The 56,476-nt window shown below is 66.3% G+C and carries 54 protein-coding genes, 1 tRNA gene and 1 pseudogene (2 of these 56 running past the window's edge); 19 read left to right on the top strand and 37 right to left on the bottom strand.

Features of this window, described 5'->3' with window-relative positions:
- On the bottom strand, positions 1-488 hold the beginning of the coding sequence (locus FIV34_RS08320) for an Nramp family divalent metal transporter (RefSeq protein ID WP_139981492.1). It extends 835 nt beyond the left edge of the window; only the first 488 of its 1,323 coding nucleotides appear in the window; it begins with the start codon at positions 486-488; the stop codon falls past the left edge of the window.
- A 26-nt stretch (positions 489-514) separates the two neighbouring features.
- Between FIV34_RS08320 and FIV34_RS21505 the strand changes: the two genes are divergently transcribed.
- Positions 515-793 carry a CsbD family protein gene (locus FIV34_RS21505; protein WP_425462911.1) on the top strand — a complete coding sequence of 93 codons (279 nt, stop codon included), beginning with the start codon at positions 515-517 and terminating at the stop codon, positions 791-793.
- 39 nt (positions 794-832) lie between these two features.
- Complete coding sequence (locus FIV34_RS08310; protein WP_139981490.1) at positions 833-1,741, top strand: YihY/virulence factor BrkB family protein; 909 nt, start codon at positions 833-835, stop codon at positions 1,739-1,741.
- Here FIV34_RS08310 and FIV34_RS21355 read toward each other — a convergent pair.
- Positions 1,738-1,863: a hypothetical protein gene (locus tag FIV34_RS21355; RefSeq protein WP_281286842.1), complete on the bottom strand. Its 126-nt coding sequence runs from the start codon at positions 1,861-1,863 to the stop codon at positions 1,738-1,740. The genes FIV34_RS08310 and FIV34_RS21355 overlap by 4 nt on opposite strands.
- A gap of 151 nt (positions 1,864-2,014) precedes the next feature.
- On the opposite strand from FIV34_RS21355, the gene FIV34_RS08305 reads away from it, so the two are divergent.
- From FIV34_RS08305 to FIV34_RS20920, 3 genes are all read left to right on the top strand, one after another.
- Entirely contained in the window at positions 2,015-3,379 is a 1,365-nt protein-coding gene (locus tag FIV34_RS08305; RefSeq protein ID WP_139981488.1) for an amidohydrolase family protein, read from the top strand.
- 7 nt (positions 3,380-3,386) lie between these two features.
- Positions 3,387-5,405, top strand: a complete 2,019-nt coding sequence (locus FIV34_RS08300) for a hybrid sensor histidine kinase/response regulator (protein ID WP_139981486.1) — start codon at positions 3,387-3,389, stop codon at positions 5,403-5,405.
- Positions 5,406-5,470: 65 nt separating this feature from the next.
- Complete coding sequence (locus FIV34_RS20920; protein ID WP_170207545.1) at positions 5,471-5,617, top strand: hypothetical protein; 147 nt, start codon at positions 5,471-5,473, stop codon at positions 5,615-5,617.
- Here FIV34_RS20920 and FIV34_RS08295 read toward each other — a convergent pair.
- On the bottom strand, positions 5,614-5,793 hold the full coding sequence (locus FIV34_RS08295) for a hypothetical protein (protein WP_139981484.1): 180 nt from the start codon (positions 5,791-5,793) through the stop codon (positions 5,614-5,616). The two genes, FIV34_RS20920 and FIV34_RS08295, sit on opposite strands and share 4 nt — an antisense overlap.
- Positions 5,794-5,983: 190 nt before the next feature.
- Between FIV34_RS08295 and FIV34_RS08290 the strand changes: the two genes are divergently transcribed.
- The gene (locus FIV34_RS08290; protein ID WP_139981482.1) at positions 5,984-6,703 is read left to right on the top strand and encodes a Crp/Fnr family transcriptional regulator; all 720 of its coding nucleotides are present in this window, start codon (positions 5,984-5,986) and stop codon (positions 6,701-6,703) included.
- Here the strand turns inward: FIV34_RS08290 and FIV34_RS08285 are convergent.
- The 4 genes from FIV34_RS08285 to FIV34_RS08270 all read right to left on the bottom strand — a co-directional run bounded on the left by FIV34_RS08285 (position 6,693) and on the right by FIV34_RS08270 (position 11,158).
- Positions 6,693-9,551 carry a TonB-dependent receptor gene (locus FIV34_RS08285; protein ID WP_170207544.1) on the bottom strand — a complete coding sequence of 953 codons (2,859 nt, stop codon included), beginning with the start codon at positions 9,549-9,551 and terminating at the stop codon, positions 6,693-6,695. The two genes, FIV34_RS08290 and FIV34_RS08285, sit on opposite strands and share 11 nt — an antisense overlap.
- A gap of 191 nt (positions 9,552-9,742) precedes the next feature.
- Positions 9,743-9,982 carry a hypothetical protein gene (locus tag FIV34_RS08280; protein ID WP_139981478.1) on the bottom strand — a complete coding sequence of 80 codons (240 nt, stop codon included), beginning with the start codon at positions 9,980-9,982 and terminating at the stop codon, positions 9,743-9,745.
- 63 nt (positions 9,983-10,045) lie between these two features.
- The gene (locus FIV34_RS08275) at positions 10,046-10,303 is read right to left on the bottom strand and encodes a DUF2188 domain-containing protein (protein WP_139981476.1); all 258 of its coding nucleotides are present in this window, start codon (positions 10,301-10,303) and stop codon (positions 10,046-10,048) included.
- Positions 10,304-10,462: 159 nt separating this feature from the next.
- Positions 10,463-11,158 (bottom strand): NADPH-dependent F420 reductase, encoded by a 696-nt coding sequence (locus FIV34_RS08270; RefSeq protein WP_211352726.1) that lies wholly within the window; start codon positions 11,156-11,158, stop codon positions 10,463-10,465.
- 117 nt (positions 11,159-11,275) lie between these two features.
- Here FIV34_RS08270 and FIV34_RS08265 point away from each other — a divergent pair, with 117 nt between their 5' ends.
- Positions 11,276-12,349 (top strand): TraB/GumN family protein, encoded by a 1,074-nt coding sequence (locus tag FIV34_RS08265; protein ID WP_139981472.1) that lies wholly within the window; start codon positions 11,276-11,278, stop codon positions 12,347-12,349.
- Here the strand turns inward: FIV34_RS08265 and FIV34_RS08260 are convergent.
- Positions 12,259-13,335 (bottom strand): DUF4105 domain-containing protein, encoded by a 1,077-nt coding sequence (locus tag FIV34_RS08260; RefSeq protein ID WP_246058783.1) that lies wholly within the window; start codon positions 13,333-13,335, stop codon positions 12,259-12,261. The two genes, FIV34_RS08265 and FIV34_RS08260, sit on opposite strands and share 91 nt — an antisense overlap.
- A 175-nt stretch (positions 13,336-13,510) precedes the next feature.
- Between FIV34_RS08260 and FIV34_RS08255 the strand changes: the two genes are divergently transcribed.
- Positions 13,511-14,194 carry an HAD family hydrolase gene (locus tag FIV34_RS08255; RefSeq protein WP_139981470.1) on the top strand — a complete coding sequence of 228 codons (684 nt, stop codon included), beginning with the start codon at positions 13,511-13,513 and terminating at the stop codon, positions 14,192-14,194.
- Here the strand turns inward: FIV34_RS08255 and FIV34_RS08250 are convergent.
- From FIV34_RS08250 to FIV34_RS08235, 4 genes are all read right to left on the bottom strand, one after another.
- Positions 14,191-14,562, bottom strand: a complete 372-nt coding sequence (locus FIV34_RS08250) for a response regulator (protein WP_139981468.1) — start codon at positions 14,560-14,562, stop codon at positions 14,191-14,193. The two genes, FIV34_RS08255 and FIV34_RS08250, sit on opposite strands and share 4 nt — an antisense overlap.
- Before the next feature lie 105 nt (positions 14,563-14,667).
- Positions 14,668-15,087 (bottom strand): tetratricopeptide repeat protein, encoded by a 420-nt coding sequence (locus FIV34_RS08245; RefSeq protein ID WP_170207543.1) that lies wholly within the window; start codon positions 15,085-15,087, stop codon positions 14,668-14,670.
- A gap of 170 nt (positions 15,088-15,257) precedes the next feature.
- Positions 15,258-16,967, bottom strand: coding sequence for a patatin-like phospholipase domain-containing protein (locus FIV34_RS08240; protein ID WP_139981464.1), 1,710 nt, complete (start codon positions 16,965-16,967; stop codon positions 15,258-15,260).
- Between the two features lie 19 nt (positions 16,968-16,986).
- A complete protein-coding gene (locus FIV34_RS08235) occupies positions 16,987-17,346 on the bottom strand; it encodes a DUF1304 domain-containing protein (RefSeq protein ID WP_139981462.1) in 360 nt (119 codons plus the stop codon).
- Between the two features lie 140 nt (positions 17,347-17,486).
- Between FIV34_RS08235 and FIV34_RS08230 the strand changes: the two genes are divergently transcribed.
- Genes FIV34_RS08230 through FIV34_RS08215 form a run of 4 tightly spaced genes read left to right on the top strand, consistent with a single transcriptional unit; the run spans position 17,487 to position 19,093 of the window.
- Complete coding sequence (locus FIV34_RS08230) at positions 17,487-17,774, top strand: hypothetical protein (protein ID WP_139981459.1); 288 nt, start codon at positions 17,487-17,489, stop codon at positions 17,772-17,774.
- Positions 17,775-17,819: 45 nt separating this feature from the next.
- Positions 17,820-18,185 (top strand): UBP-type zinc finger domain-containing protein, encoded by a 366-nt coding sequence (locus FIV34_RS08225; RefSeq protein ID WP_139981457.1) that lies wholly within the window; start codon positions 17,820-17,822, stop codon positions 18,183-18,185.
- Positions 18,178-18,513: a tRNA-binding protein gene (locus FIV34_RS08220; RefSeq protein WP_139981455.1), complete on the top strand. Its 336-nt coding sequence runs from the start codon at positions 18,178-18,180 to the stop codon at positions 18,511-18,513. Before FIV34_RS08225 ends, FIV34_RS08220 begins: the two co-directional genes overlap by 8 nt.
- Positions 18,514-18,523: 10 nt before the next feature.
- Positions 18,524-19,093, top strand: coding sequence for a DUF924 family protein (locus tag FIV34_RS08215; RefSeq protein ID WP_139981453.1), 570 nt, complete (start codon positions 18,524-18,526; stop codon positions 19,091-19,093).
- 6 nt (positions 19,094-19,099) lie between these two features.
- Here the strand turns inward: FIV34_RS08215 and FIV34_RS08210 are convergent, their stop codons facing one another.
- From FIV34_RS08210 to tpiA, 8 genes and pseudogenes are all read right to left on the bottom strand, one after another.
- On the bottom strand, positions 19,100-19,471 hold the full coding sequence (locus FIV34_RS08210; RefSeq protein ID WP_170207542.1) for a helix-turn-helix domain-containing protein: 372 nt from the start codon (positions 19,469-19,471) through the stop codon (positions 19,100-19,102).
- A gap of 19 nt (positions 19,472-19,490) precedes the next feature.
- Positions 19,491-19,880, bottom strand: coding sequence for a hypothetical protein (locus FIV34_RS08205; RefSeq protein ID WP_139981449.1), 390 nt, complete (start codon positions 19,878-19,880; stop codon positions 19,491-19,493).
- Between the two features lie 192 nt (positions 19,881-20,072).
- Entirely contained in the window at positions 20,073-22,142 is a 2,070-nt protein-coding gene (locus FIV34_RS08200; protein WP_139981446.1) for a putative bifunctional diguanylate cyclase/phosphodiesterase, read from the bottom strand.
- Positions 22,143-22,350: 208 nt separating this feature from the next.
- A pseudogene (locus FIV34_RS08195) lies at positions 22,351-23,007 on the bottom strand (SPFH domain-containing protein); the annotation flags it as partial.
- Positions 23,008-23,036: 29 nt separating this feature from the next.
- Entirely contained in the window at positions 23,037-23,342 is a 306-nt protein-coding gene (locus FIV34_RS08190) for a hypothetical protein (RefSeq protein ID WP_139981442.1), read from the bottom strand.
- Between the two features lie 181 nt (positions 23,343-23,523).
- Positions 23,524-23,608: transfer RNA gene (locus FIV34_RS08185), tRNA-Leu, on the bottom strand.
- 25 nt (positions 23,609-23,633) lie between these two features.
- Complete coding sequence (secG, locus tag FIV34_RS08180; protein ID WP_139981439.1) at positions 23,634-24,080, bottom strand: preprotein translocase subunit SecG; 447 nt, start codon at positions 24,078-24,080, stop codon at positions 23,634-23,636.
- Between the two features lie 25 nt (positions 24,081-24,105).
- Positions 24,106-24,870 carry a triose-phosphate isomerase gene (gene tpiA, locus FIV34_RS08175; RefSeq protein WP_139981437.1) on the bottom strand — a complete coding sequence of 255 codons (765 nt, stop codon included), beginning with the start codon at positions 24,868-24,870 and terminating at the stop codon, positions 24,106-24,108.
- A gap of 160 nt (positions 24,871-25,030) precedes the next feature.
- On the opposite strand from tpiA, the gene FIV34_RS08170 reads away from it, so the two are divergent.
- Positions 25,031-27,442, top strand: coding sequence for a DUF3772 domain-containing protein (locus FIV34_RS08170; protein ID WP_139981435.1), 2,412 nt, complete (start codon positions 25,031-25,033; stop codon positions 27,440-27,442).
- Here the strand turns inward: FIV34_RS08170 and FIV34_RS08165 are convergent, their stop codons facing one another.
- The 5 genes from FIV34_RS08165 to FIV34_RS08145 form a co-directional block, all read right to left on the bottom strand.
- Positions 27,443-29,071: a serine hydrolase gene (locus tag FIV34_RS08165; RefSeq protein WP_139981432.1), complete on the bottom strand. Its 1,629-nt coding sequence runs from the start codon at positions 29,069-29,071 to the stop codon at positions 27,443-27,445.
- A 70-nt stretch (positions 29,072-29,141) separates the two neighbouring features.
- On the bottom strand, positions 29,142-30,044 hold the full coding sequence (locus FIV34_RS08160) for a DMT family transporter (RefSeq protein ID WP_139981430.1): 903 nt from the start codon (positions 30,042-30,044) through the stop codon (positions 29,142-29,144).
- 101 nt (positions 30,045-30,145) lie between these two features.
- Positions 30,146-31,978 (bottom strand): ABC transporter ATP-binding protein, encoded by a 1,833-nt coding sequence (locus FIV34_RS08155; protein ID WP_139981428.1) that lies wholly within the window; start codon positions 31,976-31,978, stop codon positions 30,146-30,148.
- 39 nt (positions 31,979-32,017) lie between these two features.
- Positions 32,018-32,635 carry a Pr6Pr family membrane protein gene (locus tag FIV34_RS08150; protein WP_139981426.1) on the bottom strand — a complete coding sequence of 206 codons (618 nt, stop codon included), beginning with the start codon at positions 32,633-32,635 and terminating at the stop codon, positions 32,018-32,020.
- 11 nt (positions 32,636-32,646) lie between these two features.
- A complete protein-coding gene (locus FIV34_RS08145) occupies positions 32,647-34,578 on the bottom strand; it encodes a M1 family metallopeptidase (protein WP_170207541.1) in 1,932 nt (643 codons plus the stop codon).
- 148 nt (positions 34,579-34,726) lie between these two features.
- Here FIV34_RS08145 and FIV34_RS08140 point away from each other — a divergent pair, with 148 nt between their 5' ends.
- Entirely contained in the window at positions 34,727-35,689 is a 963-nt protein-coding gene (locus tag FIV34_RS08140) for a glutathione S-transferase family protein (RefSeq protein ID WP_139981424.1), read from the top strand.
- Between the two features lie 85 nt (positions 35,690-35,774).
- Positions 35,775-36,779 carry a phosphogluconate dehydrogenase (NAD(+)-dependent, decarboxylating) gene (gene gnd / locus FIV34_RS08135; RefSeq protein WP_139981422.1) on the top strand — a complete coding sequence of 335 codons (1,005 nt, stop codon included), beginning with the start codon at positions 35,775-35,777 and terminating at the stop codon, positions 36,777-36,779.
- 333 nt (positions 36,780-37,112) lie between these two features.
- On the opposite strand, the gene FIV34_RS08130 is transcribed toward gnd, so the two are convergent.
- The 6 genes from FIV34_RS08130 to FIV34_RS08105 all read right to left on the bottom strand — a co-directional run bounded on the left by FIV34_RS08130 (position 37,113) and on the right by FIV34_RS08105 (position 43,717).
- Positions 37,113-38,087 (bottom strand): cation diffusion facilitator family transporter, encoded by a 975-nt coding sequence (locus tag FIV34_RS08130; protein ID WP_139981419.1) that lies wholly within the window; start codon positions 38,085-38,087, stop codon positions 37,113-37,115.
- 96 nt (positions 38,088-38,183) lie between these two features.
- A complete protein-coding gene (locus FIV34_RS08125; RefSeq protein WP_139981417.1) occupies positions 38,184-39,170 on the bottom strand; it encodes a malate dehydrogenase in 987 nt (328 codons plus the stop codon).
- A 52-nt stretch (positions 39,171-39,222) separates the two neighbouring features.
- On the bottom strand, positions 39,223-40,422 hold the full coding sequence (locus tag FIV34_RS08120) for an aminotransferase class I/II-fold pyridoxal phosphate-dependent enzyme (protein ID WP_139981415.1): 1,200 nt from the start codon (positions 40,420-40,422) through the stop codon (positions 39,223-39,225).
- Positions 40,423-40,518: 96 nt separating this feature from the next.
- Positions 40,519-41,025 carry a peptidylprolyl isomerase gene (locus tag FIV34_RS08115; protein WP_139981412.1) on the bottom strand — a complete coding sequence of 169 codons (507 nt, stop codon included), beginning with the start codon at positions 41,023-41,025 and terminating at the stop codon, positions 40,519-40,521.
- Positions 41,026-41,155: 130 nt separating this feature from the next.
- Complete coding sequence (locus FIV34_RS08110; protein WP_139981410.1) at positions 41,156-42,904, bottom strand: 3-hydroxybutyrate oligomer hydrolase family protein; 1,749 nt, start codon at positions 42,902-42,904, stop codon at positions 41,156-41,158.
- A gap of 42 nt (positions 42,905-42,946) precedes the next feature.
- Complete coding sequence (locus FIV34_RS08105; RefSeq protein ID WP_139981408.1) at positions 42,947-43,717, bottom strand: hypothetical protein; 771 nt, start codon at positions 43,715-43,717, stop codon at positions 42,947-42,949.
- A 123-nt stretch (positions 43,718-43,840) separates the two neighbouring features.
- Here FIV34_RS08105 and FIV34_RS08100 point away from each other — a divergent pair, with 123 nt between their 5' ends.
- A complete protein-coding gene (locus tag FIV34_RS08100; RefSeq protein ID WP_139981406.1) occupies positions 43,841-46,051 on the top strand; it encodes a pilin in 2,211 nt (736 codons plus the stop codon).
- Between the two features lie 127 nt (positions 46,052-46,178).
- Complete coding sequence (gene typA, locus FIV34_RS08095) at positions 46,179-48,023, top strand: translational GTPase TypA (RefSeq protein WP_139981404.1); 1,845 nt, start codon at positions 46,179-46,181, stop codon at positions 48,021-48,023.
- 74 nt (positions 48,024-48,097) lie between these two features.
- Here typA and FIV34_RS08090 read toward each other — a convergent pair whose 3' ends face one another.
- Both FIV34_RS08090 and FIV34_RS08085 read right to left on the bottom strand, forming a co-directional pair.
- Positions 48,098-48,652 (bottom strand): DUF1003 domain-containing protein, encoded by a 555-nt coding sequence (locus FIV34_RS08090; RefSeq protein ID WP_139981402.1) that lies wholly within the window; start codon positions 48,650-48,652, stop codon positions 48,098-48,100.
- 34 nt (positions 48,653-48,686) lie between these two features.
- On the bottom strand, positions 48,687-49,784 hold the full coding sequence (locus tag FIV34_RS08085; RefSeq protein ID WP_246058782.1) for a mechanosensitive ion channel family protein: 1,098 nt from the start codon (positions 49,782-49,784) through the stop codon (positions 48,687-48,689).
- A gap of 72 nt (positions 49,785-49,856) precedes the next feature.
- Here FIV34_RS08085 and FIV34_RS08080 point away from each other — a divergent pair, with 72 nt between their 5' ends.
- The gene (locus tag FIV34_RS08080) at positions 49,857-50,387 is read left to right on the top strand and encodes a mismatch-specific DNA-glycosylase (RefSeq protein WP_139981400.1); all 531 of its coding nucleotides are present in this window, start codon (positions 49,857-49,859) and stop codon (positions 50,385-50,387) included.
- Here FIV34_RS08080 and FIV34_RS08075 read toward each other — a convergent pair.
- A complete protein-coding gene (locus tag FIV34_RS08075) occupies positions 50,360-51,580 on the bottom strand; it encodes a cytochrome c (RefSeq protein ID WP_139981398.1) in 1,221 nt (406 codons plus the stop codon). The two genes, FIV34_RS08080 and FIV34_RS08075, sit on opposite strands and share 28 nt — an antisense overlap.
- Positions 51,581-51,584: 4 nt before the next feature.
- On the bottom strand, positions 51,585-52,280 hold the full coding sequence (locus FIV34_RS08070) for a c-type cytochrome (protein WP_246058781.1): 696 nt from the start codon (positions 52,278-52,280) through the stop codon (positions 51,585-51,587).
- A 112-nt stretch (positions 52,281-52,392) separates the two neighbouring features.
- On the opposite strand from FIV34_RS08070, the gene FIV34_RS08065 reads away from it, so the two are divergent.
- Positions 52,393-53,970 (top strand): amidase, encoded by a 1,578-nt coding sequence (locus FIV34_RS08065; RefSeq protein ID WP_139981394.1) that lies wholly within the window; start codon positions 52,393-52,395, stop codon positions 53,968-53,970.
- A gap of 30 nt (positions 53,971-54,000) precedes the next feature.
- Here FIV34_RS08065 and FIV34_RS08060 read toward each other — a convergent pair whose 3' ends face one another.
- The gene (locus FIV34_RS08060) at positions 54,001-54,873 is read right to left on the bottom strand and encodes a UTP--glucose-1-phosphate uridylyltransferase (protein WP_139981392.1); all 873 of its coding nucleotides are present in this window, start codon (positions 54,871-54,873) and stop codon (positions 54,001-54,003) included.
- Positions 54,870-56,476: the 3' portion of a polysaccharide biosynthesis protein gene (locus tag FIV34_RS08055; protein WP_139981390.1), read on the bottom strand. The gene runs 292 nt beyond the window's last position; the window shows 1,607 of its 1,899 coding nt (coding positions 293-1,899); its start codon lies off the right edge, out of view — the gene reads right to left on this strand; its stop codon occupies positions 54,870-54,872. Before FIV34_RS08055 ends, FIV34_RS08060 begins: the two co-directional genes overlap by 4 nt.

Genomic DNA, 56,476 nt, shown 5'->3' with positions numbered 1-56,476 from the left:
CCCTGCAGCCCCAGCACGATGAACGTGTCGAGCGCCGTCAGCGCCACGCCGACGGGCAAGGACAGCCCGAACAGCAGCTTGAACGCGAGCGCACTGCCGAGCACCTCGGCCAGGTCGCAGGAAATAATGGATATCTCCGCGAGCACCCACTGCACGCGCCCCATGGCCTTCGGAAAGCGCTGGCTGGAAAGCTGGGCAAGATCCCGCTGCGTTGCGATGCCCAGCCGCGCGGCCAGCGACTGCAGGAGCATCGCGGCAAGGCTGGAAAGCAGCACGACGAACAGCAGGCGGTAGCCGAAGCGCGAGCCGGCCTCGATGTCCGTGGCCCAGTTGCCCGGGTCCATGTAGCCCACGGAAACCAGCAGGCCGGGCCCGGCGAACCGGAAGGCCTTTTTCCACCATGGCAGGCTCTCCGCCACCACGATGGAGCCGGCCACTTCGGAGGGGCAGAACGGCGCCGTGGCCGTCTTGGGTAACGGAAAGAACATACCGCCATCGTAGCGGTTCCCACCCCGTGGTGAACGTCGCATCGCGCTTGCTTCACGAACCCCTGATGGCGGTAACAGGTAAATCGTTGTCGCTGCGAAGTGCGCAGAGCAACGAGGAAACCATCATGGACAAGAACCGTACCGAAGGTATGAAGCACGAGGTAAAGGGCGCCGTGAAAGAAGTCGCCGGCAAGGTGACGGGTAACCACGCCAAGGAAGCCGCGGGCAAGATCGAAAAGAATGCCGGCAAGGTCCAGAATGAAGTGGGCAAGGCCGCCGACCAAGCACGCGATCGCAAACACTGACGAGGGTTGGGCGGGGGTGACGCCCCCGCCCCTTCCAGTATGGTCCTGCGACACTGGTTTCATCTCACCAGGAAAGCCGTTGTCACCGCCGCGGAAGGCTTCAGCGATGACGAGCTGATGACCCGTGCGGCGGCGCTTTCGTTCTACTCGGCCCTGTCATTCGCGCCGCTGCTTGTCCTCTTGCTATGGATACTCTCCGCCCTGGGCGACCAGTGGCAGGCGCAGCTCGTCGAGGGGCTCACCACGGTCATCGGCCAGCAAGGCGCGGGCGCGGTGAAGCTGGTAATCGACAACGCCCAGCAGCGACCCAAGCTGGGTAACGTGGTGGGCCTCATTGGCCTTGGCGTGACGGTGTTCAGCGCATCAGCGGTGTTTGCCCAGCTGCAATCGACGATCAACCGTGTATGGAAGATCCGCGCCAAGCCTGGCGAAGCGGTCGCGGGCTGGCTGAGCACGCGGGCGCGGGCGTTCGGCCTGCTGGTCGGTATCGCCTTCCTGCTCATCATTTCCTTCGTCGTCAGCAGCCTCATCCAGCTATTGATCCCGGGCGACACCATGGCGTGGCAGGTGGCCGAGGCGATCATCTCCTTCGGTGTCTTCGTCATCGCCTTTGGCGCGATGTACCGGATCCTTCCTGACGCCATCATCGCGTGGCGTGACGCGGCACGCGGTGGCTTCCTCACCGCGCTGCTTTTCGTGGCAGGCAAGTTCGTCATCAGCCTGTATATCGACCACGCCAGTGTCGGCGGCGCCTATGGGCCCGCCGGGGCGATCGTCGTGCTGCTTACCTGGGTGTATTACGCGTCGATCATCGTGCTGCTCGGCGCGGAGCTGACCCACGGCCTGGCCGTGGCGCGCGGGGCGAAGATCCGCCCGGCGGAGCATGCGGAAAGCTTCGAGGAAGCCGGGGCGCGGAGGCCGCCAGCTTCCTCGAACAGCGCGCCTTAGGTGCAGCCGCGCACCAGGAAAATCAGGATGAGGATCGGGATCGGCACGCCCAGGATCCAGAGCAGCACGTAGCCAATGCCGCCTTTCTGTTTTTCCGCAATCGGGGTGTTCTGCTCGTCCATCGTGTCACCTCTCCACCTTGGGGTGTGACGAGATTCCGGCGGCGGGCGTGCAGCAGGCGTGACAATCGCGACAGTAACGTATTCGCAACGACACGCCCTTCGCACATCGTGCATTATTCGTGAGGGGCTACGATGCCCCAAAGGATGTCCGATGACCCTGCCCCGCCCGCTTCTCCTCGCCACCGCCCTGCTCGCCGCGGCCACCGGTACCCACGCCGCCACGGTGATTCGCGGCGCCCGGGTGATAGACGGCACCGGCGCCCCGCCGCGCGACGACGTCACCCTTGTCGTGGATGGCGACCATTTTTCGATGGTGGGGCCCGGGCTGCGGGTAAAGATGCCCGACGGCACAAAGGTCGTGGACTACACGGGCAAGACGATCATGCCCGGCCTTGTCTCCGACCATGGCCATATCGGCCAGGTGGACGGGACGAAGGGTGGCCTCCCTGCCCTGTATACCCGCGAGAACGCCCTGCGCCAGCTTCGCCAGTGGCGTGCCTACGGCGTTACCACGGTGACCTCCCTGGGGCTCAATAACCCGGACGTTTTCTACCCCCTGCGCGCCGACCTGCATGCAGGGAAGGCCGACGGGGCGGATCTTTTCGGTGCCGACCACGGCATCGGCGTCCCGCAGGGTGCGCCGCCGGTAAAGATGATGCAGGCCGGGTCCAACCAGCTCGACCGACCGTCCACCCCGGAGGAAGCCCGCGCGGCCGTGGATGCCGCCGCCGCCCGCGGCACGGACCTGATCAAGATCTGGGTCGACGATTTCAACGGCACGCTGCCCGTAAAGATGAAGCCCGAGATCTGGCGCGCGGTGATCGACGAGGCCCACGCGAAACATCTGCGCGTCGCCGCGCACATCTACTACCTGGATGACGCGCGCAGGCTGGTCGACGACGGTGTCGACATCCTCGCCCACGGGGTGCGCGACAAGGCCGTGGATGCCGGCTTCATCGACGCCATGAAGACGCACGGCACCTGGTACATCGCCACGCTCGACCTCAACGAAGCGGCGTACATCTATGCTCGCCATCCGGCCTGGATGGACCAGCCCTTCTTCACCCACGCCGTGCAGCCCGCGCTGGCCACGCAGTTCGCCGATGGCGCCTGGCGCGACAAGGTGCAGAACGACGGTTCGACGTCGGTGAACGAGGCCGCGCTGAAGACCAACCAGGAAAACTTCAAGAAGCTGTACGACGCCGGCGTCAAGACCGGCTTCGGCACGGATGCCGGCGCCACGCCGCTGCGCCTGCCTGGCTTCGCCGAGCACCGCGAACTGGCCCTGATGGTGGACGCCGGGCTGACCCCGCTCCAGGCCATTAACGTGGCGACGCAACGTGCGGCCGAACTGCTCGGCCTCGAGGACCGCGGCGTGATCGCGAACGGCAAGCGCGCCGACTTCATCGTGCTCGACGGCGACCCGTCGAAGGATATTGAAGCCACGACGCATATCCAGGCCGTGTGGCAGCGAGGCACCCAGGTCGCGGGCAAGGTCGACGCCTTCCAGCCCTGAGCCGACCATGACCCCGCGCGCCACCGATCCGTTCGCCTTCCTGCCGGCCGATTCGCCGACAGCGGCGGAGATCCGCGCCTTCGACTGGACGACGTCGCCCCTTGGGCCCGTGGACGGCTGGCCCGTGGCGCTCAAGGTCATGCTGGCCACGATGTTTGATACGCCGCGGCCCATGTTCCTCGCCGCAGACCCGGGCGAGCTGTTCTTCTTCAACGATCTTTATCGACCGATGCTGGGCCGCCGCGGGGCCGGCGCCATCGGCACGTCCTTCCGAACGCTCTGGCCCGATGTCTGGGACGACATCGGCGTGCACGTCGAGCGCGCACGCCAGGGCGAAGGCAGCATGCACATGGACCTGCCGCTACGGATGACCCGGCACGGCTTCGAGGAAGAGACCTGGTGGACCTTCTCGTACGCGCCACTGCGCGACGAGCATGGCCGGTCCATCGGCATGTACGCCATCACCAACGAAACCTCGCGCGCCGTGCGCACGACCCAGGCATTGCGCGAACTCAACGCGTCGCTCGAAGTGGAAATCGACCAGCGCACGCGCGAACGCGACCAGGTCTGGGGCATCGCGCGCGACCTGTACGTCGTGATGACGCGCGATGGCCACTACCGCAACGTCAACCCGGCCTGGCACACCGAGCTGGGCTACGACGTGCATGAGCTGGTCGGCCTCGGCTTCGAAGAACTCATCCACCCGGATGATCTTGAGCGGGCACGCGACGCCATCAGCCAGATGGTGGAAGGCGACGTGGTCGAGGACCTGGAACTCCGCCTGCGTGGCAAGGACGGCGGCTTCCGCTGGTTCGCCTGGACCGGCGTACCCGACGGCGACGTCATCTATGGCATGGGCCGGGACACGCAACGCCGCCGCGACCTCGACGACCAGCTGCGCCATGCACAGAAACTCGAAGCCCTCGGCCGGCTGACCGGCGGCATCGCGCACGACTTCAACAACATCCTTGGCGGGATCGGCGGTGCCATCGAAGTGGTGACCGAGCGCCTGGACCAGGGCCGGGTGGATGGCTCGCGCCGCCTGCTCGACGCGGCGCGTGGCGCGGTGACCCGGGCGGCCGGGCTCACCCATCGCCTGCTGGCGTATTCCCGGCAGCAAGCCCTGTCCCTGTCCGACGTGGACGCCAACAGCATCGTCCACGGGCTGGACCTGCTGCTGCGCCCCCTGCTGGGCGAGCAGGTGCGCCTGGACGCACGAATGGCCGACGGGATCTGGCGGACGCTGTCCGATGCCAGCCAGTTGGAGAGCGCGATCCTCAACCTGGCGATCAACGCGCGCGATGCCATGCCGCATGGCGGCACGCTCACCATCGAAACGCGCAACGCGTCCGCCGTGGACATGGGCAACGGTCCGGCGGATTACGTCGTGGTCGCCGTGACCGATACCGGCACCGGCATGTCGGCGGCCGTCGTGGACAAGGCCTTCGATCCGTTCTTCACCACCAAGGCGATTGGCCAGGGCACCGGCCTGGGCCTGTCGATGGTGGACGGCTTCGCCCGGCAGACCGGCGGCCGCGCGGTGATCCAGTCGACACCCGGTCGCGGCACGACGGTGAGCCTGTGGTTGCCGCGCCACGTCGGCGCGCCCGCCGCAAAGCATGCGCACATCGAAGGCGTCGCACGCCGGGGTGGCGGCCAGCACGTGCTGCTGGTGGAAGACGAATCGATGCTCCGCTCGCTGACCCGCGAGGTACTGGAAGAGGCGGGCTACACGGTGAGCGATTGTGGCGAGGGCACCGAGGCCCTGCTCCTGCTGGCGGCGGACGACCGCCCCGATATCCTCGTGACCGATGTCGGCCTGCCAGGCATGGATGGCCGGCGGCTTGCCCACGCCGCCCGCGAACGCCTTCCGGGATTGCCGGTATTGTTCATCACCGGCTACGCATGGGAGGCGTTTTCGGACAGTGCCGTGCTGCCGGAGGGCTGCGCCATCCTCAGCAAGCCGTTTTCCCTGCACGCCCTGGTCGACGCCGTCGCCGACCTCATGGACGGTACGCGCGCGTAACGCGCGCATTCCATTTCCTTGACCCCTGCACGCGGACACTGCGTGGCATGAAGACCGAAGAGCCCATGAAACGCACGCGCTATTACGCGCTCATCGCACTGATCGTGGCGATGCTTGCGATCTTTGTCGTGGGTGCGATCCGCAAGGGCGGCCCCGCCGGCGACGTACCCGACGACGGCAGGGCTCCGGCAACGCAGCCGGCCACGCACTAGGCGGGCTCGGGCTCCGGGTGCTTGTCCTGCGTGGCGGCAGCGCGCTGCATGGCGACAAGGAAATCCACGCCATAGCGCATCACGAACGGCGCAACGTTACCGGGCATGCAACCGTCCGGTAGTGCCTGTGCGTGGGTGGTATCAAGGTGATCGGACAGCGACGTACGACTAGCCATGGCCCTTTACGGCCCCCTTTACTGGTATTCCCCCGTCGCTCTACATAGCCGAAACCCTGCGCATCGTCAACCATGCGCACGCCCCCACCCCACTGCGGCATTTGGGCGCATGCGGCTGACACGGCCAGCCCCCCAGGTTCCTGCGACCTAAAATGACCTGGCGCGCTCCATGCGCGCGGAGGGTCCCATCGTGCATTACGCCCCCGACATCGCCTCGCCTCCGCCCGCCCTGCGCCGCGGGCTGGCCTGCTGCAACGACGCCTGCCGGCATGCCCACGCCTGCCAGGCCACCCGTGGCGGTGCCGCCGAATTGCTGGCCATGCGCGAGATCGTCGAACGGGCGGGCCCCTTCGCCGACGGTGACCGGCTCGTCCAGCCGGACGCGCCGCACCTGGCGGCCTACGCCGTGCTTTCCGGCCTTGCCATGACGGTGGGCGGCGGCCGCGTCCTGGCGTTCCACCTGCCCGGCGAACTGTTCGCCCTGGACGCCACGCGCCAGGGGCAGCACACCCATTCCGTCGTCGCGGTGGGCAAGACATGGTTTTGCCGCTTCCCGCGCGCGGCTACCGACGCCTTGTGCGAGCACGACGACGCCATCGCCAGCCACCTGCGTGGCTTGCGCCGGGAAGAGCGTCGCCGTCCTGCGCAGGGCGACGATGCGCCTGCCCTCGCCCGCGTCGCGTCCTTCCTGGCCGACCTGCTCACGCGGCGGCGCCAGGTCGAACCCGATACCACCTTCATACCCCTGCCGATGTCGCGCGACGACATCGGCTCCTACCTGGGGATGAGCGCGGCCACGGTCACGCGCATGCTGGCCCGCCTGCGCGCCGATGGCATCCTGACGGTCAGGAACGACGGCGTCTGCATTGCCGACGCCGCCGCCCTGGCCGGGCACGGCCTTACAGCTTGACCCTCACGCCGACGGTGAAGAACCGGCCCACCGCACCGCTCTGTGAGTAGGTCGGGTTGTAGTTGAACGCCGCGTAGTTCAGCGGATCCAGCGGCGCCTTGCGGTCAAACGCATTCATGATCGAACCGGTGATCGCGACCTTCTCGGTCAGGTCATACCGGCCCGTGAAGTCCACTTCGGTAAACGACGACATCCGGCACGAGAGCGGGAAGTTGTCACCCGTGGTGGTGTTGGTGGACTGGCAGCCCGGCGCGACGTCGGGCGCGGTCAGCTTCAGGCCGCTGGTGTAATACACCGTGCCGGTGATGTTGAGCTTGCCGATCTGCAGGCTGTTCGCCCACGAACCGCGATAGCGCGGCGTGCCCGCGCCCGACGACAGGCCATACGGGCCGTGCGTCCCGACAAACTGCAGCTTCGTGCCGTCTTCCAGCGTGAGCACCCAGGTGATGATGCGCGTCAGGTTGATCTCGCTGGTGAAGCGGGTGCTTTCGTTGAAGTTGAAGCCACCCTTGAGGTCCAGGTCGATGCCCTTGGTCTCCAGCGCGTTCTGGTTGACGTAGGGCGCGTCCACCACGAGGGGTCGTGGCAGCGCGTTCGGCGCGGCCGGGTCAGGCACGTCGGCCACGATGCTCGATGCCGGCGGCAGGGGCTGCCCGTTGTAGTACGCATCCAGCACGGCGGCGGGGCTCTGCTGGCCGATCACCCCGGTCTTCTTGATCCGGTAGTAATCGATCGACGCGCTGAGGTCCTGCGTCGGCTGGAACAGGATGCCGAACGTATAGCTCTTCGAGCGCTCCGGCTTCACCTTCGGGTTGGCCGCCGTGAGGAACGCCAGCGGATACGGTTGCACGTAGCCGCTGTTGTTGTGCAGCGCCTGGAACTCCGGCGGCGGGGTGTAGGTGGCGAAGCCTTCCGATTCGCTCGAACCGTTTTCGGCGAAGCTCGGCGCGCGGAAACCTTTCGAGAACGTGCCGCGGAACGCCAGCTGCTCGATCGGCTTCCACTTGATGCCGATCTTCGGCGAGAAGTTCTTGCCGAAGTCCGAGTAGTGGTCATAGCGCCCGGACACATCCACCTCCAGCGATTCCAGGAAGGGCGCATCCAGTTCCACGTACGCGCCGCTTACCGTGCGATGGCCCTTGGTGTGCGCGATGCCGAGGCCCTGCGCGGCGAGGTCGGGATTGAGGTCCGGGTCGTTCTGTTCCTCATGGCGCACGTCAAGGCCGGTGGCCAGGCCCAGCGAACCGCCGGGCAGGTCCATCAACGGGCGGGTCACCCGGAAGTCGAACGACTGCAGGTCGCTGGTCGACGTCTTCTGCAGCGTGGGCCCGAGGGCGCGCAACAGCTCCGGCGAGTTCGCCGACGAGTTCAGGAAGTTATAGGTGCCGTTGGTCACCGCCGCCACCAGTGCGTTGTAGTTGAGCAGGCCGGGCGTGCTGATATCCAGCGACTCGTGGTTGAACACCAGCGCCGTGTCATAGCTCCAGTCACCCCACGAACCGGTCATGCCACCGGTGATGCGCATGTTGTGGTTCTTGTTGTCGCCACCGCCCGGGATGCCGGGGAAGGTGTAGTTGATCAGCGCCGCCTTGCCGTCGGCCGCGAACGGGTTGTTCGGGTTGATCGAGCCGTCCGGCAGCGTGGCCGGCAACGCGATGGCGTTGGTGTTGTTCGGCGTACTGGCCTGGATCTGCGGCGGTGGCCCACGGAACTGCGTGCGCACCTGGTAGTAGCTCGCATCGATGTACGCCTGCGAGGTATCGCTGATCTTCAGGCTAAAGCGTCCATAGATGCCCTGGCGCTCCATCTCCGGGGAGATATCGAAATAGCGCGTGCGATTGAACGCGCAGTAGCTACCGGGGTTGTTCGGGTCGTTCGTGACCAGCGTGCTGCCGGCGCCGCATGCGCTCAGCGGCTGGGCGACCGCGCCGGGATCGGCAATACCCGTGGTGACATCGCCGGGCGTACCCAGCGTGCCCGGGGTCACCGTGCCGTACGGCGAGCCGGAGTTCTGCGAGGGCTGGCCGCCAATCAGGTTGTTACCGCCGCTGCGGGTGAGGTCGTTCGTGTTGTACGGATACCCGCGATCACCCACCTTGATGCGATCGTCCTTCTGGTACTCCGCGCTGAAGTACGCGTTCCAGCCATCCTTGCGCAGGTCGCCGCCGCCAAACAGCACCGTGGCGCGCCGGGTGGCGCCGCCACCATGCTGCGACGTGCCCACGTCAGCGCTGAACTCGGTGCCCTGGTAGCCGGGGCGCAGGATGATGTTCACCACACCGGCAATCGCATCGGCGCCGTACAGCGACGATGCACCGTCCTTCAGCACCTCGATGCGTTCGATGGCGTTGGACGGGATGGTGTTGAGGTCGACGAAGGAACGCTGGCCATCGTCGGCCAACGGATAGTTCGCGGCGCGTCGGCCGTTGATGAGCACCAGGGTGGAATTCACCGTGAGGCCGCGCAGCGCCACGCCCGACGAACCGGCCGCGAAGCCGCCGGTAAACGCGGGCGGGATGGAACCGCTGTTGTCGGCCGACACGGCGCGGATGACGTCCGAGACGGTGGTCAGGCCGCTTTTCTGGATCTGGTCGGCGGTGATCGTGGTGACCGGCGACGGCGTCTCCACATCGATGCGCGGGAGGGCCGAACCGGTGACGGTAATCGCCGCCAGCTCGGTCGTACCCTTCTGGCCCGTATCGGCCGGAGGTGCTTGGGGCTGCGTCGCGGGTGCCGGTGGAGGCGGCGCGTTTTGCGCCGCGGACGTGCCGCAAGCGCAGGCGAGCGCGGCGGCAATGGACATAGCGAGGCCGTGGCGCCTGAGCGCCATGTGTGCGTGCGTTTTCATTGTGAGTCTCCGAAGCCTTAGGGGAGTGGGGCTGGGACTGTGCGGCGGCGGAATATGCAGAAAACGCAACATTCACAGGGCCGCAATGAAAACTTACGCCGTGCTACGAAGACCTACCATCGGCCATTCGGAATACCTTGCGCCACGTTGCGCGGCGCATTCATGGCACGAGCTATGCAGTGTATCGGGGGCTATTCGTGCTCGCCGGGGTCGAAGCCTTCGCGCTCCTTCATCAGCTTCCGCGCGGCGGTGACGCCTAGCGTCAGGCCTTCGGCGCAGGCGTCCTCTTCGTTTTCGTGCAACGTGGTGCACAGCTTTTCAGCCAGCTCTTCGCCGTCTTCGCTGATGGTGTATTTGCCGCGCCAACGGCCCGGCTTGGCCACGTAGCACGAGCCTTCAACGTCGAAGTAACCAATCTTGCGATGCGTCATGGGTGGCAGAGTCCTCTTCAGGCCACCATCGTATGCATTGCACATCAACGCGATGTGCATCCGCTACTGCAGGCTTTGCACCGGCCGCTTCGCGTTGGACTCGAATTCGCGCCAGACGCCGTCGGCGCCTTCGACCGACACCAGCACCTGCAGCTGGCCGGGACCCTGCGCCTGCGTCCCCAGTAACTTCGATTGCTGCACCGCGTATGCGATGGCCGCCACGCGCGTCTCGAAGTTCTCCGTGGGCACGCCATTGAGCTGGACATGCCAAAGGCCTGCCAGGTCGGGATTGAACGGGATATCGTAGATCACAAGGGCCATGGAAACGTGAGTGCTCCAGCACTTTCTTACTGTTGCCGCCGGCGCGCCCACGGGGCTGGGTTCTTGCGGTCAGGCGAGGAAGCTTAGCCTTCTGCAACGGCCACCACAACGGAACGACTGTTGGCGAAACCTTCACGGCGCGTCGACGCGCCAGGGAGATCAACGAGGCGCGTCGTAAGTGCCCGGGCTATCGGGCGTGGCGCGCCACGCGTCGGTCCGCTCGCGCGATGCATCCAGCAGCCCCTGGCGCACGCCCTCCAGGTCGCGGTCGGCCGTATAGACGGGCGAACCCGGCTGCTGCCGCCACGATTCCGAGAGCGGCCCGGCATCCACGCCATCGAAGCCGAGTTCGCCGATGAGTTTCAGCACGGTCGCCTTCGCGTTGGGGTCGTCGCCTGCCACGGGCAAGGCCACCCGATCGCGCTCCGTCCCCGGCTTGCCGGCGCCGCCCAGGCGCTTCGCGTAAATGTTGTTGAACGCCTTGATCACCGGCCGGTCCAGCTGCTGGGCCACCCACTGGCTTTCCGGCACGCCTTCCTCGATGGAGCCGATGCGGCCGTCGCGCTCGCGCGGATAGTAGTTGCCGGTATCGACCACGACGACATCGTCCGGTACGTCGGCGAAGAGATCCCCCGGGAGTGACGGAATCCGCGCCTGGGGAATCGTCACGACGATCAGTTCGACGTCGGTGACGGCGTCGGCCACGGCCACGGGCACCGCGCCTGTCTGGTTCGCCACCTCGGCAAGGGTCTGCGGACCGCGAGAATTCGCGATCTTCACATCGTGCCCCAGCTCGCGAAACCGCCGCGCCAGGGTGCCACCGATGTTGCCTGCGCCGATGATGCCGATTTTCATGCGTCTTCCTCGCGTACCTGGACAGGGCCTCGATATTCCGCGAACCACGTGAATGCGAGGCGAGTGGCGAGTGAGGCTGTCGCTTTCCGGCCCCATGGGCTCCGTTAGACTGCGCGCATGAGCCGACACCCCCGCCTTCCGCTGCTGGTTACCCTTCTCACCCTGGCGATGGCCGGCGCTGCCGCCGCCCAGGCACCGCCGCCGCGGCCGCAGACGCTCCCTGCCCCGGCCACGAGCGTGCCGACGCTCGAAGCCGTGACGGTCAGCGGCGTGCAGCCTGGCCCCGGCCTCTGGCGCGCCACCCGTGGCGACCACGTCCTGTTGATCCTGGGCACGCTCTCGCCCATTCCCGGCAACATCACCTGGAAGACCGGCGACGTGGACGATGCCATCGCCCACGCCGGCTCGCTGATTCTCCCGCCCCACACGGAGGTGAAGCCCAACGTCGGTTTCTTCGGCCGGCTGGCCCTGCTGCCCTCCCTGATCGGCGTGCGCAACTCACCCGATGGCAAGACGCTCGAAGAATCCGTGCCGGCCGACGTGTACGCGCGCTGGCAGGTGGTGAAGGCGCGCTACATCGGTGATGAGAAGAAGGTGGAACGCTACCGGCCGATCTTCGCCGCCATCGAGCTGTACAAACAGGCGATGAAGAAATCGGGCTTGCGCAAGTCCGGTTACATCACCGATGCCGTCGTCGAGATGGCGAAGAAGCACAACGTGAAGCAGGTGCCGGTGGAATACACCCTGATGGTGGACGACCCGCGTGCCGTGGTGAAGGAGTTCAAGCGCTCCACCCTGGACGACCTCTCCTGCTTCACGCAGAGCGTGGATAACCTCGAGCCGCAGCTGGCCGCGATGCGCGAGCGGGCCAATGCGTGGGCCACCGGCGACGTCACCGCGCTGAAGGACGAACGCCGCGCCAAGCAGATCTCCACCTGCCTGGATGCCGTGACCGAAGGCGGCCTCGCCCAGCGCATCGGGCTCACCGACGTGCCCGCCCAGGTGCGCACGCGCTGGCTCGCGGCGGTGGATACCGAAGTGAACGCCAATGCGCAGACCGTGGCGATCGTGCCGCTGGACGACCTGATCGGCGCGCAGGGCTACCTGTCGGCGCTGGAAGCGAAGGGCTTCAAGGTGGAATCGCCGGACGACGGTGACGCCTCCGGAACAACCGCCGGCGGTACGCCCTGACGGATCACCGCGGAAAAGTCATCGGCTGGGCCGCTCGCGCGCGCCCGGTCGGTGATCCGCCCCAGCCGTCGCCACTCATCTACCGGCATGCGTCGATCCAGCGCACCGTTATCCATCAGGTACTCCGGCAGGTAGCCCGTGAGCAGCAAGCGGATGTCCATCGGCAGGCCGCTGTCGATGCGACGGGCCATGCGGTAGACGATGGTCGTGCAGTTCGAGGTCACCGTGTTGTAGAAGCGCGGACGGTCCACCAGGTGGTTGGCCGCGTCGACGTACGAGACGAACAGCGAGCGCATCGCGTCGCGTGGCATGCGTAGCGGGAACAGGTAGTCGTCCTCGCCACGCACGTTGGTGCGCACGCGGATGATGTCGCGCTCGTCGGCCGCGATGAGCACAAGTTCGAACTGCTTGAAGAAGCCACCGACCTCGGAGAAGGCCTCGCCCTTTTCACGGCGGATCTCCATCGAGAACACCACGTGGCGGCCGTCGTCGAAGCCGAATGACAGCATGGCGTGGGCGATGGCTTCGCCCGACCAGTACGACAACACCGCGTCGGCGGATACCAGGTGGTCGAGGTCGTACTCGCGGGTTTCCCAGCGCGCGTCGTAATCGTCTTCGGCACGCCAGGTGAAGTTGCGCACGTTGTGCAGCGTCACGTGGCTACCCTGCACCTCCCCGGACATCAGGGGGGCCACGTCGTCGGCCCATACCCGGTCATTGCGCGGCGGGATGGTGGACCACCAGGCGATGAGCAGGCCGAGCATCACCACGAGGCTGACCGGCGCCCACCAGGCCCGCCAGCCGAAGGTGGCCACCAGCAGGGCCATGTAAACGACCGACCAGGCGATGGCGCCGCCGAAGCGGGCCGGCGGCGGCCCCGGCAGCTGGTAGCTCAGCGCCAGCGCGCCCCAGGCCCCGGAGGCAAACAGCAGGAGGCCCGCCACGGCACCCGCGACGCTGCGGGCCAGCATCCGGCGTTTTCTCATGGCGTGATGCATCGGATCGGGGTCATGCCGGTAGCGTGTACGGCCCGCGTTTGCAGTGCAATCGTTTTCAGTGCCGGATTCGCCCATCCGGAATATGGCGCTGTCACACGCCTCGCGCTATGTTCAAGCCGAAACAGGGCATTTCTGGCCGCGACGGCGGCCATCGGGGGCAGGCATGGTGCGTTTTCCCGCAACACCCCAGGCCATTGTGTTCGACCTGGACGGCGTGCTGTTCGATACCGAAGCGCTCTACCGAGACGCCCTCCTCGCGGCTGCGGCCGAGGTCGGCATCGACATCCCGCTGGCGCTCTGCCAGCGGATGGTTGGCTTGCACGGCCACGCGGCGCGCATGCTGCTGCGTGACCATGTCGGCGATGAGGTGGACCTCGATGCGGTGTGGGCCGGCGCCTCGGAGCGCTACCACGCGATGTTCGAGACCGACCTGCGGCTGAAACCAGGGGTCATGGCACTGCTGGACACGCTCGACGAGTTCGCCATGCCCCGGGCCATCGCCACGTCCTCCCCGCATCGCACGGCCATGCATCACCTGGAAGCCTTCGGCCTGCGCGACCGCTTCGACGCCCTGGTGGCGGCGGGCGACTGCGAGCGCTGCAAGCCCTACCCCGACCCGTACCTGCGCGCGATGCGCATCCTCAACAAGCCGGCCCATTGCTGCCTGGCGCTGGAGGATTCCCATGCGGGTGTCCGTTCCGCCGTCTCGGCAGGCATGCCGACCATCATGGTGCCCGACCTCCAGCAGCCCTCGGCCGAGCTGCGGCGGATCTGCGCCAGCGTGGTGAGCAACCTGGATGAGGTGAACGGGTGGCTGCGCAAGGCGCGCGGCGCGCAAGCCGGCTAACAGACCCGCGCGCTGCTGGCTTCCTTGATCGCCAGCTCCAGCTGCTGTGCGCTGTACGGCTTGTGCACGGTCGGCGCCTTGTACCGGCAGGGGATATCCACGGGCATCGCGCCCGTCGCCAGCACGTAGGGAATCCCGCGCCGCTTCAGTTCGTCCAGGGCGGGATAGGCCCGGATGCCCTGCAGGTTCAGGTCCACGATGGCGATGTCACACGGCTCCACATGGGCCAGCCGCAAGGCTTCCTCGATACAGCCCGCACACGTCACGTCGTAGCCCAGCCGCGCCTCCAGCAGGTCGGTCAGCGCGGACGCCAGGCCGGAATGGTCTTCAAAAACGATCGCACGCGGCGCAACGGAGCTGGTGTTCATAGCGACACTCGCATCGGAACGTATCGGACTCCCCGGGCCTGAACGTACTACCGAATTTGCATGCAAGCCATACCCCAACAGGCCGATGGCAAGGTTTTTCGGACCCTACGGCGCGCCACTTTCCTCAACGATGAAAGGCGGCGCCCCGCCGTCCCCCTTGCCGCGCGTGCCCACGTCATCGGCCACGCGGGTCAGGCGCTGCGCGATGCGCGCGCTGTCGCGGCGTAGCGTGTCGCCGGGCTGCCCGGCCTGCGCGCTGGCGATCATCGCGGCCTGGGCCTGCTTCAGCCGCACGACGCCCAGGTTGTATTGGGCCTGGGGGAAACCCGGGCGAAGCTGGATCGCGTGACCGTAGGCCAGCACCGCCTCGTCGGGCTGTTGCAGCCGGAAGCGCGCATTGCCCAGCCGGAACCAGACATCCGCGTTGCCTGGCTCGGCGTCAACGACGGACTGGTAGAGGTCGGCGGCGTGGCGGATGTCGCCGGCGGCGTACGCGCTCGTCGCTTCCTGCGTCTGTTTTGCCACGTCTACCGCGGGTTCCTGCGGCGGACGGGTGGCATGTCCGGCACAGCTCGCGAGTAAGACCACCGCGATGCCTGCCGACCAACGGGAAGTTACACGCCGCATGGATCACTCTCCTTCAGTGCAGGTCTGCCTCCCGGACAGTGCCCGCCTCGACAACCGTTCGTCAATTCTTACAAAAGGTCGAAGGAGGCCAGGGCGCGCCGCAGGCGGCCTGACACGATACGCAGCAAGAGGCGGCGGACATACAGATGCCAGGCGAGCCAGGTGGCGAAGCGCGCCCCGATGTTCGCCGTGGCCGCGCGATACAGGGCTTGCATCCGCCCTTCCACGAGGGGCATGAGCGTCTCCACCTTGAACGCGCCCTTCGGCCATGCAGGCAACGCTTCGCGCAGGCCCTCACAGCCCCCGACCAGGGGAATCACCGGGGCGAACACCTCGCCATCGACCGTGCGCAGGTAGCCTGCCAGCGCAGGATCCGATGCCCAGCCCGCAAAGATCGGGTTGCTCGCCGGCACCAGCAACCGCTCGGCGAGGAAACGCTGGCAGTTACGCCGCCCGAGCAGGAAATCGTGATGGCGATACGCCTCGGCGAGAAACCCGGAGAAGCCGCCCAGCGCCCCGGCCGCCAGCGCACGGCCACCGATCCAGCGCGCGCCGGCCGAGGTCGCAGGCCGGCTGGGCGCGATCATGAAGCGGCTGTACACGGTGGCGTCCAGGGCCAGGGCCACCTCCTCCGGTTTGAATCGCGCCTGCTGCTTCCATGCGCCGAACAGCGCCGCCATCGACTCGATGAGGTTGGTACTGGCCGCCTCCGACGGGCCAGGCGTCTCGGCCTCGGGAAAGGGATCCAGCATGATGACGATGCGGTTGACCTTGTCGCCCTCGCGCGGGTTGCGCCCCAAAGTGCCCGCGAGTTCGGTACGGGCGAGCTCGAACGGCTCGTTGTCCATGGCCCCGCCGTCCACCGCCACGAAACGGTACTCGCCGTGGCTGTCCTCGCCATTGGCCCATGCTGGCGGAATCGCCACCGGCTCGGCCTGGCCCTGTTGGCCCGGCACGATCACCACGCGCTGGTCGTAGTCGCGCCACGGCCGTGCGACTTCGCGATAGCGCAGGCCCGCGGGGAAAGCCGCCGAGGCCAGCGCCGCGTCCATGAACCCCTGCCAGTCCTTGCGCTGGGGATGATTCGGCCCCGCCACCCGGCGTTCATCCGGGTAGGCCCAGCCGCGCTCGTAGGGGTTGTGGCCGGTATCCACGGCAAAGCGCAGCCAGTCGGCGTGGGCCATCATCCCGTGCCCGGGGATCTCGGGATTGCCCTTGAACAGGACCATGTAGGGCACGCCGCGCAGGTTGGTCACCGTGAACACGCACTTCAGCGGGTTGGCGATGTAAGGGCGCGTCGTGGGGGCCTGGCTGTAGGCCAGTACGTCCCTGGCGATGACGTCCAGGCTGGTCGAATCCAGCAGCGACGCGATGGGCTGCGTGGGGTCGGCCAGGTCGGCCTTGCCGAGCAGTTCGCGCGCGTCGATCCGTTTTACCCAGGCGTCGTAGAAGGGGTTGCCGGTCATGCCGGCAGGCTGCGGCCCGGCATGCACGTGCGGGAAGCGATACGGAAGCGCCACGGCCGAGAGGACACCGTTGAGGCTGCCTGCCGACGCCCCGGAGATCACGCGCAGCAGGATGTCGTGGGTGGGAACCGCGTGGCCCTTGGCCCTGGCGTCATACCAGTGCTCGAGGGCCTCGTAGAAGAAATCGAGGACGCCGGCGGCGTACGCGCCGCCTGAGACGGCGCCGGCCAGCGTGAGGCCCAGCTCAAACGTCCCCGCACGGCACGGCGGGGATTCCCTGGGCCGGGAGAGGGGCAGCTCGGTCGCAGGCATCAGCGTGTCCTGGCGCGCCCTAGCGGGCCATCCACTGCGCGGCGAGGGCCAGTGCGGCTGGCAGGGCCTGCACGTAAAGGATCCGGCGGCTCGCGGTCAGCGCGCCCCACAGGCCCGCCACGACGACGCAGCCGAGGCCGTAGAACACAAAGGCCGTGGCGAACGGTTCACGTAGCACCAGGCCAAGCACCAGGGCCACGACGAGGAAACCGTTGTACAGGCCCTGGTTCGAGGCCAGCGCGGCGCTGTCGTTGGCGAACGCCGGCGTGATGCCGAACACCTTGGGGCCGCGCGAGCGCCAGAGCAGCATTTCGAGGACCACGATGTATACGTGGATCAGGATGACGATGGCGGTAAGCACGGTCGCAAGCAGGGTCATGGCGTTCCTTCGTGGGCCTGGTGTGATCCCAGCATAGCCACGGAACGCGCCGGCATCACCCTGATTGCGTCACGTCCCGTGGGTTTACGTAGGCCGATGGTTAGATTGCGGCTTTCGCGCCGGGCGGGTGAGATGGGGCGATGCGCAATGTCATGGCAGCCCAGGAGATATCGCTGGAGGCCCTCGGGCTTCTCCAGGCGCTGCTGCACCGGGATTACGACGAAGCCCACTTCCGGGCGGGCCACGTCGCCCGCCACGCCACGCTGCACGAGCACCTGCCCGTGGCCGATGCCGCGGAGCGGATTGAGAACCTGCTGCAGACCGGGCGGCCCGACAGCCATGAGTTGCACGTCGCGCTGCGCAGCCTTGCATCATCCGTCGATCGTATGCAGCTGGTTGCCCTGCATCGCGCCGGAAGGCTGCTCTGACGGTTTACCTCGGGTAGCATCCGGGCAGACGCCCCGGAGACCGCCATGAGCCACGAACGAACCGGTATCGATGTCCACGTCCCGCCCAGCGGCGACGGCTGCGTGGAATGCCTCGCCACGGGTAGCTGGTGGCTGCACCTGCGCCGGTGCGCGCAGTGCGGCCACGTCGGCTGCTGCGATGATTCGCTCAACCGCCACGCCTCCAGACATGCCCACGCCGAGAGCCATCCGGTGATCCAGACCTTCGAGCCCGGCGAGGACTGGTTCTATGATTACCGCAACGATGAGATGTTCGACGGCCCCCGGCTGGCCCCGCCGACCCACCATCCCACCAGCCAGCCAACGCCAGGCCCGGCGGGCGTCCCTCCGCGCAACTGGCAACGCATCCTGATGTCCCGCAACGATGACTGACCTGATCGACTGGAACGATTTCACCAAAGTGGTGATGGTGGCTGGCACGGTGACCCGCGCCGAAGTCTTCCCCGAAGCCCGGCGCCCCGCCTACCTCATCTGGGTGGACTTCGGCCCGCACGGCGAACGCAAGACCAGCGCCCAGGTCGCTGGCGTCTACCAGCCGGAGGAATTGCTCGGCAAGCAGGTCATCGCCGTCATCAACTTCCCGGAAAAGCAGATCGGGCCAATTCGCTCGCAGTTCCTGCTCACGGGCTTCCACACCGACGAGGGCGTGGTCATCGCCACCACCGAGCGCGCGGTGCCCAACGGCACGCGGCTCGCATGAGGACGGCATCGTGAGCCTTGATCCGTTCGCCGATGCGCACGTCGACGAAACGCCCGCCAGCATCGTGGCGTTCTGGCGTGATGCGGGGCCCGACCGCTGGTTCGAAAAGGACGACGCGTTTGATCGCGTGTTTCGCCAGCGTTTCCTGCCTGCCCACATGGCCGCCTCGCGTCGGCGCCTGGATGGCTGGATGGCGACGCCCGAGGGCTGCCTGGCCCTGGTGATCCTCCTCGACCAGTTCCCGCGCAACGCGTTCCGCGATTGCGCACACATGTTTGCCACCGATGCGCTGGGACAATCCGTCGCGCGGCACATGCTGGCGAACGGGTTTGACCAGGCCGTCGGCGACGACATCCGCGTGTTCTGCTACCTGCCCTTCTCGCACGCGGAAAACCTGGCCGACCAGGATCTTGCCGTTGCGCATAACGAGCCGCTCGGCGATCCGTACCTGAAATTCGCCCGCATCCACCGCGACGTCATCCGCCGCTTCGGCCGTTTCCCCCACCGCAACCACGCGCTGGGCCGCGACACGACGGCAGACGAACAGGCGTTTCTCGACGAGGGTGGGTTTGCCGGGTGAGGCGGATCAGACGATTCGACGCCTGCCTGCATTAAGACGTTCCTGCGCGAGCAACGCATCGTTCAATCCGTTCATGTCGACAGACAGTGCGTCGGCAAGCTTGCGCAGCGTCGCAAGTGCCAGGTTTTCCGTGCCGCCCTCCATGCGGGCCACGTGCGATTGGCTCGTGCCCAGGATCCTCGCAAGCTCCACCTGCGACATGCCTCGGTCCAGCCGAAGGCTCCGAACGGTCACGGCGCCCTCATCGATCTCAGGTGCAAGTCGCTTGCGTGCCGAGGCCAGCGAATCGGCACGTGCTGGGTCCTTCGACACCTTGGCGACCATATCCTCAATCGAGACGTATCCCGCCGGTACCGCAGTCTCGCTACTGTCGCGCACTCTCGCCTTTCCCTGAGCCTTACCCGTACGCGAGTTCATCGTAGGCGCGCTCGATCCGTGCGACGAACGGGTCTTTACGGTCATAGTCGACACTCCGGGGCATGACGCCCAATACGTAGTAGTGAAATCTTCGCGGGACGAAGGCGTAAATCACGCGGTATGAAGGCACGCTCCAGACACGCAACCGCCAAAGGTTCCTGCCTCGCCGCTCCTGATCAATCCAGCTGCTCACGTGGAAATCGTGTACTCCTCGCGTACCGAAGCCATGTTGCGTCAGCCGGTCGAGCAGATCCTGATTGTGTGACAGCGCTTCAAGCAGCACGACCAGGTCGTCCGCCACGGGTCCGTCAAGTGACCACAAGCGTTCAATATCCTTGCTCGCGTCCGGGTGAATGAACAAACGGATCATCAATATACCTATCTAGATATATCAGGACAAGAGGATTGCCGGTCACGGCAACAGGGGAAGTCGACCGTAATCGTCTTGTGATAGGTATTCACGCGGCGTAGGCGAAAATCAGCCTCGCCCGACGCGACATCGCGGCATGCGCTGACAAACGCGCCGACAAGCTCACCGAAACGGCCGGCCCGAGAGGGCCAATCAGGCCGAAGCGGGCAGCGTCGCTGGCAGGGTCGCGGGGAGTTCGGCGGCGGAGACGGGGCTCCCGAGCAGGAAGCCCTGCAGGGCGTTGCAGCCGAGGCGGGTGAGCAGCTGTTGCTGTTCGACGGTTTCGACGCCTTCGGCGACGATCTTCATGCCGAGCGTTTTCCCAAGCGCGATGATGGCCGAAACGATGGCTTCGTCATCGTTGCCGCGCGCCAGTTCGGTCACGAAGCCACGATCGATTTTCAGTTCGTCCGCCGGCAGCTGCTTCAGATAAAGCAGGCTCGAGTAGCCGGTACCAAAATCGTCGATGGAAATGCCGACGCCAAGTGCCGCTACCTGGTTGAGGATGGCGAGGCTGGTTTCCGCGTCGCGCATGGCGGTGGATTCGGTCACCTCCACCGTCAGATGCCCGGGCTCGATAGCGTGGCGGACCAACGCGTCGCGCAGCGTATCCACCAGGCCCATATGGTTCAGCTGCGCCGTCGATACGTTGACCGACACCGCCCAGACGCCATGGCCGGCGTCGCGCCATTCGCGCATCTGCCGGCAGGCTTCGTCGATCACCCAGTTACCGATGGGAATGATCAGGCCGGTGCGCTCGGCGACCGGAAGGAACTGATCCGGCGGCACGAGGCCCTCGCCCGGCTTGTTCCAGCGCAACAGCGCCTCGACGCCCACGACCGGCCCATTCGGCGAGACGAGCTTGGGCTGGTAATGCAGGGTGAACTCGTTGCGATCCAGCGCGCGGCGAAGGTCCTGCTGCAGCTTCAGCTGCTGGTGGACGTTGGCGTTCATGGCCATTTCAAAGAAGCGGAAGCCACTGCGGCCCTGCTCCTTCGCGTGATACATGGCCGCGTCGGCGTTGACCATGAGGTCGTGGCGCGTCCGGCCGTTTTCCGGATACAGGGCAATGCCGATGCTCGCCGACACATGAGCGGTGACGCCACTCACCTGATAGGGCTCGCCGAGCAGGTCCACGAGTTCCTCGGCCAGCAGCGCCGCATCTTCGGGGCCATGGATGTCGACCAGCACGACGAATTCGTCACCACCGAGGCGCGCCACGGTCTCTTCGTTACGCTTGCAGGCGAGGATGCGGCGCGATACGTCGCGGAGCAGTTCATCGCCCACGTGGTGCCCATAAACGTCGTTCACCGCCTTGAAGCCATCGAGGTCGAGGAACAGCACGGCAAACCGGTGGCCACCCTTCGAGGCATTGCGGATAGCCTGGTCCAGGCGATCTTCCAACAGGACACGGTTAGGCAGCCGGGTCAGGTTGTCGTGCAGGGCCAGCTGTACGAGTTCGCTATTGGCGCGATCCAGTGACGACGCCAGCATCCCTGCCCGCGCATCAAGCGTCGCCACGGCCAGCGCAATGGCGAAGACCGACAAGGTCACGACGATGACCACGACGGCGAGGTACTTCACGTCGATGCCGCCCGCCACGGCAGCACCGCACCAGCTGCCATCCGGGAAACTGGCGGCCGCCATGCCGGTGTAATGCATGCCGACGATGGCGCAGCCCATCACCAGCGACGCGCCGAAACGTGCCCAGAGGATGTGCCCCGTATCGCGGCGCAGGCGGAAGGCGATCCACAGGGCCGCGCCAGATGCGAGCACGGCGAACACGACCGACAGCGAGAAAAGGGCGGGATCGTAGATCACGCCGGGCATCATGCGCATCGCGGCCATGCCGGTGTAATGCATCGTCGCAATGCCCGCGCCCATCAGCAAGGCGCCGACGACCAGGCGACGGCGCGGCAGTTCGTTCTGGCAGACCAGCCACAGGGCGAACGCGGACGAACCCACGGCGATCACCAGCGAGAGCGTGGTCAGGGCGACGTCATAGCCCAGGGTGATCGGCAGGCTGAAAGCCAGCATCCCCACGAAATGCATGGCCCAGATCCCCAGACCCATGGCGAACGATCCGCCGCCAAGCCACAGCATCGACGCCCTGCCCTGGGTGCTGGCCACACGGCCAGCCATGTTCAGCGCCGTGTACGAGGCCAGGATGGCCACCACGAACGAGAACAGGACAAGGACATTGCTGTAGCTGCTGACGAGCATCAAACCTTCCCGCGGAATCAAGCTGCCGCGACAGCTATTACAGCTACGCGGATTCGGCAAAGCCCATTATCGGGCGCATGTTATCAATTTCGGTAGTTTTCGCGGTTTCTTGAGTTAATCGCCGAAAACGCACCGAGATAACGCCGAATACCCACAAAAGAATTCCCATGCGAACGGGCGCGACCGCTCACCGGCCGTGCCCGCCCTTTCAGCGCCCGCCCACCAGCACGTTCGCACCCGCCGGTGTGACGTAGCACTCCTTCGCCGCCTTGCACGCCTCGGCATTGATCGTGGCGATGGTGACCGCCGAGTACTGCTCGATGCTCATGCCGAGTTTGTTGCGATAGGCGTTGTCAGCCACGGCGCGGGCTTCCTGCTCCTTGGCGCGCTGCTCTTCCGCCGCCGTCGCGGCAACCAGGGTCTTCTGGCGCTGCTGCTGGGCCGCCGTCTCGTTCATCTGCTGCAGCACGTTCTCATTCGGACGCGCACGGCCGAGGGTCACGTCGAGAATCTCGATCGGCAGGCCACGATCCTTCACCAGCGCGCGGATGGCGGCTGTCACTTCCTTGTCGACTTCGGCCGCCGTGGTCGGGCTCGACATCATGTCGCTCATGGTCTGGCCCTTCACCGCTTCGCGCACGATGCGGGCGTACTGGCTCTGGATGTTGTTCTTGAACCAGCCCATCGCGCCGTACTGTTCGACGAGCTTCACCGCGTCGGTCACCCGGAACTGCAGCGCCGTGTCGAAGTCGAGCAGGATGTTGTCCTTCGAGCTGAAGTCGTCGAAGACGACATGCACGGTCTGCGGGGTCATGACGATGTTGATGTCCGACGTGCTCGCCCAGGTGATGATGCGACCCGACGGACCGGGCGTAGTTTCGCTGAACCATGGAGCTATTTGCGGATGTTATCGGCAGATGCCGGCGGGGATGGCGTCGGCTGGGCACTCACGGAGGGACCGCTTCTTCCGAGCGCCGTGCCGGAAAAATTCGTCACAACGAGACCGAAGAAGGACATCAGCGCAGCCAGCGCGGCCGTGAGAATCCACGCGCGTTGCCGATGAACTTCTTCCTTGACCGCAAGCAGGATCTCGGCCTTGGCGGTGCCAAACTCGAGCCGCATACCTTCGACCGCACCCGCAATGCGCGCTTCGAACGTTTCCACGCGCGCGTTGAGTTCTTCTCGCGTCAGCTCAGACACACATTTTCTCCATCGGGGTAGTGAACATGCATGATAGAGAGCCGCAAGAGGCATGGATGTCGGCTCGAACCGCAGCGTTTGTAGGGGAAAGCCGTGCGCGCATAAGAGCGAATGACAGGCACAAAAAAACCCGCTTCCGCGGGTTTCTTTGCGATCCGGTTGAGGCTGTCCGAATCTGTGTTGGTGCCCAAGGGGGGACTCGAACCCCCACGACCTAAGCCGCTACCACCTCAAGGTAGTGCGTCTACCAATTCCGCCACCTGGGCATAACTTTAAAAACGGGGTGTTGCTTTACTTCTTGGCCGTCGAAGCGGACGCCGGATTGGCTGCCTGCTGCGGGGCCGGAACATCGTTGTTTGCCGCCGGCGCCGTGGCTGCCGGGACGTCGCCGCCGGCAGAAGGTGCCTTCGGCACGTCGGCAGCCGGAGCCACCGCGTTATTGGCCGGCGCCGCCGGAACGGCCGCGCCAGACATCACGCCGAGATCCGCCGCCGGCTGCGGGTTGCCCGTACGGCTCAGGTAGATACCCATGCCGAGGCTCAGGACGAAGAACAGCGCGGCGAGAACCGCGGTAGCACGCGTCATGAAGCTGGACGAACCACGCGCACCGAACACGGTAGCGGAAGCACCGCCACCGAAGCCGGAACCTGCATCCGCACCGGCGCCGCGCTGCATAAGAATCAGCACGATCATCGCCGCGGCGATCAGGATATAGAAAACGCTGAAGAGGATGAACATATCTTCTTGTTTGCCGTGTCGCGAGTTATCGACGCGCCGCGGCGCATATATCCAGGAAATCGGAGGCCACCAGGGCGGCTCCGCCGATCAGTCCCCCGTCCACGTCCGGCTGGGCGAAAAGTTCGGCCGCATTGGCCGGCTTGACGCTTCCGCCATAAATGACCCGGGTCAGGAGCGAGATATTAACATCCTTTTTTGCCAGTTGGCTACGGATGAACGCATGAATTTTCTGCGCCTTCTCCGGCGTGGCCGTCAGGCCCGTCCCAATGGCCCAAACCGGCTCATACGCGATCACCGCCTCGCGGAACACCTCGATGCTGTTGTGCTCCAGCACCGCGCCCAGCTGGCGGGCAATGACGGCCTCCGCCTGGCCGGCTTCGTGCTCTTCCTTCGTCTCGCCCACGCACAGGATCGGCGTGAGGCCGGCCTGCCGGGCCGAGTCGAACTTCTTTGCCACCAGTTCGTCGGACTCGTGCTGGTACTGGCGGCGCTCGGAGTGGCCCGTCAGGACCCAGCGCGCGCCGACGTCATACAGCATGGCGCCTGAGATCTCGCCGGTGAAGGCGCCCTGGACATGGTGCTCCGAGAGATTCTGGGCGCCCAGGCCGAGGCCGCGGTCGCCATAACGGTCGACCATGCCGGCAAGGTACACATCGGGCGGGAACACGAGCACATCGGTACCGTCCGGCAGGTCTTCGACGATGTCGCGGACCAGCTTGTCGGCCATGGCACGCGAGCCATGCATCTTCCAGTTTCCGGCGACCAGCTTCTTGCGCTGTGGCGTGGGCATGGCGTGGCTTCCTGGCGGGGGCAAAGGGGCGGCAGGATAGCGGCGGCGCCGTGAAGGGCAAAGCTGCATTGCCGCATAGGCGCCGCCGCATGCGGCGTTCACCGAGGTTACCGCATGCTTCGCCCAGTGGAGCTTGTCCGATCCGGCCTATCATTGCCCTATGCGCATCTTAAGAATTTTCTTCATCGCCCTCCTCCTCGCCGCCCCGACCGCGGCCTTCGCGCAGGCGGACGACGCCAGCACCACCCCGGCCCAGCAGCTGGACGCGCTTCGCAGCCAGCTCAACGGCGCCGAAAAGGCCATGAAGGCCCAGGACATCACGGACCCGCAGATCGACGACCTGCGTGCCCAGGTGAGCGATATCGGCAGCCAGGCGCAGAAGGTGTCTGGCTCGCTGCAGACCACCCGCGACGCCGCCAAGGCCCGGCTGGACCAGCTCGGCCCCGTGCCCACCGGAGGAAGCAAGGAGCCACCCGAGGTGGTCCAGGCGCGCAAGGATGCCCAGAAGGCCTTCGACGCCGTCGACGGGCAGATCAAGCAGGCCGACGCCATGGCGCTCGAGGCCACCCAGACCTCGAATGCCCTCTCCGACCTGCGCCGCACGCGCTTCCAGGAGCGCATCTCCCGCCGCACGTACTCACCGCTGTCCAAACCCTTCTGGTCGGAGCCGGCCCGGGCCCTGCCCCGCGACGCCGCCAACCTTCGTGCACTGGCCGGCCAGGCCCAGACGGACCTCGCCAACAGCTGGACCGATGGCAACCGCATCGCCTTCATCACCTGCCTCGTCCTCGGCCTGCTGTTGATGAGTGGCGTGCGCTACTGGATTGAACAGCGGGTGCGCAGCCTCACCGCCAACCGCATGCCGCCCGGGCGCCTGCGCCGTTCGGCGCTGATCGTCGGCATCACCCTGACCTCGGCGCTCACCACGGGCCTCGGTACCCAGCTGCTCTACACGGGCATCAACTGGAACGACACGCTCACCGATGAAATCGACGGTGTCGCCAAGGTCATCGTGCACCTGGTGTTCGTCGGCGCGTTCATCGCCGGGCTCGGCCGTGCGCTGATTTCCGCGAAGCGGCCGTCGTGGCGCCTGCCGACGCTGACCGACGAAACGGCGAACAGCCTGCGCCGCTTCCCGATGATGTTCTCGGCCGTGTTCGTGTTGTTTTTCTTCCTGCGCGAGATCAACCGCACGATCGGTGCGAGCCTCGCGGTGGAAGTCCTGTTCAGCAGCATCATCGCCCTGCTCGCCTCGGTGATCACCGCCATGGCGCTGATGCGCCTGAGCCGTACGCATCATGTCGATGAAGACGGCACGCCGCCCGCGCCGCGGCCGATCTGGGCGAGCCTGATGATCGCTGCCGCGTGGGTCGCGGTCGTTGCCTCGTGGATTGGCCTGCTCGCCGGCTTCATCGCTTTCGCCACGTGGATGGCCATCCAGGTGGTGTGGACCATGGTGGTCATCGCCGCCACCTACCTTGCGATGCGCCTGGTGGATGACCTGTTCGAGACCGCGCTATCGGAAAAGGGCCCGATGAGTGCACGCGCCCAGGCCCTCTTCGGCACCCACCCCAAGCTGCTCGACCAGGCCGGCGTCCTGCTCTCCGGCGTCGCCCGCCTTGCCCTGTTCCTCTTCGCGCTTACCGTTGTCGCCTCCGGTTTCGGTGCCACGACGTCGGATCTCTCCACCCTGGCCGACAAGCTCCAGGCGCTGGAAATCTACGGCGTGAAGCTGCAGCCCGACCGCGTCCTCACCGCCATCGGCATGTTCTTCCTTGGCCTGCTCGCGGTGCGCGTGCTGAAGGCGTGGCTGGCGGACCAGTACCTGCCACGCACCAACCTCGACCCGGGGATGCGCAGTTCGCTGACGACGCTGCTGGGTTACGTTGGCGTCGTCACCGTGGTGTCCATCGCGCTGCTGGCCCTGGGCGTGTCGCTGCAGAACATCGCCTGGGTTGCGTCGGCCCTGTCCGTGGGTATCGGTTTCGGCCTGCAGGCGATCGTGCAGAACTTCATTTCCGGCCTGATCCTGCTGGCCGAGCGCCCGGTGAAGGTCGGCGACTGGGTGGTGCTCGACGATGCCGAAGGCGACATCCGCCGGATCAACGTGCGCGCCACCGAGATCCAGGTGTCGGACCGCTCCACGATCATCGTGCCGAACTCGTCGTTCATCACCAAGCCGGTGCGGAACATGACGATGGCGAACCCGCAGGGCCGCGTGCTGATCAAGTTCCCGCTTCCGCTGGATTCGGATCCGGTGGACGTGCGCACGCACATGCTCGAAGCCATGGAGGCGCACCAGGCCGTCACCGACACCCCTGCCCCGTCGGTGACCCTGGACAGCATCGACCGCGCGGCGATGACCTTTGCGATCACCTGCTACGTGGGCAGCCCACGTGACGTGGGCGGCGTAAAGAGCGACCTGTTGTTCGACATCATCGCGCGCCTGCGCCAGGCGCAGATTCCGCTCCTGCGGCCGCAGGACCTGGTGCTGCGGTCCGGCGGCGACATGAGTGAACTCATCGGGCCTACCGGGGCCGCAGCCCCGAAGGCGTCAACGGATCCGGGGTGATCAAGGCTTGACGGGCGCCAGGCGCAGGTCCTGGAAGTCGAAGCTGAAATCGGTCAGCGGCGACACCGGCTCCATGCGCACTTCCCGCACCTTGCCATCCGGGTCCAGCGCGAAGTTGACGAACGCATCGCCGTTGAGCGAGCGATCGTTCCAGTGCGCGATGAACGTGTCGTGCTGCCAGGGCTCCAGCGTGCCGGTGAGCTGCGCGGTCCTGGTGAAGCTCATGACCAGCTTGCCGCCGGCCTTCGTCACCTTGACGTCGCCATACCACGGATCGCGATACGTGCCGACGTAGCCGTCCAGCGGCAGCGAGGGCTTCGCGCCCTTCGCGCGGTCCGCTTCGTGCTTCTTCATGCTGTCGTCGGCGTTGCCTTCCATCTTCTTCACCGATGCCGCATACGCCGCGATCCAGTCGGTCTTCGGCGCATCCATGTACGCATCCAGCGCGCGCATCGTCACCGCCTGGAACGCTGCGCCGCTCTCCTGGTTGGTCAGCACCACCACGCCCAGGTTGAGGTCGGGCACCAGGGTAAGGCGCGAGACCATGCCCGGCCAGCCGCCGGTGTGCCAGACCAGCTTGTGGCCGCGGTAGTCGGACACGAACCAGCCTTCGCCGTAACCGGAGAAGTTCGGCACGGCCGCCTTCAGCTCAGGCACGCTCGGTTCGGAAATACGGATGGGCGTCAGCAGCGACCACATTTCCTTCTGCCGTGCGGCGGAGAACAGGCGCTGTTCCCTGCCGTTGGCATCGGTATAGACGCCACCGGCCAGCTGCATGGTCATCCACTTCGACAGGTCGTGCACGCTGGAATAAATGCCACCCGCCGACGGGTTGTTGTTCCACGACATCGGCTCGACCGGCTTCAGGTCCTTGAAGTCGAACTTGGCGTGGCCGATGGCCGTGTCGTCGCCCGGGTTGATGTGATCCGGTGCGCTGGTGATGGATTCGCTCATGCCCAGCGGCTGGAAGATCCGGTCGCGGACGAAATCCGCCCAGGGCTTGCCCGAGACCTGTTCGATCACGAGGCCGGCGACCGCGAACAGGATGTTGTCGTAAGCGTACTCGGCACGGAAGCTGTTCGTGATCGGCACGTAGCGCAGCCGCTCGACCACTTCCTTCGTGGTGTACGTGGTGGCCGGCCAGTACAGCAGGTCACCCGCGCCCAGGCTCAGGCCGCTGCGGTGGGCCAGCAGGTCGCGCACGCGCATTTCGCGGGTGACGTACGGGTCGGACATCTGGAACCACGGAAGGCGATCGACCACGCGGTCGTTCATGTCGAGCTTCTTCTCGTCGGCAAGGATGGCCAGCGAGGCGGCGGTGAACGCCTTGGTGTTGGACGCGATGGCGAAGCGCGTGTGCGCATCGACCTTCGCCGGGTCGCCCAGCTTGCGCACACCCGAGCCCATCTCGAGCACGATCTTGCCGTCTTTCACGATGGCCACGGCGATGCCGGGCACGTCGAACTGCTTGCGGGTCGCGTCGACGTAGGCATCGAAGTCCGCCAGCGCCGGCGGGCGGGCCTCGGCGCTGGCGGCGCTCGGGGCGGGAGCGGCGTCCTGGGCCTGCGCGGCCAGTGCGACGACGAACGACGTGACCCCGAAGGCGAGGAGGTGGCGAAGACGCGACATTGGGAATCCCCTGCTGGAAAAACGATGTTCCAGACTATGCCGCGACCGGGCCGCTGACGGAAGAGAGCGCTTAGGCCTTGCTTTTCTGGCTGAAGAGGACGCTGCCCAGGATGATCGCGCCGGCCAGGGCCATCGTCGGGGTAAGCGCCTCGCCCAGGAACATCCAGGCCCAGGCCACGCCAAACAGCGGCACAAGGTAGGTCGACGTGGCCGCACGCGGCGCGCCGATCTTCTGGATCAGCCGGAAGTAGAAGGCGTACGCGAGGCCGGTGGAGAGTACGCCAAGGGCGACCACACAGGCCCAGGACTTCGCCGGGATCGGTGCCTCGGGCCAGGTCAGCCAGGCCAGCGGCGCGGTGAGCAGGGTGGCACCGAGCAGGCAGCCCGCCGCCACGGCGGTGGGCGCAATGTCGGACAGGAACCGCTTGATCAGGTTGGCGGCCAGCCCGTAGCAGAACGATGCCGCCGCACCGGCCAGCGCCGCCATGCCCACGTTCTCACCCGCCGTCTTGCCACTGGCCAGGATCACCACCCCGACGAACCCCGCCACCAGGGCGATGGCCTTGCGCGTGCCGATCTTCTCGCCGAAGCCGATGAAGGCCACCAGCGCGGCGAACAGCACCGTCATGCTGTTGGCGATGGCGCCGATGCCCGCCGGTGCGCGCTCGGCGCCCCAGGCAAACAGGGTGAACGGGATGGCGGCGCTGAGACCGCCCAGGAGGAGCATCTTCCACAGGTGAGCCGCGCGGATGGTGGCGCGGGCACGCCACAGCAGCGGCAGCAGGATAACCGAGCCGAAGGCCAGCCGGGTGGCGACCATGGGGAACGGGCCAAAATCCTTGGCGGCCACGCGCATGAACAGGAACGAGCCGCCCCAGATGGCGCCCAAGGCAACGAGTTCGGCGCCCGTGCGCCAGTCACGCTCGGTGGCGGTGGCGAGTGGTTCGGCAGGGGTCTGGGCAGCGGCTGACATGCGAACCTCGCGGGGATGGGGAGCCCCATTGTCGCTGGTGCACCGCCGCAGGCAAGCGGATTGTTTGCGCGGCAGCGTTAAATAACATTCAACACGGCGGCTTATTCCACGCCGACGAAGCCACCGGTCTGGTGGGCCCACAGGCGCGCATACAGGCCACCGTGGGCAATCAGCTCGCTATGCGTGCCGGTCTCGACGATGGCGCCCTTTTCCATGACCACCAGGCGATCCATCCGGGCAATCGTCGACAGGCGATGCGCGATGGCGATCACCGTCTTGCCCTGCATCAAGGTTTCCAGGCTTTCCTGGATCGCGGCTTCCGCTTCCGAATCGAGCGCCGAGGTCGCTTCGTCCAGCACCAGGATCGGCGCATCCTTCAGCAGCACGCGGGCAATGGCGATGCGCTGGCGCTGGCCGCCGGACAGCTTCACCCCGCGCTCGCCGGCGTGCGCGTCATAACCCATGCGCCCTTCCCCATCCGACAGCAACGGCACGAATTCGTCAGCCCGCGCCTTGCGCACGGCTTCGGCCATCTCGGCTTCGGTCGCGTCGGGGCGGCCGTACAGGAGATTGTCGCGAATGGAACGGTGCAGCAGCGAGGTGTCCTGGGTCACCACGCCGATCTTCGAGCGCAGCGATTCCTGGGTGACCTTCGCGATGTCCTGGCCATCGATGATGATGTGGCCTTCTTCCAGGTCGTACAGGCGCAGCAGCACGTTCACCAGGGTGGACTTGCCCGCGCCCGACGGACCGACCAGGCCGATCTTCTCGCCCGGCCGCACGATCAGGTCGAGCCCGCTGATGACGCCGCCGCTCTTGCCGTAGTGGAAGTGGATGTCGTCGAAACGCACCTCGCCCTTCGTCACCCGCAGCGGCACGGCATCGGGCCGGTCCACGACGGTGCGCTCCTGCGAGATGGTGGTGATGCCATCCTGCACGGAACCGATGTTGTCGAAGATGCCGTTCACCACCCACATGATCCAGCCGGACATGTTGTTGATGCGGATCACCAGGCCGACGGCCAGCGCCACCTGCCCCGTCGACACGGTGCCCTGCACCCACAGCCACAGCGCCAGCGCACTGGTGCCGGCGATGAGCAGGCCGTTGAGCGAAGTGATGGAGACATCCATCGTGGTGATGATGCGGTTCTGTGCGCGCAGCTTGTCGGTCTGCTCGCGGATGGCTTCCTTCGCATAGCCCTCTTCGCGGTTCGTGTGCGCGAAGAGCTTCAGCGTCATGATGTTGCTGTAGCCGTCGACGATGCGGCCCATGAGCTTCGAGCGCGCTTCCGAGGCATGCCACGACCGGTCCTTCACCCGCGGGACGAAGAACACCAGCATGCCCACGTAGCCGCCGATCCACAGGACCAGGGGCAAGGCCAGCCAGATATCAGCCTTGGCGAACAGGTAAATGGACGTACCCGCATAGACGGAGACGTACCACATGGCATCGACAACCTGCACCGCGGACTCACGCAGCGACGGGCCGGTCTGCATGATGCGGTTGGCGATGCGGCCCGCGAAATCGTTCTGGAAGAACGCCAGGCTCTGTTTCAGCACGTAACGGTGCTGCTGCCAGCGGACCATCGCGGTAAGGCCGGGGTTGATCGCCTGGTTCACCAGCAGGTCGTGCACGCCGATGAAAAACGGCCGCAGGACGACCACGACAAAGGCCATCCACACCAGCGTCTGCATGTGCGTCTGGAAGAACGTCGCCGCGGGCGTCTTCTGCGCCATGTCGACCACGCGGCCGAGGAAATCGAACAGTGCCACCTCGACCAGCGCCACGGCCAGGCCAAACGCCAAAGCCACGACGAAAAGCTTCCACACCTGGCGCAGGTAGTGGACGTAAAAACGCACGACGCTCTTCGGCGGCGCCGTATCGGGCGCGTCGCGGAAGATGTCGATCAGGGATTCGAACCAGCGGAAGATCATCCGCCTATTGTACGCCCGCGTCGCGCGCCGGGTGCGCTGTTACAGTTTTCGGTCGAGGGCGACGAAAATCAGGCCAAGTACGAGGAAAAGCGCGCCAACCATGCCGCTATGGAGCAATACCTGGGGGTAACCCAGGTGTATCACATCCATGAACGGGTACGGGTATTCGTGGACCACCGCGCCGCGCAGCAGGGTCCACGCCGCGAACAGCCCAGGGAACGCCAGCCAGCGCACCGCATCGCTCCATTGCAGGCTGCCGTGCGGCAGCAGCGCCAGCCACCACGCGACATAGAGCACCGGCACCACGTAGTGCAGCATGCGATCGGCCAGGAGCGGCAATCCCTGCGGATGCCACTGGCCCTGCAGCACGGTGGCGTAGATCAGGCAGGTGACGGTGATGGACAGCGCGGCGAGGCCGCGGATGCGCGCGCCCCGCCACAGCCGCAGGAAGGCCCAGTTCCCGCCCGTGGCCGCCGAACCGGCGACCAGGGCGACCAGAAGGTTCGAGAGGATCGTGAAGAAACTCAGGAAGCGGACGGTTTCCGCGCCCGCCGGGCCCGACCAGAGCATCAGCCAGTACTGCAGCATCAGCGCCGGCCAGGCGACGGCCGCGACGAGCACGGCGAACGAGTCAGAGAGGGCGGCACGCGAGGGCATGCCGCGCAGTATCAGCGAGGCCAGCTGTTATTGGAACGGTCGCGATCGGGCACCTTGTGGTCCGGGTCGATCACCGCCGCCACCACCTTGTGGCTACCCGGTACGCTCACGTCGAACGTCTTGTGCTGCTGCCAGGTTTCCACCGGGATGCGGATGTCCTTCGTGGTCTTGTCGTCGAACGTCACGCGCAGGGTCGCCGGCATCACCAGCTGGTCGCGGTTTTCGATGGTCACCACCTGGCCGTCAACCTTGCTCACCGCCAGGTCGAGCTGCCAGTTGTTGGCGTACCAGCCACGCCAGAACCAGCCCAGGTCCTCGCCCGCTTCGCTCTCCATCAGCCGGAAGAAGTCCGACGGCGACGGGTGCTTGTACGCCCACGTGGCGATGTACTTGCGGAAGGCGGGGTCGAAGCGCTCCGGCCCGATAATCTCCTCGCGCAGCAACACCAGGCCCAGCGCGGCCTTGTAGTACGTGGCCGGGTGGCGGTACTTCTCTTTCACCATGTCCGCGCCCATAAGGAGGCTCGGCGCATCGGCGTCGGCTAGCAGGGGCAGGATGCCATCCACCGGGTTGCCGCCCTTGGGCGCGTACTCGCCATCGCGCTTCGGGCCGAACTCGCCGTGGTTGAAGGCGTCCATCTCGTACACGTCGATGAAGGTATTGAAGCCCTCGTCCATCCACGCGTTGCGGCGCTCGTCACTGCCCACGATCATGGGGAACCAGGTGTGGCCGATTTCATGCGCGGTCACCATGTGCAGCGGCTTGGCCGGCGCCTCGGCGGGATCGAACACGATGCCGGGGTATTCCATGCCGCTGGCCGCGCTGCCGCCTTCGTTGATCGCCACCGGGTAGGGGTACGGGTACCACTTGGTGGAGAAGTGTTCCACCGAGGCCTTCATGAACTCGGTCGAGCGGCCCCACAGCTTCGCCGTCGCGCTCTCGGCCGGATACACCGACATGGCCAGCGCCTTCCTGCCCTCGGGCAGGTTGATCCGCGCGGCATCCCACACATACGCCGTGGAGGCGCCGAAGGCGACGTCACGGGTGTTCTGCATGCGGAACTTCCAGGTCAGCGTGCCACCCTGCTTCGGCCGGCTGGAGGGCTGCGTCACTTCCTCCGCGGTGCGGATCATCACGGTGGCGTCGCTGTTGCGGGCCTTGGCCAGGCGTTCCTGCTGCGTCTTCGTCAGCACGTCTTCCGGGTTCACCAGCTCGCCCGAGCCGGCCACGATCATGTTCGACGGCACGGTGATGGCGTAGCTGAAGTCGCCGTACTCGAGGTAGAACTCGCTGTTGAGGTAGGGCGCCGTGTCCCAGCCGCGCTGGTCGTCGTACACGCACATGCGCGGGTACCACTGGGCCATCTCGTAGATGTTGCCGTTCTTCGACGGATCGAAGCCGGTGCGGCCACCGAAGTCACCGGGGATGTCGTAAGAATATTCGATGGTGACATCGACCTTGCCGCCCTTCGCCGCGACGGCGTCGGGCAGGCGCACCTGCATCCGCGTATCGGCCACCACGTAAGCGGCCTTCGCCACCTTGCCACCCTGGTTCACCGTCACCGAGGCGATCCGGTAGCCGTCCGTGTGCCGCTTCTCCGCCTTGTCGCCGGTGAAGTTGCCGCGGGCGTCTTCGGTAAAGCGGTTTTCGTCCATTTGCAGCCAAAGCACGCCAAGCGCATCCGGGCTGTTGTTGGTGTAGTGGATGGTGGCCTTGCCGACCATGGTGTTCTTCACCGGGTCCAGCGTGGCGGACAGGTCGTAGTCGGCGCGGTTCTGCCAGAACAGCGGGCCGGGCATGCCGCTGCCCGAGCGATACGCATTGACGGCCTGCGGATAGGTGAACGGGGCGAAGGTTTCGCGCGGATCGAACGTGCCGGCGGTGGCGCCTAGCGTGGTCGCGATGGCCAGGCCGGCCAGGGTAAGGCGGAAGGTGGAATTCATGGGAAAGCTCGTGGGACGACCGAAGGAGACTACCCGTGCCCGTGCCAACGCCCTACCGTGCCGGAAGTCAGGGGTCGCCGGTGCCGCGTGACAAAATCTTCCCACCGCCGGCGGCATCATGGCCCGATATCCACGTGAGGCATGGCCGATGGGACTGCTGGTTGACGGGCGCTGGACCGAAACGGGCTACGACACGGGCAAGAGCGGCGGCCGCTTCGAGCGGGAAACCTCGCGATTCCGCCACTGGGTGACCGCCGACGGCGCGCCCGGCCCCACCGGCGAAGGCGGCTTCAAGGCCGAACCGGGCCGCTACCACCTCTACGTTGCCCGGGCCTGCCCCTGGGCCCACCGCACCACGATCTTCCGGGCGCTCAAGGGCCTGGACGCGATGATCGGCCTTTCCGTCACCCACTGGCTGATGGGCCCGCAGGGCTGGACCTTCGAGGCCGGTGACGGCGTGGTGCCTGACGACGTCAATGGCGTGCAATACATCCACCAGCTTTACCAGCTGGCCGACGCCGCGGTGTCGGGCCGGGCCACGGTGCCGGTGCTATGGGACAAGGAGCGTCGCACCATCGTCAGCAACGAATCGGCCGACATCATCCGCATGTTCAACAGCGCGTTCGATGGCGTGGGCGCCCATCGTGGTGATTACTACCCTGAAGCGTTGCGCGGCGAGATCGATGCCTTCAACGAGCGGATCTACGACACGTTGAACAACGGTGTGTACAAGGCCGGCTTTGCCAGCACGCAGGAGGCTTACGAGGAGGCCCTGCGCCCGCTCTTCGCGACGCTGGACTGGCTGGAGCTGCACCTTGCCGAACATCGCTACCTGTGTGGCGACCACCTGACCGAAGCGGACTGGCGGCTGTTCACCACCCTGCTCCGCTTCGACATCGCGTACCACGGCCACTTCAAGTGCAATATCCGCCGGATCGTCGACTATCCGGCCCTATGGGCGTATACGCGCGCGCTTTATCAGGCGCCGGGCATCCACGAAACGGTCGACTTCGGGCACATCAAAAAGCACTATTACCTGAGCCATCCGTGGCTGGACCCCACGGGGATCGTTCCCCTCGGGCCGGATATCGACTTTGAGGCACCGCCCTGACGGGGCGTCTCATCCGTTTGTATATCTTGTATCCCCCACGGACAGCCGCATATTCCCCACGATGATTCCCACGAGGACCCCACGCATGAAAATCGGTTTGATTGGTCTGGGCCGCATGGGCGGCAACATCGCCCGCCGCCTTATGAGGGACGGCCACGAGACCGTCGTTTATGACGTGAGCGCCGATGCCCGCGCCACGCTGGCAAAGGACGGCAGCCAGGCTGTCGATTCCGTCGAAGCCCTGGTCCAGGCCCTGCCCTCGCCCAAGGCCGTGTGGGTGATGCTGCCCGCCGGTGAAATCACCGAAGCCACGGTCCAGCAGCTGGCTGGCCTGATGGGCAAGGACGACATCATCATCGACGGCGGCAACACGTTCTATAAGGACGACGCACGCCGCGGCAAGGAACTGGCCCAGAAGGGTATCCACTACGTGGACGTCGGCACCTCCGGCGGCGTGTGGGGCCTGGATCGCGGCTACTGCATGATGATCGGCGGCGACAAGCCGACCGTCGACCACCTCGATCCGATCTTCAAGACCCTGGCCCCGGGCGCTGGCGACATCCCGCGCACGGAAGACCGCGATGGCCGTGACCCGCGCGTCGAGCAGGGCTACATGCATGCCGGCCCCGCCGGCGCCGGTCATTTCGTCAAGATGATCCACAACGGCATCGAGTACGGGATGATGCAGTCGTTCGCGGAAGGCTTCGACATCCTGAAGAACCGCAACGCGGACTTCCTTCCGGAACACGAGCGCTACGACCTCGACATGGCCGACATCGCCGAAGTCTGGCGTCGCGGCAGCGTCGTGTCGTCGTGGCTGCTCGACCTGACCGCTAGCGCGCTGGCGAAGGGTTCGGAGCTGGACAACTATTCCGGCTACGTCAACGATTCGGGCGAAGGCCGCTGGACCGTCAACGCGGCCATCGAAGAAGCCGTGCCGGCCGAAGTGCTCACGTCTGCGCTTTTTGCACGCTTCCGTTCGCGTCAGGACCACACCTACGCCGAGCGCCTGCTCTCGGCGATGCGAATGGGCTTTGGCGGTCACGTCGAAGGCCGTGGCAAGCCGCCGAAGGAAGGCGAGCACTCGTAATCAAAAAGCCCCGGCGATCCCGGGGCTTTTTTTTGCCCCGTCGCGCGTGGACTAAGGCCCCGCGCGCCCATCGAAATTGGTTCATTCGCTTCGCGAATGCATGTGACTGGCGGCTTACGCCGCCTCACGCTGGCGGTTTGTCGGGGTCGGAGGCGGGCAGGCCCTTGGGGCCGCCAGACGCGGACCTCCGGACCGGGCCGTAGGCCCCGCCATCGCGAACACCGTTGCGTTCAGCGGCCCCAAGGGCCTGACCATCCGCAGCTTCCTCACTCCATCGAGAGCAGCGCTCTCGTGAAGCCCGTAAGTGCCCGGTCGTCGCGCGCGAGCGCGATCCTACAAGGTGTTCCAGTCGTTGTTTGGGTCTTCGAGGGGGTGGTCCTGTCGCGCTACCCTCGCCTTCCATTGCTCGGGTGTCTGCGGCTTCACGAACAGCGCCACGATCGGCAGCTTCGCGTCGCGGGTCGCGGCCTCCATGCGCCGCACGCAATCCTCGATCGCCCCGGTGGTCAGGTTGTCCTCGAATTCGGTGGATACCGCGACCAATACCTGGTCCGGCCCCAGTTGCAGGGTCAGCATGCCGTTCACGCGGCGCACGCCCTGCACCTTCGACGTGATTGCGCACACTTTTTCCAGCAGGTGCGGCGTCGCCGCCTCGCCGATCAACAGCGCCTTGCTTTCACGCGCCAGCAGCGCCGAGGCCAGGGCGAGGACAACGGCAATGCCGATCGAGGCCCAGCCGTCGAGCCGGGGCTCATGCAAGGCGTGCGATAGATAAACGCCCAGGCCGGCGATGGCAAGGCCGAGCAGCGCGGCGCTATCTTCGAAGAGCACGGTGAACGTCGTGGGATCCTTGCTGCCGCGAAACGCCTCGAAGTACCCCATGCGGCCCTTGCGGCGCTGCACGCTCTTCAGCGACAGGTACCACGAGCTGCCTTCGAAGACCGCGGCGATCGCCAGCACGATGTAGTTGGCGGTGGGATCGCGCAGCGGGTCGGGCGCGATGATGTGGTTGACGCCCTCGTACAGCGAGAAGCCGGCACCCAGCGCCAGCACCAGCAGCGCCACGATGAAACTCCAGAAGTACAGCTCGCGCCCGTAGCCCAGCGGGTGGTGGCGGTCGGGGGGCTTGCGCGAACGGCGCAGGCCGTAGAGCAGCAGCACCTCGTTGACGCTATCGACCAGCGAGTGCACGCCCTCCGACAACATGGCGGCACTGCCCGTCAGCCCGGCGGCGATGAACTTGGCCACGGCGATGCCAAGGTTGGCCGCAAGGGCCACGTAGACGACGAAGGTCTTTTCAGCAGCCATGGCGCATGGTCGGCGGTCGCCCGTGTGCAAGGGGTAAAAGAAAAGGCCGCGCTTCGCAGCGCGGCCTTTCCGTGGGATGGAACCCGTTTCGCCCGATTAGTTCTTGGCGAAAAGGTGCTCCACGCCAGCGCGCTCTTCGCGCAGTTCCTTGTTGGTGGCGTCGATGCGCGCCTGCGAGAACGCGTTGATCGCCAGGCCCTGCACGATCGCGTACTTGCCGTCCTTCACCGTTACCGGGTAGCCGAAGATCACGCCCGGCTCGATGCCGTACGAACCGTCCGACGGGATACCCATCGAGACCCAGTCGCCCTCGGCGGTGCCCAGGGTCCAGTCACGCATGTGGTCGATGGCGGCCGACGCAGCCGACGCGGCCGACGAGGCGCCACGGGCCTTGATGATGGCCGCGCCGCGCTGCTGCACGGTCGGGATGAAGTCGCCCTCGTACCAGGCCTGGTCGACCTGCTCCAGCGCCGGCTTGCCCTTGACCGTGGTCGTGTGCAGGTCCGGGTACTGGGTGGAGCTGTGGTTGCCCCAGATGGTGAGCTTCTTGATGTCGGTCGAATGCGTGCCGGTCTTCTCGGCCAGCTGCGACAGCGCGCGGTTGTGGTCCAGGCGGACCATCGCGGTGAAGCACTTCGGATCCAGGTCCGGGGCGTTCTGCTGGGCGATCAGCGCATTGGTGTTGGCCGGGTTGCCGACCACCAGCACGCGCACGTCGCGCTTGGCGTGGTCGTTCAGGGCCTTGCCCTGCGGGCCGAAGATGGCGCCGTTGGCTTCGAGCAGGTCCTTGCGCTCCATGCCCGGGCCGCGCGGACGCGCGCCGACAAGCAGGGCGTAATCCACGTCCTTGAAGGCGACGTTCACGTCATCGGTGGCGACCACGCCAGCCAGCGTCGGGAACGCGCAATCGTTGAGCTCCATCACCACACCCTGCAGGGTCGGCAGCGCCGGGGTGATTTCGAGCAGGTGCAGGATCACCGGCTGGTCCGGGCCCAGCATGTCGCCAGCGGCGATACGGAACAGGAGGGCATAGCCGATCTGGCCGGCTGCGCCGGTAACGGCAACGCGAACGGGTGCTTTCATCTTTCGACTCCTTCAGGAATTCCGCTTGGACAGACGTATCTTGGACAGACGATCAGGTGAGCTCGGCGAAGAACTCGACGATGCGGGCCATGCCCTTGTCGAGCGCCTCATCCGGGCAGGAATAGGAAATGCGCAGCGCGCGCGGCTCGCCGAACGCCGAGCCCGGCACGCAGGCCACGCCCTTGGCTTCCAGCAGCGCGGCGCAGAAGCTGACGTCATCGCTGATGGCGACGCCGTTGTGCTGCTTGCCGAAGGCCACGGAGATATCCGGGAACGCGTAGAACGCGCCCTGTGGACGCGGGCAGACCACGCCCGGGATCGACACCAGCGCGTTGTACACGCGGTCGCGCTTGGCGGCGAACTCGACGCACTTCTGCGCCGGCACATCCTGCGGGCCGGCCAGTGCGGCCACGGCGGCGGCCGTGACGACTTCCGGCAGGCTGGTGATGTGGTTCGAATTGAGCGTGGTGACGGCCTTGGCCACTTCGGCGGGCGCGGCGATGAAGCCCACGCGCCAGCCCGGCATGCCGTAGGTCTTCGACAGCGAATCGACGAAGATCACGCGGCTCTTCAGTTCCGGGCGGACGTGCACGAAGTTGTGGTAACTCACGCCGTCGAACACCATGGTGTTGTAGATGTCGTCGGTGATCACCCAGGTATCCGGGTAGTTCACGATGACATCGGCCAGCGCGGCGATTTCATCGCGCGTGTAGACCATGCCGGTGGGGTTGGAGGGGTTGTTGAAGAGGAACACGCGCGGCTTGCGCTTCAGGGCCTCTTCCAGCTGCGCCGGGGTGAGCTTGTAGTGCTGCTCGGGCGGGCACGGCAGGATGTTGATCTTCGCGCCGACGATCTCGGCGATGTCGAGGTAGCTGGTCCAGTACGGAGCCGGGAACGCGATCTCGTCGCCTTCGTCCAGCAGGGCCTCGGCCAGGTTGTAGAGAATCTGCTTGGCGCCCACGCCGGTGCTGACGTTCTCGCGGCCGTAGCCGGTCAGGCCCAGGGCCTCGATGTGCTTCAGGAAGGCATCGACCAGGGCATCCGCACCGCGGTTGCTGCCGTACTGGCCGGAATCCTTCGCCAGCGCCTCGCGGGCGGCGGCGTAGACGTGCTCGCCGGGGAGGAAATTGGGGACGCCGATCGAGAAGCTGACAATGTCTCGCCCCTCGGCTTTCAGGCGCTTGGCCTTCTCGGCAATAACCATGATCGCACTGGGCTTGGCGCGACCCATTCGCGTGGCGAGCTGCGGCATCGTTTCCTCGTCGGGGGACGGAACAAAGGCCGCTACTTTAACATGCGAAAACGCCGCCCGGAGGCGGCGTTTTCGTCAACGGAGCGGGCGGGAGGCTCAGCGAGCGTCCAGCACCTCGTTCCACTTGGCCACCTGGGCGGCCTGCTTCTCGAGCAGGGCGTCCACGTCGCCGCTGACTTCCACCTTCTCGATGGTGTCGTCCTGGCGGATGGCGTCCACCACGGCCTGGTCGGCCGGGCCCACCACTTCACCGAAGACGCTGTGCTTGCCGTCCAGCCACGGGGTCGGGCCGTGGGTGATGAAGAACTGCGAGCCGTTGGTGCCCGGGCCGGCGTTGGCCATGGACAGGATGCCCGGCTTGTCGTGCTTCAGGCTGGCGTCGAACTCGTCGCCGAACTTGTAGCCCGGGCCGCCACGGCCCGAACCCTCGGGGCAGCCGCCCTGGACCATGAAGTCCGCAATGACGCGGTGGAACGACAGACCGTCGTAGTAACCACGCTTGGCCAGGTTCACGAAGTTGGCCACGGTAACCGGGGTCTTGTCGTCGTGCAGGCGCAGGTGGAGGTCGCCCTTGTTGGTCTTCATGGTGACATTGATGGTCATTTTGATTCCTGTAACACGTTGATAGTCGGGCCAAACGCCTTCCGCGCCGGGCCTTCGGGGGGATGCAAGGCTACCGAAGATGGCGCCCCGGGCCAAAGAGTTCAAGCGGCAGCGCGTGATGAATCGCAGATTATCCGGGCGGCAGGCCAAGGGTCCTGGCGGTGAGTACCCCGGGCCCACGGGGCTGGGCATCCCGCACCAGCGCGTCCTCAGGCAGCGCCCTGCCCGTCGCCAGGTGCTCCCAGGCGCGGTCCAGGGCGGCATAGCCGAACGGCAGCAGGGGCACGTGGCGGTCGCCAAAATCCGGGAAGGCCAGGAAGGCATCGAAGTGCTGGGCGTGGGGGACGTTCCAGAATACCGGGGAGCGGCCCGAGGCGCGGAGCCAGTCGACGTAGGGTTCGGAGCTGAATGCGACGGGGATCAGGCCGTCTTCGGTGCCGTGGACCACGAACACAGGCAGACCCTCCCGCGGAAGGGCCGCCGACGTCGCCGCCACGGCCTCGCCCACCGCCACCGCATCCGCCCCGCTCCCTGTCCACAAGTCCCGCAGGCACAGGCAACCGGCCAAGGTCGGGTCCAGCGACAGGTCCGTGCCGCCCATCAGGGTGATGCCCGCGTGCGGCGGCACACCGGAGCCATCGGCCCACCACGCGACACGGAGCATGGCGTCGGCGGGTGTCGCCACACCAGCCGGGTGCTGGACGCGGTACGAGAAGCCGCACGGCATGTCGCCCGGCCCCCGCCTCAGGTAGGACGAAGCATAGGCCACGGAGACCGAGCGCCAGAGGTCCAGCGCCGCCGACGACGCAGCCACCTTCAAGGCCTCGTCACGCCAACCCGAGGCGCGAAGCATCGCCAGCGCCTCCGAGGCCTGCGCCTGGGGCGTGAATCCGCGCAGCCGGCCGTGCGCGCCCAGCGCGGCGCCGCGCAGCGCCCACGCCGGCGGCATGACGACGCCCGCCCGCGCGAACGGCACGCCATCGAAGTCGGGAGCGGCCAGCGCGGCAGGCAGCAGAACCGCCGCTTCCGTCGCGTAGTCGTAAAACGGCCGGCCGTGCCCCGGCACGTGGATATTCGGTTCCAGGGCAACCACCGCGGAGAGGATCCCGTCGACGTCATCGCCCGCTGCCCGCAACACGGCACCGCCGCCGTTTGAAATGCCGGTGGCGATGATGCGCGTGTTCTGCGGCGTGAACGGCGCCTCCTCCGGAAAGGCGCGATCCAGCATCGCCAGGCCGAAGCGTGCGGCCTGCAGGACATGGCGCCCCCAGTCCGCCTCGGGGTGATCTCCCGAGTGGGCATGCTTCGTCGCGATACCCGCATCAGTCGGGGCACCCGTGGGCTCGAATTCCAGCGCCGCCTCGCCTGCCCTAACGCGCATGCCGTCGAGGGCGACGCCGGTCCTGTCAGCCGTGTCGAAATAGCCCGCGCCCGTGCCCTTGTCGGTGTAGGCCACGGCGCAGCCACGCGGCAAACCCCACGCACCCGCCAGCCCGATCGCGCCATAGATACCGCGTGATCCGGACGACGCCGACACCACCAGGCAGCGTTTTTCGCGATCAAAGGCATCCGGTACCTGCGCGAGCACGCGGTGGGGCTGGCGCGCGCCGGGCAACCAGGCGAAGGCGGTGAACTCGCGCCCTGGCACATCCGGCACCGCGCCGTAGACACTGCCAAAGCCGCCCAGCGGACCGAGATCGGCAATCCCCCGCCAGCTGCTCTGGATCGCCCGCCTGCGCAGTTCCGCAGGCGTCGGCGCGAGCGGATTCACGAACGCGCTCAATCCACCGGACAGCTTGCGCAGACCGAGGCCCGCACTGAGCAGGTCGTCGGCACCGCGATGGTCGGTGATTCGCACCGGGTCAAACGCATCGGTCACTGGGTATCACCCGTCCGTCGAGTTGCGTGCACGATACCTGTGTCAGTCCGGATAGGCACACAGCCCAACACACTCTTTACTCTCGAATGCGTGCTCGATCTTTTCGAACATGTCGCGCTCATCGGACGGATTCACTCGTGTCGCACGGAAAGCCATCCGGAATACGTCTTCCCTCTGCTTAAGCGTCAGCGATGAGGCCACGACCGGGGCCGTCTCCGAGGCTGCCGCGAGCAACGCCGCACGGTGGGCCGGGGTAAGTACCGAATCCGGCGGCAGGCGAAGCACGCCGGCGAGCATCTGCGCCATGCCCTGGCGCACCTGTCGCAAACCTGGCATCGCGCCAGGACGCTGAGACTCGGGCATCGATGCCAACGCCAACTCCATGGCCGAGAGGCTATGCGCCCCGCTGTAGACGGAGAGCGTCATGAGCGGAAATATCACGTCCTGATAACGGCGCATGTTCGTCAACGGCTGCTCCTGCGGGTCAGGCGAGCCGGGCGCGGGAGACGTGTCGAGCATGTAGGTGCGCAGCAGGCTGGCACTTCTGAGCGCGACTTCCGCAACGCGGGGCACATCTTGCCCGGTGAGCGGCACATCACCGTACACCGCGTGATCCGACGCCACGACGATGAGAGCCTGAACGCGCGGGTCCGAGACCGGGAGCGGTTGACCGGACTCACCTTGCGCGGCGATGACCACATCCGCCCGCTGGATAAAGGCGGCGGAGCCCGGCATGGTCTGCGCTACGCACGCATTCGACACAGCCAGCACGATGAATACAGCGACGTACGGCGCTAGTCCCTTAAGACGCATGACTCACTTCCTGTTAGGCAAGCGCCCATCATAAGTTGAGAAAACCCCTACAGCACACGGCGGCACAGCACGCTATGCTCCGGTTCCCGGCAGGAGCCGGATGAACCCAGGGGATACCGAGCAATGATTGCCCGTCGTACCGTGCTGCTCACCGCAGCCATTTCCGCCGCGCTGGGCCTCGTGGCCTGCCATAAGAAAGACGAAGCCGCCAAGGCGGATCCGCACGCCGTCGCCGCCGCCCAGGCCGCGTTGTCGTCGCCGGCCTGGCTGCGCCAGCACCTGCCGGCCCAGACGGTCGCCTACGTTCGCATCCCGTCGCCCTGGGGCATGCTCAACGCTGTGCCCAATGGCCGGCCGCTCGATGCCGCGTTGTCGACCAAGGCGCATCTCGATGCCATCGCACGGATCCGTGACGGCATCGCCAGGGACAAACTGCTGGCCGACCTGAAGGCCGCGCCGGTGGTGAACCTGCTGCTCGGCGACCTGCGTTCGCCCGTGGAAGTCGCGCTGATCGACCCGGTGGGCATTCCCTCGCCCGCGTCGCGCGCCGTGATGACGGCAGCGCTCGACTTCGCCTCCATCGACGCCCTCAACGCGCGCCTGGCCAGCCTCGGCGGTGAGCAGCCATTACTCGCCGCGCCGCTCGATGCCCAGGGCAACGGCCGCCTCGCAGGCGGCATGGGTACCGTGCATTACGACCTCGCCCAGCATCGCCTGTGGATCAGCGGCACCCTGCGCAGCGCGGGAGCGGAGGCGGCGGAGGAAAACACCGCGCTCGCCGCGCTCATCACCGATATCAACAAGGCGAGCGCCAGCACGGCACCGGCCCTGCTGACCTCGCTGGAATCGCGCATCGATACCTCGGGCGAAGGCTTCTTCGGCTGGATTACCGTACGTGGCGTGGGCGCCGTGGCCGCCGCCCAGACCGGCGACTCGCCGCTGGGCAAGCTGCCGGCCGATTTCGCCTCCAAGGCGGATGCCATCGCCTTCGGCGCCGGTACGGTCCATGGCCGCGGCCAGTTCCAGTTACTGGTGCATTCGCCGCAGGCACGCCTGCTGCAGTACGTCGCGCCCAGCTCGTTCTCGCCCACGGTGAAATCCGTCGGCGAGCCGCATTGGGCGCTCACCATCGCCTCGCCCACCGCCGAGACCTGGAAGACGTTCGAGGGCAACCTCAACCTCGACTTCGGGCCGGACGGCGCGAAGAAGTTCCACGAAGGCGTGGCGCACTTCGCCAGACGCTTTCATTTCGATCCGGAACGCTACCTGGCGTGGTTTGGCCCCGAGACCGTGGCCTTCTCCGATGATGCCGGCCTGTTCTACGCCACCCGCGTCCGCGACTGGAAGGCCTGGCACGCGTTCATCGAAGAGAACAAGCCGAACGGCTGGGCCACGGGCACGGCGACGGTCGACGGCACCGACGTCCATTGGCTGCAGGTGCCAGGCCAGTCCGCCGCGGACCTGCCGGCCAACACCCCGCCGGCCATGCGCGGCTTCATGCAGATGGTCGACCGCTTTGGCGGCCGCAGCTGGTGGACCGAGGAAGGTGACTGGGCGGTGTTCGCGAAGGTGCCGCAGGCCCTCTCCGACCGTGCCGCTGCCAAGCCGGATACCTCGCTGGATGAGTGGTTCAAGGCCCGCGCCTACCCGGGCGAGCGGACGGTGCTCGGCTTCACGGCCACCACCCACGGTGCCCAGCGCGATGCGTACTACCTGTACCTGTCGCTGCTGCAGTTCATCGGCGGTGCCACGGGCTCCAACCCGGATATCAGCACCCTGCCCTCGGCCCACACGCTTGGCCTGCCGGACAAGGGCGTCGTCGGCGCTGGGGTCGAAGCCGACAAGGACACCCTGGGCCTGTCCGTCACCTACGAGCAGTCGCCCGTCGAGCTGGTCGGCACGGGCAGCAGCGGCCTCGCTGCCGTGGCGGTCACCGCCATCGTGGCGGCCGTGGCGATCCCGCAGTACCAGGAGTACATGATCCGGGCCGACGTCCAGCACGGTCTCGACGGCCTGGAGCCGGTCAAGGCCGCCGTGGCCCAGCGCCGCCTGGCCTCCGGCCGTTTCCCGGCCAATAACGCCGCTGCCGGCCTCGGCGCCCCGGAGAGCCTGGGCAACGACTACCTCGGCAGCATCGAGATCGGCCCGGGCGGCGAGATCACGGCGACCTTCGACAGCACCCCGCCGCACAAGGCCAACGCCAAGCTCGCCGGGGGCCAGGTCGTGCTGACGCCCGAGGTCACGGGCAAGGCCATTGCGTGGCGTTGCTCGGCCGAAGGCATCCAGGAAAAGGACCTTCCGGAGGCCTGCCGGGACGCTCCGATCGAGCCCTGAGGGGCGCGTCGCGCCGGGGTCCGAGACCGGGCCCCGGCGCCGTCATGCGAAAGTTTGAAAAAGTCTTTATAATCGGCGGCTTCCCATCCCAAAGAGGCCGCCCGGCTGTGAAGCCGGTGCACGACGCATGTCCATCGAATTCCTCCGCAATATCGCCATCGTCGCCCACGTCGATCATGGCAAGACCACCCTCGTCGACCAGCTGCTGAAGCAGTCGGGCACGCTTAATGAGCGCACCGTGCTCGCCGAGCGCGTGATGGATTCGAACGACCAGGAAAAGGAGCGTGGCATCACGATCCTGGCCAAGAACACGGCCATCACCTGGGAAGACAAGAAGACGGGTGCGAAGAACCGCATCAACATCGTCGACACCCCGGGACATGCTGACTTCGGCGGCGAAGTCGAGCGCGTGCTGTCCATGGTCGACACCGTGCTGATCCTCGTCGACGCGATGGACGGCCCGATGCCGCAGACGCGCTTCGTCACCCAGAAGGCCTTCGCGATGGGCTTCAAGCCGGTCGTGGTCGTCAACAAGGTCGATCGTCCGGGCGCGCGTCCGGAGTGGGTCGTCGAGCAGGTGTGGGACCTCTTCGCCAAGCTCGGCGCCACCGACGAGCAGATGGATTTCCCGATCGTCTACGCCTCGGCGCTGAACGGCTACGCCTCGCTGGACGAGAACGTGCGCGAAGGCGACATGACCCCGCTGTACGAAGCGATCATGAAGCACGCGCCGAAGCCGGACGTGGATCCGGAAGGCCCGTTCCAGATGCGCATCAGCCAGCTGGACTACAACAACTTCGTCGGCGTCATCGGCATCGGCCGCATCCAGCGCGGCACCCTGAAGAAGGGCATGCCGGTGTCGGTCATCGACCGTCACGGCAAGAAGCGCCAGGGCAAGGTCGTCCAGGTGCTCGGCTTCCTCGGCCTTGAGCGCATCGAGCAGGACACGGCCGAAGCCGGCGACATCGTCGCCATCTCGGGCATTGCCGACCTGACCATCTCGGACACCGTCACCGCCCTGGATACCCCGGAAGCGCTGCCCGCGCTGAGCGTCGACGAGCCGATGATCAGCATGACCTTCCAGGTCAACAACTCGCCGTTCGTCGGCAACAAGGATCTCTCCGGCGGCAAGTTCCTCACCAGCCGCCAGCTGCGTGAGCGCCTGGACCGCGAGAAGGTGCACAACGTTGCCCTGCGCGTGGAAGACGGTTCGGACGCCGACAAGTTCCTGGTCTCGGGCCGCGGCGAACTGCATCTGTCGGTGCTGATCGAAAACATGCGTCGCGAAGGCTACGAGCTGGCCGTGTCGCGTCCGGAAGTCATCCTCAAGGAAGTCGACGGCGAGAAGATGGAGCCGATCGAAGAGCTGGTGATCGACATCGAAGAGATCCACCAGGGTGGCGTGATGGAGCGCCTCGGCATCCGCAAGGGCGACCTGAAGAACATGGTCTCCGACGGCCAGGGTCGCGTGCGCCTCGAGTATGAAATCCCGGCGCGTGGCCTCATCGGCTTCCAGAACCAGTTCAAGACCCTCACCCAGGGTTCCGGCCTGCTGTTCCACGTGTTCAAGCACTACGGCAAGTACACCCCGGCACCGATCGCCAAGCGCCAGAACGGCGTGATGATCGCGAACGCCCCGGGCAACACCCCGGCTTACTCGCTTGGGCCGCTCCAGGAGCGTGGCAAGCTGTTCGCCGCCGAAGGTGATTCGGTGTACGAAGGCCAGCTGATCGGTATCCACGCGAAGGACAACGACCTGACCGTGAACGCGATCAAGCCGAAGCCGCTGACCAACATGCGCGCCTCGGGCAAGGACGACGCGATCCAGCTGACCCCGGCCACCAAGTTCACGCTGGAGCAGGCCCTGGACTTCATCGACGACGACGAGCTGGTCGAAGTCACGCCGAAGGAAATCCGCATGCGCAAGAAGCACCTGACGGAAGCCGATCGCAAGAAGGCTTCGCGCGGCTAATCACCGCTCGCAGGTAACAAAAAAGCCCGGCGAACGCCGGGCTTTTTTTATGCGCGTCGCGTGGCAGCGTCGCGTTATTCGCCCTGTTCACGCACCAGCTTCAGCAGCAGGTCGATCTGTTCCTGCTGCTTCATCAGCATCTTTTCCAGCTGGTCGTTGCGCATCTGATCCAGCTTCTCGTGCAGGCCCATGATCTCGATCTCGGCCTTCAGGTTCACCTTGTAGTCGTTCGTCGCATCCATCCGGTCCTTCGCCGCCTGGCGGTTCTGGCTCATCATGATCACCGGCGCCTGGATCGCGGCCAGCATCGACAGGAGCAGGTTGAGGAAGATGTACGGGTACGGATCGAACGGCCGGTGCAGGATGTAGGAATTCAGGCCCGTCCACGCCGCCAGGATGGCCGCGAACACGATGATGAAGGTCCACGAGCCGCCGAAGCGAGAGACCTTGTCCGCGAGGCGCTCGCCGAAGCTCATGTCATCGCGGAACGCCTCGTTGATGTTCTCCGCCACCAGCTTGCGTTGCATCAGGTGGTCGAGCAGATGGCGCTCAGCGTGGCCGAGGTCATCGAGGCCCTTGGCAAACCAGCGGTGGGCGGCGTGTTCAGGGCTGGGCGGGATAGTGGCCATGGGGTGCTCCGGGCAGTGTGCCTAACGGCGAACACTATACCGCCGCCCCCACCCCGCTCTTGTAGGAGCGCGCTTGCTCGCGATCGATATCGCCACGTAGCCGTGGCAGATAGCCGGGGAATTCGCGACGGACGAAGGCGATGAGGCCTTCCCGCACCTTGCAGCGCAAATCGAACGATTTGCCTGAATTCGAAGAACTTACGAGGGCGCGTACCTGCATCCCCTTGTCATTGCTGTCGACCACCTGCATGCCCATCACCCGCCCGTCCCACTCCGGCGCGGCCTTGCAGATTCGTTCCATCTCGGCCCTTAGCGGCTCCAGCGGCAGGCCGTAGTCGAACCACAGCAACACCGAACCCAGGATCTGCGAGGACGTCCGCGTCCAGTTCTGGAACGGGGTTTCGATGAAGTACTGCAGCGGGACGATCATCCGCCGCTCGTCCCAGATCTTCACCACGACGTAGGTGCTGGTGATTTCCTCCACCCTGCCCCATTCGCCCTCAACGATGACCACGTCGTCGAGGCGGATGGGCTGGGTAAGCGCAATCTGTATGCCCGCGATCAGGTTGCCGAGGACGGGCTTGGCGGCGAGGCCCACCGCGATGCCGGCGATGCCCGCGGATGCCAGCAGGCTGGCGCCGAACTGACGAACCGCGGGGAACGTCATCAACGCCACGCCGACGCCAAGCACCACCGTCACCACCATGCCCGTGCGCGCCAGCACCCGCGATTGCGTCTGCAGGCGGCGCGCACGGAGGTTGTCTTCCAGGTCAATGGGGTTGAAGCGCGATACCGTGGCTTCCACCGCGCCGATGCAGCGAACCAGGAACCATGTGCAGGCGCCGATCAGGCACACGCCCAGCAGGTGCTCCATGCCGTCGATGAGGCGCGCCGGTTCATCCGGTGCGACGCGGAACGCCAGCAGCACCATCGCCAGGGGAACGATCGCCTCCAGCGGCGTGTTCGCCCTGGCCACGATGCTGGCGCCCATCGGGTGGCGCAACGCCAGGCGGCGTAGGAACACATCCGCTGCGCGGTGGATGAGGCCCGCGGCCACGAGCGCGATGATCACCACCAGCGCAAAACGCGTCCACGGATGCGTGATGTCGGGCATCCAGTCAGGAGAGTTCATGGGCACTCACCCTAACGGCCGGCATGTCGACACTTTGTTGTGGCGCATCAAATCCCGGTTAAAGTCATCGCCATGAGCGATGCCGATACCGTGCACCCCATCCTTCCCGATCTGCTACAGCCCGGGCTGCGCCTCGTGTTCTGCGGCACGGCCGCCGGTACGCGCTCCGCACGCGACGGTGCGTATTACGCGCATCCGGGCAACATGTTCTGGCGGGCCGTGCATGCGGTGGGGCTCACGCCGCGCCTGCTGTCGCCTGCCGAATTTCCGTTGATGGCCGGCTTCGGCATCGGCTTTACCGACCTCGCGAAATTCCACCACGGCAACGATTCGGAGCTGCCGCGCGATGCGTTCGACGTGGACGCGCTGCGAGCGAAGATCGAACAGGTCTCACCGCGCGTGCTGGCCTTCACCAGCAAGCAGGCCGGCATGGCCGCCCTCGGCAAACGCATCACCGTCGGCCCGCAGGCCGTGGCGTTTGCCGGTGCGCGCACATGGGTACTGCCCTCGCCCTCGGGCCAGGCGCGAGGCAGCTGGGACCTCGACGTCTGGCAGGCGATGGCGCGCGACGTGCTTCAGAGTCCGCCGGGCACAGTGCGATAAGCGCGCACATCGTTGGGCGATACCGACGATGCGCGGTTGGACCACGCATGGCGGATGTAGGTCACCACGGCGGCGGCATCGTCATCGCTGAGCGTCTGCGAGAACGGCGGCATGGAGTACGGTCGCGGGTTCGATGCCGTGGCGGGAGCGAAACCGCCTGACAGCACGGCGCGAATCGTATTGATGCCGATCGGGTCGCGCACGGTGACGTTGCCATCGAGCGGTGGATACGCGTCGCCCTTGCCGCGGCCGTCGGCGCCGTGGCAATCGGCGCAGTGTTGCGCGTACACCTTCTGCCCGGCCTGGGCGACGGTTTCCGCATCCACCGCGTTGCCGCGCTGCTGCCGCGGCGCGCGGTCCGGCAACGCCTTCAGGTAAACGGCGATGGCGGCCAGGTCGGCATCGGTGAGGTGCTGCGTACTCTTCAGCACCACCTCGGCCATCGGGCCCAGGGCGGTGCCCTTCGACGAACGGCCCGTCTTGAGCAGGGCCACGACGTCGGCTTCGCTCCAGCCGGCGAGGCCACCTTCCCTGCCCATCGACAAATCGGGCGCGTACCAGTTCTGCACGGGGATGACGCCGCCAGCGAGGAACGGATCGCTGACCATCGCGCCGAAGCTGTTGCGGCTCGCGTGGCATTCGTTGCAATGGCCCAGGCCCTGCACGAGATAGGCACCCCGATTCCACTGCGCTGACTGCTTCGGGTCCGGCTGGTACTCGCCTTCGTCGAAGTACATCAGCCGCCACGTCGCCATCAGCGAGCGCATGCGGTAGGGCCAGCGGAGCGTGTCCGGCGTATTGGGGTTACGCACGACCGGGAGTGACTTCAGGTACGCAAACATCGCGTCGCTGTCAGCGCGCGTCACCCGGGTGTACGAGGTGAACGGGAACGCCGGGTACAGAGACGTGCCGTCGTGCGCCTTGCCGGCATGCAGCGCCTGGTAGAAGTCGTCGGCGCTCCAGTCGCCCAGGCCCGTCGCGTGATCGGCCGTGAGGTTGGGCGACGGGATGGCACCAAACGGTGTGGGCACGACGCGGCCACCGGCCATCGGCTTGCCGTTGCGCGCGGTGTGGCACGACGCGCAGTCGCCGGCGGTGACGAGGTAGCGGCCGCGCTCAACGGCGTCGTCGGCGTGTGCCGCGGTGGCCATGAGGAACGCGGTGAAGGCGAGACGAGCGATCAGGGTCTTCATCGGCTCAGCCTCCCAGCACGCCGCAGCGCAGCGGCGGCGTCACGCTACCCGCCGGTGCCGCGTGGGCATCGGGCGGCACGGGCCGGGCAGCCAGCCACGCCGAGACGGCACTGATATCCGCGTCGGTCAGGTGGCTGACCACGGTGGCCATGCAGTCGGGCGCCGTCGTGTTGCGGGTGTTGGTCCGCCACGAGCCCAGCTGCGCGCTGATGTAGTCGTAGGGCAAGCCGACCAGGCCAGGGATGTCCGGCTGCACCCCGGTCAGCTCGGGGCCGTGGCAGGCCATGCAGGCCGGGACGCCCTTCGCGGGGTCGCCCCGGGTGGCCAGTTGCTCGCCGCGCGCGGCGGCAGTGACCGGCATGCGCGGCGTGGGGTGCGTCGTATACGGCACCTCCTGGCTGGCGAAGTACCCGGCGATCTCGCGCAGGTAGGCCTCGTCCAGTGGGGCGACCATGTATTCCATCACTTCGTAGTGGCGCAGGCCTTTCTGGAAATCCTGCATCTGCCGTAGCAGGTAACCGGCCGGCTTGCCGGCGAGGCGGGGGTTGAAGGCGTTGTTGCCGCCTTCGCCGTGCGTGCCGTGGCAGCTGGCGCAGGCGGCGATGCGCTGGACGAGCGTATCCGGAGGGGCATCCTGGGCCAGCGCCGCGACGGGCAGGCACAACCACCATACGATCCACCGCAACGAACGACGCATCATGCACTCCCCTGGGCCACACCTCGGGCGCATCAGTATAGCCATGCCTTCACGGCCCTTCCCAGCGCGTGGCCGCCGTGGCTACCATCGGTGGACACCTCGGGGGAGACATCTCATGCCGCAGCATCGCCGCACGCTCGCCGTCGCACTCGCACTGGCCCTGCCCTTCGCCGTCCAGGCGCGCGACGCCACGGAAGACGATGCCTTCGCCTCCATCGCCACGCTGAAGCAGGCCTACGCACGCGGCGAGCTGACGCCGACCGGCGTCACCACCCTCTTCCTCGACCGCATCGCGCGCATCGACAAGGCGGGCCCCAGGGTCAACGCCGTGCTCGAAACCAATCCCGACGCGCTCGCCATCGCGGGGAAGGCGAACGGCAAGGGCAAGGGCTCGCTGGCGGGCATCCCCATCCTGCTCAAGGACAACATCGACACCGGCGACCGCATGCAGACCACCGCCGGCTCGCTGGCCCTGGTGGGCTCCACGGCGCCGAAGGATTCCGGCGTGGCCGCACGGCTGCGCAAGGCGGGCGCCGTGATCCTCGGCAAGACCAACCTCAGCGAATGGGCGAACATCCGCTCCAACCACGCCACCAGTGGCTGGACCGGGCGTGCCGGGCTCACCCTCAATCCCTACGTGCTCGACCGCAATGCCTGCGGCTCCAGCGCGGGCTCGGGCTCGGCCGTGGCCGCAGGCCTGGCGACGGTGGCGATCGGCAGCGAGACCGACGGCTCGATCATCTGCCCCGCCTCGATGACCGGCCTCGTCGGCATCAAGCCCACCGTCGGCCTGGTCAGCCGCACGGGCATCATCCCCATCTCGCACAGCCAGGACACCGCGGGGCCCATGGCGCGCAGCGTTGCCGACGCCGCCACGGTGCTGAGCGCCATCGCCGGTAGCGATGCGTCCGACCCGGCGACGAAAGACGCCGATCGGCACGCCACCGATTACACGAAGTTCCTCGACCCGAACGCGCTGCGCGGCAAGCGCATTGGCGTGGTCCGCCAGCTCGCCGGCATCGAACCGAACGCCGACGCTGCATTGGAAAAAACCATGGCGTTGTTGAAAGCCCAGGGTGCCACGGTGGTCGACAACGTCGAGATCCCGCACCTGAAGGAACTCAGCGAGCACGAACTGGACGTCATGCTGTACGAGTTCAAGCACGACATCGCCGCCTACCTGGCCAACCGCCCGAACCAGCCGATGAAAACGCTGGCCGACCTGATCGCCTTCAACGACGCGCACAAGGACCAGGAAATGCCGTGGTTCGGCCAGGAGCTGTTCCTGATGGCCCAGGAAAAGGGCGGCCTGGATGATCCGACGTACAAGGACATCGTCGAGAAGAACAAGCGACTTGCAGGCCCGGAAGGTATCGACGCGGCGCTGGCCAAGGATCATCTCGATGCGCTCGTGGCACCCAGCTGGGGCCCGGCCTTCGTGAACGACCTCGTCCTTGGCGACCATGTGGTCAGCGGCGATCCTACCGTCGGCGGTGTTTCCGCACCGGCCGCCATCGCCGGCTATCCGTCGATCACCCTGCCCGTCTCATTTGCGCACGAACTGCCCGTGGGCATCGTGTTCTTTGGTGCGAAGTGGAGCGAGCCCACGCTGATCGCCATCGCCTACGGCGTGGAGCAGAAGGCCAATGCGTTCCAGCGGCCGAAGTTCCTGCCGACGTTGCCGGTACGCTAAAAAAAAGCCCGCTTTCGCGGGCTCTTTTCGTTACTTCGCCGCGTATTCGCGAACGATGGGAGCGAGCTTGGGATCTTCCAGCGCCATCGCCAGGGTGGCGCGGACCAGGCCGGCCTTGTTGCCGCAGTCGAAGCGGGTGCCTTCGAACTTGTACGACAGCACCTGGCCCTTGTCCTTCAGCAAGTTCTCGATGGCATCGGTGAGCTGGATCTCGCCACCGGCACCCGGCCGCGTGCGTTCCAGGAAACCGAAGATCTCGCGCGGCAGCACATAGCGGCCGACGACGGCAAGGTTCGAGGGTGCATCGGCCGGCTTCGGCTTCTCCACCATGTGCTCGATACGGCCGGAGCGATCGTTGATCTCGCTGCTGAGCTTCACCACGCCGTACTTGTCCGTTTCGTTTTCCGGCACTTCCTCGACGGCGATGACGCCGGCGTGCTCCTTGTAGGCCAGGTCGGACATCTGACCCAGGGCGCCACGGCCCTTCGTCCAGATAAGGTCATCCGGCAGCATCACGCCGAAGTATTCCTCGTTGACCACGGCCTTGGCACGCAACACCGCATCGCCCAGGCCGAGGGCCTCGGGCTGGGTCACGAACACGCAGCGGACGCGCGGCGGCAGGATGCCGCGAAGGATGCCGAGCAGCTCTTCCTTGTTTTTTTCCGCCAGCTTCTCTTCCAGCTCGTAGGCCTTGTCGAAGTAGTCGGCGATGGCGTGCTTGTAACGGTTGGTGACAAACACCAGCGTGTCGGCACCGGCGTCGACGGCTTCATCCACGGCGTACTGGATAAGGGGCCGGTCGAGAACCGGGAGCATTTCCTTGGCTACCACCTTGGTCGCGGGAAGGAAGCGCGTTCCAAGGCCAGCCACCGGAAATACCACCGTGCGCAGGGGTTGGGTCATGCGATGTCTCCACTTTCGTTGCGGCGAAGCGGCAGCACGTTGTCCGTTTGCGGCTCGCTCCAGCGGAACGAGGGCAGCAGCTGCGACACGCACCGACGCAGGGTTTCTTCGTCAAAGGCCCATACGGCTTCTTCAGCCCGGCCTAGTTGCGTCTGCAGCAGATCCCATGACACCTGGCGGTGCTGGGCCTGGAAAATTTTCGCGTGCGTGGTGCTCGTGTAGTTCTCCAACGGGTGGAACAGTTCCTCGAACAACTTCTCGCCCGAACGCAGGCCGGTGTACACGATCTGCACGTCCGAACCAGGGCGCTTGCCGGCCAGGCGGATCATCTGCTCGGCCAGGTCGCGGATCTTCACCGGGTCGCCCATGTCCAGGGCGAAGATCTCACCGCCCTTGCCCAGCGTGGCCGCCTGCAGGATCAGCTGGCAGGCCTCCGGGATCGTCATGAAGTACCGCGAGATCTCCGGATGCGTGATGGTCACCGGGCCGCCCTGGCGGATCTGCCGGCGGAACAGCGGCACCACGGAACCGGCTGAGTCCAGCACGTTACCGAAACGAACGGTGATAAAACGTGTAGTGGTATGCGCTGCGAGGTTCTGGCACCAGATTTCCGCCATGCGCTTGCAGGCGCCCATCACCGAGGTCGGGTTCACCGCCTTGTCGGTGGAAATCAGCACGAAGGTTTCCGCACCGCAACGCACCGCGGCGTCGGCGACCACGCGGGTGCCAAGCACGTTGTTGCGGAACGCCTCGCGCAGCTGGCCCTGCAGCATGGGTACATGCTTGTACGCCGCGGCATGGAACACGATCTGCGGCTGGGTCTCTTCGAACAGGCGGTTCACGGCCACCGATTCGCGGACGTCGGTGAGCACGCCGTTGAAGATGAGTTCCGGGTACGCGGAGGTGAGCTCCTGGCCGATGCGGTACAGGTTGTACTCGGACATCTCGACCACGGTGAGCTGCGCGGCGCCCAGGCGAGCCACCTGGCGGCACAGTTCCGAACCGATGGAGCCGCCGCCACCCGTGACCAGCACGCGGCGGCCACTGATGGTCTCGCGGATGGCGGTCCAGTCCAGCTCCACCGCATCGCGGCCGAGCAGGTCTTCGATCGCCACTTCCTTGATCTCGTTGAACTGCGCACGGCCGGCGACCACGTCTTCCAGGCGCGGCACCGTGCGGAACGGCAGCCCCGTGCTTTCGCAGAACGCGACGATCCGGCGCATCTGCGCCGTGGTCGCACCAGGCACGGCGATCAGCAGCATCTGTACCGCCACCGCCTTCGACAGCTCGGCCAGCTGGTCCACCGTGCCGAGCACGGGCACGCCGCCGATCTGCGCGCCGCGCAGGGCGAGGTTGTCGTCGACGAAACCGATGACGCTGTAGCGGCTGTCGCGGCGCAGGTCGCGGGCCAGCGCATCACCGGCGCGGTCGGCGCCGACGATCAGCACGCGCTTGGTCGGCACGGACTGGAAAAGATCGATCCGGCTGTCCTTCCAGAAGCGGTAACTCAGCCGAGGCAGGCCGAGCAGCACCACCAGCACCACCGGGTACACCAGCAGCACCGAGCGCGGCACGCCGTCGAGGCGCGCGTACATGACCATGG

Source organism: Luteibacter pinisoli (assembly GCF_006385595.1).
GTDB classification, from domain to species: Bacteria; Pseudomonadota; Gammaproteobacteria; order Xanthomonadales; family Rhodanobacteraceae; genus Luteibacter; species Luteibacter pinisoli.
The sequence above is the reverse complement of the archived record's forward strand: the minus strand, read 5'-3'. Positions and strand labels throughout refer to the sequence as shown.

Coding starts and splice junctions, on each gene's coding strand:
- FIV34_RS08310 (WP_139981490.1), top strand. CDS start 833: ATGGTCCTGCGACACTGGTTTCATCTCACCAGGAAAGCCGTTGTCACC.
- FIV34_RS21355 (WP_281286842.1), bottom strand. CDS start 1,863: ATGGACGAGCAGAACACCCCGATTGCGGAAAAACAGAAAGGCGGCATT.
- FIV34_RS08305 (WP_139981488.1), top strand. CDS start 2,015: ATGACCCTGCCCCGCCCGCTTCTCCTCGCCACCGCCCTGCTCGCCGCG.
- FIV34_RS08300 (WP_139981486.1), top strand. CDS start 3,387: ATGACCCCGCGCGCCACCGATCCGTTCGCCTTCCTGCCGGCCGATTCG.
- FIV34_RS20920 (WP_170207545.1), top strand. CDS start 5,471: ATGAAACGCACGCGCTATTACGCGCTCATCGCACTGATCGTGGCGATG.
- FIV34_RS08295 (WP_139981484.1), bottom strand. CDS start 5,793: ATGGCTAGTCGTACGTCGCTGTCCGATCACCTTGATACCACCCACGCA.
- FIV34_RS08285 (WP_170207544.1), bottom strand. CDS start 9,551: ATGAAAACGCACGCACACATGGCGCTCAGGCGCCACGGCCTCGCTATG.
- FIV34_RS08280 (WP_139981478.1), bottom strand. CDS start 9,982: ATGACGCATCGCAAGATTGGTTACTTCGACGTTGAAGGCTCGTGCTAC.
- FIV34_RS08275 (WP_139981476.1), bottom strand. CDS start 10,303: ATGGCCCTTGTGATCTACGATATCCCGTTCAATCCCGACCTGGCAGGC.
- FIV34_RS08270 (WP_211352726.1), bottom strand. CDS start 11,158: ATGAAAATCGGCATCATCGGCGCAGGCAACATCGGTGGCACCCTGGCG.
- FIV34_RS08265 (WP_139981472.1), top strand. CDS start 11,276: ATGAGCCGACACCCCCGCCTTCCGCTGCTGGTTACCCTTCTCACCCTG.
- FIV34_RS08260 (WP_246058783.1), bottom strand. CDS start 13,335: ATGAGAAAACGCCGGATGCTGGCCCGCAGCGTCGCGGGTGCCGTGGCG.
- FIV34_RS08255 (WP_139981470.1), top strand. CDS start 13,511: ATGGTGCGTTTTCCCGCAACACCCCAGGCCATTGTGTTCGACCTGGAC.
- FIV34_RS08250 (WP_139981468.1), bottom strand. CDS start 14,562: ATGAACACCAGCTCCGTTGCGCCGCGTGCGATCGTTTTTGAAGACCAT.
- FIV34_RS08240 (WP_139981464.1), bottom strand. CDS start 16,967: ATGCCTGCGACCGAGCTGCCCCTCTCCCGGCCCAGGGAATCCCCGCCG.
- FIV34_RS08235 (WP_139981462.1), bottom strand. CDS start 17,346: ATGACCCTGCTTGCGACCGTGCTTACCGCCATCGTCATCCTGATCCAC.
- FIV34_RS08230 (WP_139981459.1), top strand. CDS start 17,487: ATGCGCAATGTCATGGCAGCCCAGGAGATATCGCTGGAGGCCCTCGGG.
- FIV34_RS08225 (WP_139981457.1), top strand. CDS start 17,820: ATGAGCCACGAACGAACCGGTATCGATGTCCACGTCCCGCCCAGCGGC.
- FIV34_RS08220 (WP_139981455.1), top strand. CDS start 18,178: ATGACTGACCTGATCGACTGGAACGATTTCACCAAAGTGGTGATGGTG.
- FIV34_RS08205 (WP_139981449.1), bottom strand. CDS start 19,880: ATGATCCGTTTGTTCATTCACCCGGACGCGAGCAAGGATATTGAACGC.
- FIV34_RS08200 (WP_139981446.1), bottom strand. CDS start 22,142: ATGCTCGTCAGCAGCTACAGCAATGTCCTTGTCCTGTTCTCGTTCGTG.
- secG (WP_139981439.1), bottom strand. CDS start 24,080: ATGTTCATCCTCTTCAGCGTTTTCTATATCCTGATCGCCGCGGCGATG.
- tpiA (WP_139981437.1), bottom strand. CDS start 24,870: ATGCCCACGCCACAGCGCAAGAAGCTGGTCGCCGGAAACTGGAAGATG.
- FIV34_RS08170 (WP_139981435.1), top strand. CDS start 25,031: ATGCGCATCTTAAGAATTTTCTTCATCGCCCTCCTCCTCGCCGCCCCG.
- FIV34_RS08165 (WP_139981432.1), bottom strand. CDS start 29,071: ATGTCGCGTCTTCGCCACCTCCTCGCCTTCGGGGTCACGTCGTTCGTC.
- FIV34_RS08160 (WP_139981430.1), bottom strand. CDS start 30,044: ATGTCAGCCGCTGCCCAGACCCCTGCCGAACCACTCGCCACCGCCACC.
- FIV34_RS08155 (WP_139981428.1), bottom strand. CDS start 31,978: ATGATCTTCCGCTGGTTCGAATCCCTGATCGACATCTTCCGCGACGCG.
- FIV34_RS08150 (WP_139981426.1), bottom strand. CDS start 32,635: ATGCCCTCGCGTGCCGCCCTCTCTGACTCGTTCGCCGTGCTCGTCGCG.
- FIV34_RS08145 (WP_170207541.1), bottom strand. CDS start 34,578: ATGAATTCCACCTTCCGCCTTACCCTGGCCGGCCTGGCCATCGCGACC.
- FIV34_RS08140 (WP_139981424.1), top strand. CDS start 34,727: ATGGGACTGCTGGTTGACGGGCGCTGGACCGAAACGGGCTACGACACG.
- gnd (WP_139981422.1), top strand. CDS start 35,775: ATGAAAATCGGTTTGATTGGTCTGGGCCGCATGGGCGGCAACATCGCC.
- FIV34_RS08130 (WP_139981419.1), bottom strand. CDS start 38,087: ATGGCTGCTGAAAAGACCTTCGTCGTCTACGTGGCCCTTGCGGCCAAC.
- FIV34_RS08125 (WP_139981417.1), bottom strand. CDS start 39,170: ATGAAAGCACCCGTTCGCGTTGCCGTTACCGGCGCAGCCGGCCAGATC.
- FIV34_RS08120 (WP_139981415.1), bottom strand. CDS start 40,422: ATGCCGCAGCTCGCCACGCGAATGGGTCGCGCCAAGCCCAGTGCGATC.
- FIV34_RS08115 (WP_139981412.1), bottom strand. CDS start 41,025: ATGACCATCAATGTCACCATGAAGACCAACAAGGGCGACCTCCACCTG.
- FIV34_RS08105 (WP_139981408.1), bottom strand. CDS start 43,717: ATGCGTCTTAAGGGACTAGCGCCGTACGTCGCTGTATTCATCGTGCTG.
- FIV34_RS08100 (WP_139981406.1), top strand. CDS start 43,841: ATGATTGCCCGTCGTACCGTGCTGCTCACCGCAGCCATTTCCGCCGCG.
- typA (WP_139981404.1), top strand. CDS start 46,179: ATGTCCATCGAATTCCTCCGCAATATCGCCATCGTCGCCCACGTCGAT.
- FIV34_RS08090 (WP_139981402.1), bottom strand. CDS start 48,652: ATGGCCACTATCCCGCCCAGCCCTGAACACGCCGCCCACCGCTGGTTT.
- FIV34_RS08085 (WP_246058782.1), bottom strand. CDS start 49,784: ATGAACTCTCCTGACTGGATGCCCGACATCACGCATCCGTGGACGCGT.
- FIV34_RS08080 (WP_139981400.1), top strand. CDS start 49,857: ATGAGCGATGCCGATACCGTGCACCCCATCCTTCCCGATCTGCTACAG.
- FIV34_RS08075 (WP_139981398.1), bottom strand. CDS start 51,580: ATGAAGACCCTGATCGCTCGTCTCGCCTTCACCGCGTTCCTCATGGCC.
- FIV34_RS08070 (WP_246058781.1), bottom strand. CDS start 52,280: ATGATGCGTCGTTCGTTGCGGTGGATCGTATGGTGGTTGTGCCTGCCC.
- FIV34_RS08065 (WP_139981394.1), top strand. CDS start 52,393: ATGCCGCAGCATCGCCGCACGCTCGCCGTCGCACTCGCACTGGCCCTG.
- FIV34_RS08060 (WP_139981392.1), bottom strand. CDS start 54,873: ATGACCCAACCCCTGCGCACGGTGGTATTTCCGGTGGCTGGCCTTGGA.